The 40,890-nt window shown below is 37.4% G+C and carries 40 protein-coding genes, 1 tRNA gene and 1 pseudogene (1 of these 42 only partly in view); 3 read left to right on the top strand and 39 right to left on the bottom strand.

What is annotated here, in order from left to right:
- Positions 1–49: 49 nt before the first annotated feature.
- Positions 50–1,510, top strand: a complete 1,461-nt coding sequence (locus FXX65_RS06820; protein WP_147615643.1) for a peptidylprolyl isomerase — start codon at positions 50–52, stop codon at positions 1,508–1,510.
- A 6-nt stretch (positions 1,511–1,516) separates the two neighbouring features.
- Complete coding sequence (locus tag FXX65_RS06815) at positions 1,517–3,190, top strand: 6-hydroxymethylpterin diphosphokinase MptE-like protein (RefSeq protein ID WP_147615642.1); 1,674 nt, start codon at positions 1,517–1,519, stop codon at positions 3,188–3,190.
- Positions 3,191–3,248: 58 nt separating this feature from the next.
- Here FXX65_RS06815 and lepA read toward each other — a convergent pair whose 3' ends face one another.
- The 7 genes from lepA to ispE form a co-directional block, all read right to left on the bottom strand.
- Positions 3,249–5,051 (bottom strand): translation elongation factor 4, encoded by a 1,803-nt coding sequence (lepA, locus tag FXX65_RS06810; protein WP_147612787.1) that lies wholly within the window; start codon positions 5,049–5,051, stop codon positions 3,249–3,251.
- 15 nt (positions 5,052–5,066) lie between these two features.
- Positions 5,067–6,701: a S1C family serine protease gene (locus FXX65_RS06805; RefSeq protein ID WP_147615641.1), complete on the bottom strand. Its 1,635-nt coding sequence runs from the start codon at positions 6,699–6,701 to the stop codon at positions 5,067–5,069.
- A 4-nt stretch (positions 6,702–6,705) separates the two neighbouring features.
- Positions 6,706–8,814, bottom strand: coding sequence for a tetratricopeptide repeat protein (locus FXX65_RS06800; RefSeq protein ID WP_147615640.1), 2,109 nt, complete (start codon positions 8,812–8,814; stop codon positions 6,706–6,708).
- 88 nt (positions 8,815–8,902) lie between these two features.
- Positions 8,903–9,454 carry a 50S ribosomal protein L25 gene (locus FXX65_RS06795; protein ID WP_147612790.1) on the bottom strand — a complete coding sequence of 184 codons (552 nt, stop codon included), beginning with the start codon at positions 9,452–9,454 and terminating at the stop codon, positions 8,903–8,905.
- 95 nt (positions 9,455–9,549) lie between these two features.
- Positions 9,550–9,622: transfer RNA gene (locus tag FXX65_RS06790), tRNA-Gln, on the bottom strand.
- A 15-nt stretch (positions 9,623–9,637) separates the two neighbouring features.
- Entirely contained in the window at positions 9,638–9,922 is a 285-nt protein-coding gene (gene spoVG, locus FXX65_RS06785) for a septation regulator SpoVG (RefSeq protein WP_147612791.1), read from the bottom strand.
- Positions 9,923–9,964: 42 nt separating this feature from the next.
- Complete coding sequence (gene ispE / locus FXX65_RS06780) at positions 9,965–10,834, bottom strand: 4-(cytidine 5'-diphospho)-2-C-methyl-D-erythritol kinase (protein WP_147615639.1); 870 nt, start codon at positions 10,832–10,834, stop codon at positions 9,965–9,967.
- A gap of 391 nt (positions 10,835–11,225) precedes the next feature.
- Here ispE and FXX65_RS06775 point away from each other — a divergent pair, with 391 nt between their 5' ends.
- A complete protein-coding gene (locus tag FXX65_RS06775) occupies positions 11,226–11,477 on the top strand; it encodes a hypothetical protein (RefSeq protein ID WP_147612797.1) in 252 nt (83 codons plus the stop codon).
- Positions 11,478–11,573: 96 nt separating this feature from the next.
- Here FXX65_RS06775 and rsfS read toward each other — a convergent pair whose 3' ends face one another.
- The 32 genes and pseudogenes from rsfS to dnaK form a co-directional block, all read right to left on the bottom strand.
- A complete protein-coding gene (rsfS, locus tag FXX65_RS06770) occupies positions 11,574–11,927 on the bottom strand; it encodes a ribosome silencing factor (protein WP_147615638.1) in 354 nt (117 codons plus the stop codon).
- A 2-nt stretch (positions 11,928–11,929) separates the two neighbouring features.
- Positions 11,930–13,162 carry an LCP family protein gene (locus FXX65_RS06765; RefSeq protein WP_147615637.1) on the bottom strand — a complete coding sequence of 411 codons (1,233 nt, stop codon included), beginning with the start codon at positions 13,160–13,162 and terminating at the stop codon, positions 11,930–11,932.
- Entirely contained in the window at positions 13,149–13,778 is a 630-nt protein-coding gene (gene yqeK / locus FXX65_RS06760; RefSeq protein ID WP_147615636.1) for a bis(5'-nucleosyl)-tetraphosphatase (symmetrical) YqeK, read from the bottom strand. Before yqeK ends, FXX65_RS06765 begins: the two co-directional genes overlap by 14 nt.
- The gene (gene nadD / locus FXX65_RS06755) at positions 13,750–14,409 is read right to left on the bottom strand and encodes a nicotinate (nicotinamide) nucleotide adenylyltransferase (protein WP_147615635.1); all 660 of its coding nucleotides are present in this window, start codon (positions 14,407–14,409) and stop codon (positions 13,750–13,752) included. Before nadD ends, yqeK begins: the two co-directional genes overlap by 29 nt.
- Positions 14,406–15,587: a GTPase ObgE gene (gene obgE, locus FXX65_RS06750; protein ID WP_147615634.1), complete on the bottom strand. Its 1,182-nt coding sequence runs from the start codon at positions 15,585–15,587 to the stop codon at positions 14,406–14,408. Before obgE ends, nadD begins: the two co-directional genes overlap by 4 nt.
- Positions 15,588–15,904: 317 nt before the next feature.
- Positions 15,905–16,144 (bottom strand): annotated as a pseudogene (gene rpmA, locus FXX65_RS09755) (50S ribosomal protein L27); the annotation flags it as partial.
- 27 nt (positions 16,145–16,171) lie between these two features.
- A complete protein-coding gene (locus tag FXX65_RS06740) occupies positions 16,172–16,519 on the bottom strand; it encodes a ribosomal-processing cysteine protease Prp (RefSeq protein WP_147612804.1) in 348 nt (115 codons plus the stop codon).
- Between the two features lie 22 nt (positions 16,520–16,541).
- Positions 16,542–16,853 (bottom strand): 50S ribosomal protein L21, encoded by a 312-nt coding sequence (gene rplU, locus FXX65_RS06735; RefSeq protein WP_147612805.1) that lies wholly within the window; start codon positions 16,851–16,853, stop codon positions 16,542–16,544.
- Between the two features lie 310 nt (positions 16,854–17,163).
- Positions 17,164–18,663: a Do family serine endopeptidase gene (locus tag FXX65_RS06730; RefSeq protein WP_147615633.1), complete on the bottom strand. Its 1,500-nt coding sequence runs from the start codon at positions 18,661–18,663 to the stop codon at positions 17,164–17,166.
- 137 nt (positions 18,664–18,800) lie between these two features.
- Positions 18,801–19,565, bottom strand: a complete 765-nt coding sequence (gene map, locus FXX65_RS06725) for a type I methionyl aminopeptidase (RefSeq protein ID WP_147615632.1) — start codon at positions 19,563–19,565, stop codon at positions 18,801–18,803.
- Between the two features lie 24 nt (positions 19,566–19,589).
- Positions 19,590–20,345 carry a J domain-containing protein gene (locus FXX65_RS06720; protein ID WP_147615631.1) on the bottom strand — a complete coding sequence of 252 codons (756 nt, stop codon included), beginning with the start codon at positions 20,343–20,345 and terminating at the stop codon, positions 19,590–19,592.
- Between the two features lie 171 nt (positions 20,346–20,516).
- A complete protein-coding gene (locus tag FXX65_RS06715; RefSeq protein WP_147615630.1) occupies positions 20,517–21,014 on the bottom strand; it encodes a universal stress protein in 498 nt (165 codons plus the stop codon).
- Positions 21,011–21,631 carry a V-type ATP synthase subunit D gene (locus FXX65_RS09835; protein ID WP_147615629.1) on the bottom strand — a complete coding sequence of 207 codons (621 nt, stop codon included), beginning with the start codon at positions 21,629–21,631 and terminating at the stop codon, positions 21,011–21,013. Before FXX65_RS09835 ends, FXX65_RS06715 begins: the two co-directional genes overlap by 4 nt.
- A gap of 3 nt (positions 21,632–21,634) precedes the next feature.
- Positions 21,635–23,014, bottom strand: a complete 1,380-nt coding sequence (locus FXX65_RS06705) for a V-type ATP synthase subunit B (protein ID WP_147615628.1) — start codon at positions 23,012–23,014, stop codon at positions 21,635–21,637.
- Between the two features lie 47 nt (positions 23,015–23,061).
- Entirely contained in the window at positions 23,062–24,822 is a 1,761-nt protein-coding gene (locus tag FXX65_RS06700; RefSeq protein ID WP_147612810.1) for a V-type ATP synthase subunit A, read from the bottom strand.
- Positions 24,819–25,460, bottom strand: coding sequence for a hypothetical protein (locus tag FXX65_RS06695; RefSeq protein WP_147612811.1), 642 nt, complete (start codon positions 25,458–25,460; stop codon positions 24,819–24,821). The genes FXX65_RS06700 and FXX65_RS06695 overlap by 4 nt, the downstream gene beginning before the upstream one ends.
- A 20-nt stretch (positions 25,461–25,480) precedes the next feature.
- Positions 25,481–25,813 (bottom strand): V-type ATP synthase subunit F, encoded by a 333-nt coding sequence (locus FXX65_RS06690; RefSeq protein WP_147612812.1) that lies wholly within the window; start codon positions 25,811–25,813, stop codon positions 25,481–25,483.
- A gap of 24 nt (positions 25,814–25,837) precedes the next feature.
- Positions 25,838–26,197: an ATP synthase subunit C gene (locus FXX65_RS06685; protein ID WP_147615627.1), complete on the bottom strand. Its 360-nt coding sequence runs from the start codon at positions 26,195–26,197 to the stop codon at positions 25,838–25,840.
- Between the two features lie 29 nt (positions 26,198–26,226).
- Positions 26,227–28,197 carry a V-type ATP synthase subunit I gene (locus FXX65_RS06680; protein ID WP_147615626.1) on the bottom strand — a complete coding sequence of 657 codons (1,971 nt, stop codon included), beginning with the start codon at positions 28,195–28,197 and terminating at the stop codon, positions 26,227–26,229.
- On the bottom strand, positions 28,197–29,177 hold the full coding sequence (locus FXX65_RS06675; protein WP_147615625.1) for a V0D/AC39 family V-type ATPase subunit: 981 nt from the start codon (positions 29,175–29,177) through the stop codon (positions 28,197–28,199). The genes FXX65_RS06680 and FXX65_RS06675 overlap by 1 nt, the downstream gene beginning before the upstream one ends.
- A 12-nt stretch (positions 29,178–29,189) precedes the next feature.
- A complete protein-coding gene (locus FXX65_RS06670; protein WP_147612816.1) occupies positions 29,190–29,501 on the bottom strand; it encodes a hypothetical protein in 312 nt (103 codons plus the stop codon).
- A 12-nt stretch (positions 29,502–29,513) separates the two neighbouring features.
- Positions 29,514–29,975: a PTS sugar transporter subunit IIA gene (locus FXX65_RS06665; protein ID WP_147612817.1), complete on the bottom strand. Its 462-nt coding sequence runs from the start codon at positions 29,973–29,975 to the stop codon at positions 29,514–29,516.
- Positions 29,976–30,054: 79 nt separating this feature from the next.
- Entirely contained in the window at positions 30,055–30,420 is a 366-nt protein-coding gene (gene secG, locus FXX65_RS06660) for a preprotein translocase subunit SecG (protein ID WP_147612818.1), read from the bottom strand.
- Between the two features lie 137 nt (positions 30,421–30,557).
- Positions 30,558–31,427, bottom strand: a complete 870-nt coding sequence (locus FXX65_RS06655) for a DMT family transporter (RefSeq protein WP_147612819.1) — start codon at positions 31,425–31,427, stop codon at positions 30,558–30,560.
- Positions 31,428–31,440: 13 nt separating this feature from the next.
- Positions 31,441–32,385, bottom strand: a complete 945-nt coding sequence (locus tag FXX65_RS06650) for an RluA family pseudouridine synthase (protein ID WP_147615624.1) — start codon at positions 32,383–32,385, stop codon at positions 31,441–31,443.
- 37 nt (positions 32,386–32,422) lie between these two features.
- Positions 32,423–32,995: a lactate utilization protein gene (locus FXX65_RS06645; protein WP_187116239.1), complete on the bottom strand. Its 573-nt coding sequence runs from the start codon at positions 32,993–32,995 to the stop codon at positions 32,423–32,425.
- Positions 32,992–34,815 carry a glycosyl hydrolase family 28 protein gene (locus FXX65_RS06640; RefSeq protein WP_187116238.1) on the bottom strand — a complete coding sequence of 608 codons (1,824 nt, stop codon included), beginning with the start codon at positions 34,813–34,815 and terminating at the stop codon, positions 32,992–32,994. The genes FXX65_RS06645 and FXX65_RS06640 overlap by 4 nt, the downstream gene beginning before the upstream one ends.
- A 67-nt stretch (positions 34,816–34,882) precedes the next feature.
- Positions 34,883–36,187: a pectate lyase gene (gene pelA, locus FXX65_RS06635; RefSeq protein ID WP_147615621.1), complete on the bottom strand. Its 1,305-nt coding sequence runs from the start codon at positions 36,185–36,187 to the stop codon at positions 34,883–34,885.
- A 192-nt stretch (positions 36,188–36,379) separates the two neighbouring features.
- Entirely contained in the window at positions 36,380–37,642 is a 1,263-nt protein-coding gene (locus FXX65_RS06630) for an argininosuccinate synthase (protein WP_147615620.1), read from the bottom strand.
- A gap of 145 nt (positions 37,643–37,787) precedes the next feature.
- On the bottom strand, positions 37,788–38,678 hold the full coding sequence (locus FXX65_RS06625; RefSeq protein WP_147615619.1) for a M28 family peptidase: 891 nt from the start codon (positions 38,676–38,678) through the stop codon (positions 37,788–37,790).
- 3 nt (positions 38,679–38,681) lie between these two features.
- Positions 38,682–39,833, bottom strand: a complete 1,152-nt coding sequence (dnaJ, locus tag FXX65_RS06620; protein WP_147615618.1) for a molecular chaperone DnaJ — start codon at positions 39,831–39,833, stop codon at positions 38,682–38,684.
- Between the two features lie 86 nt (positions 39,834–39,919).
- Positions 39,920–40,890 carry the end of a molecular chaperone DnaK gene (gene dnaK, locus FXX65_RS06615; RefSeq protein WP_147615617.1) on the bottom strand. It continues 991 nt past the right edge of the window, so 971 of the gene's 1,962 nt are visible here — the last part of the coding sequence; its start codon lies beyond the right edge, outside the window; the stop codon is at positions 39,920–39,922.

Here is a 40,890-nt window from a genome sequence, read left to right as displayed (position 1 = left end):
ATCTATAATAAGGGGTCTTCCCTAAGTTAAGAAAAAGGATGTTTTTATTATGAAAAAAACAATGCTATTCGTCGGATCTGTAATCGTTTTGATTCTTTCTGCCATCACTTTCATCTTTATTCCTGCAATGGCTCAAGGAGCGGCTCAGGATTCTCTCGTTTTTGGTAAATACGGAAACAAAAAAATTGAATACAAACAAGGCAGTGAATTTGCAAATGCAGTTGCAAACTATACCGAAATGTATCGAAGGCAAGGTGCAGAACTCAAGGATGCAGATTATTACTATATTTATTCCTACGCTTTTGCATCTGCTGTTCAAGCAGTTGCTTATTCGCAAGCTGTAAAAAAATCAGGATGGGCTCCTGCCCCGCAAGCAGTTGCACGCCAGATGTTCCCATATTTTTCTGACGAAAAAGGCAATTATTCTTCTGCAATATATAATTCTTATTCAGAAGAAGATAAAAACGGTCTAAAAAACGAACTTTCTAAAAGTTTAATTTGGAATCGCTACAGCGAAGATTTACTTGGAAGCCAAAGAACCTACGCTGGCAGCAAATTCTTCGGTTTAAAAACTCCAGATTCTGAAATTGATTTCATCGCAAAATCTGCATCTGCAAAACGCTCACTAGATTTAGCAATTTTTGAAAAATCCGACTACCCAGATTCAGAAGTAAAATCTTTTGGAGAATCAAATCGCGATAAATTTACAAAATACAACCTTTCTGTAATCACTGTAAAAGACAAATCAAAGGCAAAATCTCTCCTAAATCAAATTAAAAAAGAAGAAATAACTTTTGCAGATGCTGTAAGTGAATATTCAGATAAGGCGTATTCTTCTGCCGACGGCTTACTTTCTTCAAATCTTGGCTACCAAATTGCAAACATCATCACAAAAGACGAAGATGAAAAGAGCATCTTTGATTTAAAAGCTGACGAAATGAGCGAAGTAACCGAAACTTCTGCTGGATTTTCGATTTTTCGTGCGAATCTTGCAAAAACCGAGCCAGATTTTACTGACAAAACAACTCTGGATTTAGTTCGCACTTATATTCAAGAAAACGAAGCGACAATGGTCGAAGATTATTTTATAGCAGAAGCAAAAAAACTGATTGAATCAGCAAAAACAAATTCTTTTGTTCGCGCGACAGAATCTAACAAAGCAAAATATGTTTCTGTTCCGGCATTTGCCCTAAACTTTGACAATTCTTCTATTTTAGGAAGCCTTCCTTCTCAGCTTACAGATATATCAGTTTCTACAAATGAAAATTTCTTGAAAACAGCTTTTTCTCTTAAAAATGGAGAAATTTCTGAACCGATAGTGGCATCTGGGCGTGTTATGGTTTTAAAAGTTACAGGGGAAGAAACACTCTCTCCAACAGACGAACAGAAATCTTCGATAAAAACAGAAATTGCAAATATGGATGCAAGTGCTGCTCAGTCAACTCTGCTTGCAAGCAAAAAAGTGCAAAATAATGTTTCAGAAGTTTTCTTTAACAAGATAATGAAATAAACAAATTTGATAGAAAATTTTAATTCAATACAAAATACAGAAAAGCCCTGCCTGATTGATGTCGGGCAAGGCTTTTCGGTTTTATACAGGCAAAGATATCTCTATTCAAAATACGCTCCACAAAAATCGATTTTGCAGACGATTTCTGAAATTTCAATTTTAGATGAATCTTTAATCTTGGCGTTTTCACCTTGCCTTTGGTACGGAATTGAAGGACTCGTTGATAAAATTTCTGAAAAAAGTTTTATAGTTGGTATAGAAGAAGATGAAAATCTTTTTAATTTAGCCTTACAAAAATTACAAGAAATAGAAATCGTTTTTCCAAAGATGAAGGCTCAGATTTTTCTTTGCCATCCTTATGAATTTGAAAATCTCATAAAAAAACTTCCGAATTTAAAAAGAGCAATTTCTATCGAAATGAGTGGCGGAGTTTTTTTTAACAAGGATAAATATTCAAATATTTTTCTTTTTGCACAGGATTTTATAAGTTCGTTTTGGAAAAACCGAGTAACGCTCGTAAAGCTTGGTCGTTTATTCTGCAAAAATTTTTTCAAAAATCTTAAAAAAAATCCAACAGAAAATCCAATTCCCGCACACCCAAACATTTTTAATAGACCTTTTTTGATTTTTGGCGCTGGCGAAAGTGCAGAAGCTTTTATAAAAAAGATAGATTCAAAAACCTTAGACCGCTGCACAATTTTCGCGGTTGATGCAGCCCTATCCTTACTTGTAAAGCATAAGATAAAAGTCGATTTTGCTATAGCTGTTGAAGCGCAAGTTGCAATCGAAAAAGCTTATATCGGCTTACGAGAAAGTTTAGAAAATACGATTTTATTGAGCGATCTTTCCTCCCGCCCTTCAATAATAAATTTATTTAATAAAACCCTATATTTTTACAGCGAATTTGACGATGCACAATTTTTTAAGAAATTAGAAGATAAAAAACTTTTGCCTCCAAAACTCACTCCACTGGGCTCTGTAGGACTTACAGCTGTAGAACTTGCACTTTTTATGCGAAAGGATGAGGAAGTTCCCATTTTTGTTGCAGGTCTTGATTTTTCTTTTTCACCAGGTTTTACTCACGCCAGAGGAACCCCTGCCCACATTCAAAGGCTCATAAATACAAACAGGCTTGTACCGGTTGAAAATTTTACAGCCGCTTTTAAAATCGATTCAAAAAGAGTACAGGGCAAAAACAGTGAGGTTATAACAGACACATCCTTATTGAATTATGCAAAACTTTTTAGAGGATATTTTGCTTCTAAAAAAAATCTATTTGATGCTGGGGAAAAAGGACTTTCTTTGAATCTTCCATTTGCAAGCACTCAATTTATAGATTCAATCTGTAAATCTATTCCGCCTAAAAAAGATTTTGAGTTCAATTGTCTTTTCAAAACAGATAAAAACGATTCTATCTCTCAGTCCGAAAAAAATCTTGATTACTATCTTAAAAACGAAATAGAATCTCTCAACAGAATTAAAGAGCTCCTATCTAAAGGAGAAAATGCAAATCCTAAACCACTCCCATCGCTCGAACAGGAATTAACAAATCTCCTTGAATGCAGAGAATATCTTTATCTTCATTTTGCAGACGGATATAAGTTTTCAGTAAAGGATACGAGCATTTTAAAAAGAATCCGAAGTGAAATCGACTTTTTCTTGAAGAATCTTGAAGCGTAAAATAAAAATGCGTAAATAAAATCACGCATCAAAAAAATCATTAAACAAACAGTCAAAATCAGTCTTCTTTTTCTTTTAAGACTGCCAAAAAGGCACTTTGCGGAAGTTCTACATTTCCTACCATTTTCATTCGCTTTTTGCCTTCTTTTTGTTTTTCAAGCAATTTTCTTTTTCTCGTTATATCGCCTCCATAGCACTTTGCAAGGACGTCTTTTCTAACAGGATTTACAGTTTCCCGGGCAATTATCTGGCTTCCGATCGCCCCTTGAATTGCAATTTTAAACTGCTGACGGGAAATTTCATCCTTTAAGCGTTCGCACACTTTTTTTGCACGCAAAACCGCTCCCTGCCTAAAAGCGAGAAACGAAAGAGCATCGACAGGTTTACTATTTATCAGCGTGTCTACTTTCACCAAATCTGTAGGTCTGTATTCTATAACTGTATAATCAAAACTTGCATAACCGCGGCTATAACTTTTTAAACGGTCATAAAAATCAAACAAAACCTCGGAAAGTGGCATCTCATAAATCAACTCCACTCTTTTTTCATCCAAATAGGTCATATTCTTTTGCTCGCCGCGTTTTTCCGTACACAAATTCATTATGGCACCGATGTACTCTGAAGGAGTTATTATAGACGCTCGAATATACGGCTCGCGAGATTCTTTTATCTTGCTCTCTGGAAATTCGGTAGGGTTGTCGATTATGACTTCCTCCCCATTTGTGAGCGTGCAATGATATTCAACTGAAGGCGAAGTAAAGATGACTGATTGGTCGTAATCGCGCTCAAGCCTTTCTTGAATAATTTCCAAATGCAAAAGTCCTAAAAATCCACAACGAAAACCGTTCCCCAAAGCCAAGGAATTATCCTTGTCGTAAGTAAGGCTCGCATCGTTTAACTTGAGTTTTTCCATGCTGTCTTTTAATTCTTCGTAATCGTTTGAATCCATAGGATAAATTGAAGAAAAAACAACCGGTTTTACTTCTTTAAATCCTGGGAGAGGCTTTTCAGCGGGATTTTCTGCAAGAGTTACGGTATCGCCAACTTTTACATCGCTAACAGTTTTGCAGCCTGCAATTATATAACCTACATCGCCTGCTTCCAGATATTGAGTTTCTTCATAATTGATTTTAAAAACACCAATCTGCTCAACTTTATAGTCCGAAGAATTTGACATAAATCTGATTAAATCGCCCTTGTTTATTCTGCCCTCTTTTACACGGATGTGGATTATTACGCCACGGTATTCATCATAATGGCAGTCAAAGATCAAAGCTTGAGCCTTGCCTTCTGGATTTCCATCTGGAGGAGGAAACTTTTTTACAATCGCTTCCATCAAATCGTCAATTCCAACTCCAGTTTTTGCACTAACCATTACAGCATCTTCGCTATCCAAAGCCAAATCATGCTCAATTTGATGTTTTACAGATTCAATATCTGCGGAAGGGAGGTCAATTTTATTTATTACAGGAACAATCGTTAAATCATGCTCCATAGCAAGATATAAATTGGAAACAGTTTGACTTTCAACGCCTTGGCTTGCGTCGACCAGCAAAAGAGCACCCTCGCACGAGGCAATCGCCCTTGAAACTTCATAAGAAAAATCGACATGTCCTGGAGTATCAACGAAATTCAATTCATAATCATGCCCATCTTGCGCATGGTAAGGAATCGTTACCGCTTGACTTTTTATCGTTATTCCACGTTCCCTCTCTATATCCATGTTGTCGAGAATTTGGTTGGTCATCTTTCTTTCGTCGATTATCTTAGATTTTTGAATCAACCTATCCGAAAGCGTCGATTTTCCGTGGTCAATATGCGCAACAATACAAAAATTGCGTTTATACTTCATTTCTGTCATAGAGTGCCAATTTTATTAGAAATAATTGGGGCTGTCTAGCGGTGCTGCAAGTCCCATGCTTATATCCAAATATCCTTTTTTTCGATTTTTTGCATATATTTCTGCATACAAAGCAGTGTTTTCCTGATTAAAGGTTATATTCCTTACGTCTATAGGGTCGCCTTCTGAAAAACCAGACTCGTCTGCTATCGAGCCTTTTATAACGTAATTGATTTGATATTTTCTTCTGCCTTCCGAAAGAGGATTTAACTTCATTCCAAAAATTGCAGCAAAAGAACTTGAAAGCACATCGTTTTTATAAAACGAATAGCCAGGATTTAAAGGGCGAGAAGAAAGATATACCAAAACAGATTTTTCGGCTTCTTCCCCTCGTACATAAGAAATTTTTACGATATACCCAGAAGTGATTCCCATCATTTTTTTCTGCAAATCTTCCAAAGTAAAAATTTTAGAATCTTCAATAGAAGTTATCAAATCGCCTTCTTTTAACCCAGCTCTTGAGGCACTCCCTCCAGGCATAACATAACTCAATTCAACACCTAAATCTTTTCCGCCAATTTTTCGTGTGCGACCGTTTGCCTCGATCCAACTGTGCTCATATTTTCCGCCGGCAATCAAAACTGGAAGTTCCGCTTTTAAATATTCAACAGGAATTGCAAAATTCAACCCAGAATATTCAAGCATTCCTGCAAAAACAATCGCCTGCACGTTTCCTTCTTCATCAACACACGGCCCACCAGAATTTCCAGAATTTACAGCAGCGTCTATCTGCATAACAGGTCCTGCACTAAAAAGCGAGCGATCGCTTGCACTCACAATTCCGCTAGTCAAAGTTCGCTCAAGCCCAATCGGAGAACCTATGCAATAAATTTTATCTCCAACTTCAAGACCTTTGCTCGACCCCAGCTTAAAAACATAAGGAGCATCAATTTCAACCTTTAAAACCGCCAGATCGACGCTGGAATCCCAACCTATAACTTTTGCAGGAATTCTGGTTTCTGAATCTTCAGCGAGTTTTACATAAAGCCTTGCGTATCCTTCGTATTTTGGATCTACGAGGTCTGCTATAACGTGATGATTTGTTATCAGATATCCGTCCTTAGAGATAAAAAAACCTGAACCTATAACCCGGTCTGCATATCCAATGCCTTTTTCAACTTTTATGCCTTTATCAACCCAAACAGTTACAGTTCCCTTTATCAGTTCGGAAACTTTTACGGGAGTCGCTGTGGAAAAATCCAGAGAATCCAATTTTTCAACGCAAAGTTTTGTCAATTCAGCACTGCTCTTTTCTAATTTGGGCAATTTTTTTGAATCCAAATATTCAAGTGCAAAAGCAAATTTTCTTGCAGAAAGGTAATCTTTTTCTTCAAGTTTTTTTTTATAAGAATCAAAAACTAAATCGGAATATTTGGCGAGCGTTTTTTCATCATTTAAAAGATACGCTCTCCAATACGCTTGAACTAAATCCGTTTCTGCAATCGCGTCAATCCGCTTGATTTCTTCTTTTCTTACATCTTCAACAGTGTAATCCGGTTGCTCATAGATTTTTTTTGCTTCAAGCGAAGACTGGCAGGACAAAAGGATGAACAAAACAGAGCACAAGGCAGGCACAAATATTTTTTTTGACTTTGAATGATCTTTTTTCATCTTACTAATGTTCAATTTTTTCAAGTTGAATTTCATCTTCTGGAATAATCTTTGCAAAAATTATTTCGCTCATTTTTACAACAAGAATTCTCCTATTTGAATTTTCTACAATAATACAAACACCTTGACGTAGGCTTTGGTTAACATTTTTTAAAATTTTTTCTTCATCCTCGGCAGCGCCCTCCGTTTGAATCCAATAGATTGAAGAATTTTCTGATTTTTTCACGTCAACTTCTTTATTATCTATCGTAACGCTTTTTGGCTTAGAATTTTCAGTGCGCACAACAACAAGCGAGTTAGTAAAAGGCTGATAAAAACTTGATTCTTCAACCAACGGTTCTGTAGTTTTTGCAGGATATTTTACATAACGAACATCCCACTTTCCGTCATTGTCAAAATCCCATAAAGAAATTTTTCCAAGCCCCTTTGTGTACTCTTCTGTAAAATCTGGAACGGTGTCGCCGTTAGAATCTATTTGAATCATCTTTATATAAAAATTTGAAGAACCGTTTTCTCCGCCAAAAAGATTTATCATCATCTGAACTTCATCGGTTTTTGAAATATAATCATCGTTCCCGTCTGGGTCAAAACCGTAAGTTTCTGTCGTTTCAAAAAGACCGTCGCCGTCCATATCAACCGTTCTAAAAATCGGAATTCCGTTTTCAAAATATGCCTGCGCATACATTTTTTCGCCTGCATAGTAACGCGCAAGCTGAGGTTTTCCGTCCAAAACGCTAACATTAATAGTGGAATTTTTCCTTTCTTTTGACGGAAGCGTAAAACTTGAACAAGCAGCCAGAAGTTCGCCAGCAGTTACCGCAACACAGTTTTCGTTAATCAAAGGGATGTAAAAGTCCATTCCAAGCGATTGTTTTATATTTGAATCCGCATTTATAAAAAAAGGCGTCCAGTCGAGAGTTTCTGCAACCAAATTAAAAGCAAATTTCCTTTGCGAGTTTTCATTCTCGCTAAAGATTGCCCTGCTAACATTTGGCCAAGAATTGTATTCTATGTCGACCGCACCTTGCGTAAAATGAACTACAAGCGGAACTCCAAAATCACATTCTGCACTCCACTCTTCTCTATCGTCTTGATTTTCGTCATATACAATTTTTTGCGGTCGTCCTCTAAAATATTCGATTTTAAGATTATAAATTAAATCGCCATCGGTATCTTTATAGATTATTCCGTTATAAGAATTCAGATATTCACCAAATTCCTTTTTGCTTTCTTCATCTTTTAAAAGGCTGGCAAACTTTTCAAGCAGAGAATAATCAACAGAAGTGTCTGCAAAAGAATAAAAATAATCCAGAGCCTTATCTTCGCTTAAAAGTTTTGAATTTTCTTCCAGAGCAAGAATTGCATACAAAGGATTTTTCAGAGAGCGAGCGTCAAAGGATTTTAACATGCGAGTCTTTTTTTCGCCTTGAGCAAAAGCTATAGCATATATTTCGATTTGTGGTGAAAGATTTTTATAGAGCGAAAAGGAATTTATAAAAGAATCTGCAAGTTTTGAGTTTCCCGCATTTCTTCCGCCAAAACTGTATTCGTATCTAAAAAAAAGTTCTGCAAATCGTACATCTTGCGGATACATCCTTCTTGCACTGTCGAGCCGTTCGCGAGCTTTTTTTAATGACTGCTCATTTTTTTGATTGTAATAACATTTTATCCTGATGTATTCAGCATCCGAGGAATATATAAAAGGCTTTTCGTCTAAAATTTCGATTGCTTGTTTTTCATCGCGCGTTGCACAAAGCAAATCCGCATATAAAATTCTTGCGCTATCCTTGTTGTAATCAACCCAAAACGAAGTTTTAAGGGCATTCTGAACAAGAGGAATAATCTTATATTTTGGAAAATCCGTCATCGTATTTGAAAGTGCTCTCAAATACCAAAGGTCAGAAATCGCCTCGTCATAAGCAAGCCCAAGTTGTGCACTGGAATCAGCAGCAGACCAGTTTTTTTCAGCAGCATATTGCTCTGCTAGTTTTAAATATCGTATAGCAGTTCTTCGATTGGCATCTTCAGCAGACTGAGCAAAAGCAAAAAAATCGACAAGTAAAAAGATTGATACAAAAATGTAAAAAATACTTTTTTTTATAGTAGATTGCATACACTTATTTTACAGACTTTCATTGCAAAAAAAAAGTCCTTCCGCAAAAACGGAAAGACCTTTCATCAAGTAAAATGTAAACTTGGAATTAGCGAGCTGGCGCTATTGTTACGAGTTCTGCTTCCGCAGGAGTAAGAATTGTAACATTTTTTCCAAGGTCGATATCTTTTACACGGAATACATCTCCAATGTTAATCTTTGATACGTCTATAACAAGGCGAACAGGAAGATCTTTTGGAAGTGCCTTAATTTTTACTTCAGGAATGCGCTTAACCATAAAGCCGCCTTTCAAAACTCCAGCAGGAGTTCCAGAATACTGAACTTTATAAGTGCGTGTTACAGGCTTTTTATTTGTTACTGCAAAAAAGTCTGCATGAAGAACTGAATCATTGATGATATTGTATTCAGTGTCGCGGATAAAGGCATCCATCGCTTTTCCATCAACCTTTAAAGTAACAAGAGTTGTTGCCGTTATATTGCGCCATACTTTATTAAACTGAACTGCATCAACCACGATAGATGTTGATTTTCCTTCTTCGTCATAAACAACAGCAGGAATTTTCCCTGTAGAGCGAATAAGTTTTGCAGCTTTTTTTCCAGTTTCTTTGCGAGTGGTTGCGTCTATTACCAACTGTTCCATATTTATAGAACTCCTTAATTTTGAGAAGTCATCAAAAACTATATGTTTTGCCAGCCTCTCTTAATTTTATTCAGGCAACTAAGTTACCTTATATGCTGGGACGACAGGATTCGAACCTGTGGAATACCGGCACCAAAAGCCGGGGGCTTACCGCTTGCCGACGTCCCAAAAAAATACAAATTATTAATCTTCTCCGTCTACTTCGCTTTCAATTACATGACCTGCGTTGTATTCGGCTAAGATTTTGTCCTGCAAAGCCACACGAAACTCTGGACTTATAGGATGAGCAACATCCTTATATTCTCCATTGCTTGTTCGTCGACTAGGCATCGCAATAAATAGACCAGTTTTGCCTTCAATAATTTTTACGTTATGAACGACAAACACACCGTCAAAAGTTACTGTAACGTAAGCTTTTAACTTACCTTCAGCTTTAAGTTTTCTAATGCGCAGTTCCGTTACTTCCATACGAGTTTTCCTCCGCTGCAAATAATAATTTAGCCAAAATCACTACGCAAGAACGCAATGAGTCCAACGTTTTTTTAACAATGTAAACGCTTCCAAGGCATTTTTTCTATCATCAAAAACACCGAAAACTGTAGCTCCCGAGCCGGACATATCCGCCCAGACTGCGCCACTTTTTTTTACATCTCCCAAGGCTTCGCCTATCACTGGGTATTTTTGCAATAAGACGGATGTAAAACTATTTGCAAAAGTCCAATCTTTTAAAGGTCTTCTGTAAATATCTTCCAGTTCCGTCAGTTTAGGACAGGAAGTAAAATTCCCCTCGCAATACGAGTTATCCAAAAGTCCGTACGCATCTTTTGTAGAAACGCAAACTTCAGGAAAAACAAGTAAAAAGTACAGGTCATTGCGAGAATCAATCTTTTTTACAAATTCTCCACGACCAGTAACAATTGCGCAAGCGTTTTTGTGTTGATTTTCTTCTGCGTGCAAAAAGAAAAAAACATCGCTTCCCACTTTTGAGGCAACTTTATCGGCAAGATTTTCATCAAGAAAAATCCCATTCAGTTCCGCGAGTGCTTTTAAAAAATAAGCAGCATCCGAAGAACCTCCGCCAAGACCGGCCCCACTTGGAATGTGTTTTTCTAAAGTAACTTTAACTCCAGAATCACATCCTGTAAAAGCGCAAAACGCTTTATATGTTAGAGTCAAAGTATTTTCTTTTGGAAGTTCTAGCTCCAAACAGTCAACTTTGCAAACATTTTTTTCAGGAATAGGAAAAACCGTAAGTTTATCGTACAATTTTACCGTCTGAAAAATGCTTTCGATATTGTGAAATCCGTCCTCTCGCTTTGGATAAACATTTAAACCAATGTTTACCTTTGCTGGAGCCAAGATTTGAATACCATCCAACATATCGTCAATATTATACGATTTTATAAATCAAAGTCAATCAAACAAATCATTTTATTTATTTTTTTTATTTTTATCGATTTTTTTTTATAAATTTGGGCGGCTTTTTGCGGATGCAAAAACCGTGCTTTTCGGAGTTCCGCTATCGCTCCATTGCGACAAGTCGCAACGCTGCGCGCTCCTACAATCACTGCCGCACAAGGACGTTTTTCTGTAAACACAATAACTGCCGCTTGTTGCACAGAAGATGCAAAAACAAATAAAGTCAAATTTTTAACTCAAAACGATATCAGAAGTTTGCAAAATTTTTATATCAAATTTCTCTAAAATTTCATTGACGCATAACGCTCTAAAAATTTATATTAGTCGAGTACATTTAGCGGGAGATGGCAGGATGTTTAGTTCAAGTGAATCTTTCACTGACTCTTTTACAGGTTCTGGCTTTTCGTATGACGACGAATATTACGACGATTTTGCTGATTCGGACGACGTTTCAGATTACCAAGATTATTTGTTGAACGATTTCGAAGACGATGATATGTATGATGAGTCATTTGATGACGAGCTAGAAGATGACGAAACCGCAGATAGTGGCGAAGAATCTTCTTTGGACAGCGGTTTTAACGACGATTTTGAAGATATGTAATTTTCAAAATCCTAAAACCAAAAAAAACAGGAAGCAGTTTACGATTCGTATCCGCTTCCTGTTTTTATTTTAAATGTTTTTTCTTAATTATTTTTTCTATTCACCTTTTACAAATCTTCCTGCGTGCCAGAGTTTTTCCAATTCGTAAAAGTTTCTCGCATCCTTTGACATAAGGTGCACAAGCGTGCTTCCCAAATCTATAACATTCCAGTCATCTCCAGAAGAAGTCTTGTTATGAGTCAAATGAATCTGCATATCGTTTTCTTTTGCGTATTCTTTTACCTGCTTTTCCAACCCCTGCCAGTGAGCACTACTGTGTATCGTTGCAATTACAAAAAAGTCTGCACAGCTCGTAAGTTTTGTAACTTCAATCACAACAACATCTTCAGCTTTTCCGTCTTCGAGAATATCTGCTATTTCCAAAGCCTTTTGCTCTGTAGTTTTTTCCATAATTATTTACCTCCAGTATTTTTTACATATCGACCATCAAAATCTTTTCCTAGTATGATTGTAAAATCAACATTTGACGCACTTTCACTAAAGACCGCATCACCTTCTTGTGAATCTGGTTGAATTTTATCATCCACTATGTTCGTGCAACGTATAAAGTTGCCTAAATTCTTTGCAATTTCCGAATTCCCAATGTGATTTATAATCACAGTTTTTTCAATATCGCTTCTTTCTGCATTCAAAGTGCTTAAAACATCGTAGCCAGCACTTTTTAAAAGAGCAGCAGTATTTCTCGCTAAGCCCTGGACTGTAGTTCCATTTTGAATTTCAATAACATATATTCTATTTACAGTCGCATCTTCCAAATCGACCAAAGCGTTAGCAGCCTGCTTTACGACATCTTTTATCAGCTGGCCGTCATAATACGGAAACAAAAGTTCCTTTCCGTCAACTAAACGCCTTGAACCAGTTATAGTCTGAGGAACAAGCCTTTCGGAGTCTACATTTGAAATTTTTGAAAACAGTTTGAGTAAATCTTTCTCTTTTAAATTTGAATTCATTTTTTTTGCATAAAGCGGAAAACTAGATTTTTCTAAAAACGAAGTTCGGCTTCGATTTAACGCACTTAAAAATGCAACCATAACATTCTGCCGCCTTTCTACAATTTCACTATCGCTTTCTTCATTTTTAAAGTATGTAAGATAGGTTGTAATCTTATCGCCGTCTAAATTTACCGCTCCACTGGGCAAAAGCCAACGTTCACCTTCATCCGTTTTTATATCTACAGGAGAAGGAACAAAAATTTTTAAACCACGAAGCATATCTGTAAGTTCGCCAAAATTCTTTAAATCCATCTTTATGTAAAAAGGAATATTTTGACCAATAAGTTTTTCTATCTCCGCTTTGTAGGTTTCAATTCCTTTTTCTGTGTAGATTGCATCAATCCTGTCTACTCGCCCCAAACTCTGAAAAATCGCTCCGGTATTTCCAAGAATGTTTATCAAAGCTCCGCGACCAGAAACTGGATAATATATAAAAACATCCGTAAAAAGAACCTGCTCCTTGTCTTCTAAAACAAAAAGAGTTTTTATAACGCTATCGTTTTTTAAGCTTTCGTCAACGCTGTCAACCTTTAGAGAAAGCGCGATAAAAATTCCAGATGAAATTAAGATAACAAATATCAAGATAAGAAAAATCATCCCCTTTCCGTTTGCACCGCTTCTAAATGACCTCATCGGTTTCTCCAATTTTTACTTTAAGCTGCGTCAAAAGCTCGTAAGAGGGGCTTGCAACTTTTTTTCCGCGTTTTTCAAGATATTCTATATTTTCTTTTAAAACAGAATATGTAAGGCAATCTAAAGAAAGAGCAAAGAGTTTTTTTCTGTATTCATCTGTAGATTGCGGACGGCCTGGTTCAATTTTATCTGCAACAAAAATAATTTTGCCTAAATCGCAAAGATTTGCACAGGCAAAGGTGTGGTTAGAAATCGCATCTAAAACACACCTGTCCTTTACGCCAAATTTTTCGCTTAACAAAACAGCCGCTGCCCTTCCATGCAAAAGAGAAGGTTTTGTCTGTTCCAAGATAGAGACAGGTTTTCCATCTTCTTTTACAAGCTCTAAAATTTCTGATGAAGAAAATTCCTTGCACATATCGTGTGCAAGTCCTGCAAGGTAACCAAGCCGACAAGAAATTCCGTAAAGACTGCACATTTTTTCTGCTGTTTGCGCAGTACGCACAGAATGTTCGTATCGCCCTTCACTTTCTACAGATTTCGCATATTCATCTATTTTTGATATTACTGATTCAAGTTCTTGTTTATCATTTAAATTGATCGCTTTTAAAGCCATATAAATTCCGTTCCTTAATATATTCAAAAACTTCTGGGCTTACAAGGTAACGCCAACTTTTGCTTTCTAAAATTCTATCTCGTATATCCGAAGAAGAAAGAATAATCGATGGATTATGTAAGTCAACATGTGGAAAAGAAAACTTTTCTATTGAAAAATCCACCCTTTCTATTGCGTATTCGCCTTTCGCTTGATTTTTGCTGCTGTTTTTTAGATTTTCATTTTCACGAACAGCCAGAATCAATTCGCAAGTTTGAGAGAGGAGTTTTGCATTTTTCCAGTCCTCAAAATGAGAAGCTAAATCAAAGCCCAAAATAAGTCCCATCTTTGCAGAAAGAACATCTGCATACTTTTGTTCTAAGGCAAAAACCGTATCGCAGGTGTATGAAATTCCACCATTTTTAATTTCAAAATCTTCCGCTTCAAAACGCGCGTCGCTTTTTACTGCAAGTTTTACCATCTGCAAGCGATCAAAAGCACTCGCAGCATCCGCCATTTTTTTGTGTGGAGGCTCAAAACACGGAACAAAGAGAACCTTATCGTAGCCGAGTTCCGTGCAAACGCTGTCGGCAAGAATCAAATGTCCAATATGAATAGGATTAAAACTTCCGCCTAAAATTGCAATCTTCAATCTTCGCTTCCTTCAAAATTCTCGCTTCCAGGAAATTGAACAGGTGCGTCTTCATCAACAGATCTCGTTTCCATAAAAGTTGGATTCAAACTTGAACCTTCTTTTTTTGTCGTAAGAAAAGAACCTGAACTTACGCGAGTTCCATCTGAATTATAAGATTCTTCACCTTCGTCCAATTTTGAAACCAAATCTATCAATGCCAGGCGGATTTTATCCAATCCAATATGAAAGGCAACTGAAACTGGAAGTACTATAGTGTCCGCTTCTGACTTTTGAATTTCTTCCATTATTTTATTTGCTCTTTCTTCTGCTCCTTCTTCGTCTATCTTATTGCAAAGTACAATGTGCGGTTTTTTAAGAAGTGCTTTTGAATAACTTTCTAGTTCTTTACAAAGAGTTTGGTAGGCGGTAAAGCACGAATCGTCCGAACAATCAATCATAAACAAAAGACCTGCAGTTCTGCTTATGTGTTTTAAAAATTGGATTCCAAGTCCTCGCCCTTCAGATGCACCTTCGATTATTCCTGGAATATCTGCAATTATTATATCGCGCTCTTCATTTGCATTCAAAACACCAAGGTTTGGAATTTTTGTTGTAAAAGGATAAGGTGCAATTTTTGGACGCGCATTTGTAAAGGCTTCAAGTAGAGTGGATTTTCCTGCGTTCGGAAACCCAACCAAGCCGATATCCGCCATTATTGTAAGTTCCAAACGCAACTTTTTTTCTTCGCCCAACTGACCTTTGTTTGCAATGCGTGGCGCCTGATTTGTGGGACTTTTAAAATGAACGTTACCCCAACCTCCATTTCCACCTTTGCAAGCAATAAATAAATCATCTGGATTTTCTGCAGTAAATTCTTTCAACAATTCATTGGTTTCAAAATCCCTTATCGCAGTTCCAGGAGGAACGGCAATCGTTATATCCTCTCCGTCCTTTCCATAGCGATTCCAGCCCTGTCCATCTCCACCAGACTTTGCTCTAAAAAAATGTTTATACCGGATATTTGAAAGAGTGCGCACATTTCGCTTACAGACAAATATAACATTACCGCCATTGCCACCGTCTCCGCCATTTGGACCGCCTCTAGGAATATATTTTTCTCGCCTAAAAGAAATACAACCGTTACCACCTTTTCCTGCCTGACATTCAATTACGGCTTCATCAGCAAATAAATTCATACAATCCCTCTTTAAAAATTATAGAGCAAAATCCAGCCAAACAACACTGTTCAAGACCAGTTATAAAAAAAATCCCGGATTTTCAGCAAAGTGTAAATCCGGGGCGTGATTAAGTTTATCTTAATTATAAAACGTAATCTAAAAAACTATTCTGCTTTTGGTTCAGCCGCTTTTTTTGCAGTAGTTTTCTTTGCCGCAGGCTTTTTTTCTGCGGTTTTCTTCTCTGCGGGTTCTGCTTTTGAACTAGTTTTTTTAGCAGGTGCTTTTTCCGCCTTTGAAGCAGCTTTTTTTGCAGCACTTGCCTGTTCAGCGGTTACGATGTTTGCAAACTTTCTATTGCGTCTTTCGTTAAAAAGAACTACGCCGTCAGCAGTTGCAAACAAACTGTCGTCGCCTGCCCTTCTTACATTGTCGCCTGGGAAAATTTTGGTTCCACGCTGCTTGATTATTATTGAACCTGCTGTAACAGCCTGTCCACCATATACTTTAACGCCCAAGTGTTTTGGATTCGAATCGCGACCATTTTTTGCGCCGCTACCACCTTTACTGCGTCCCATAGTAAGCCTCCGCTTAAATATTCAATTTTAATTTCCCGCTTCCACCGCTTCGCAAAAACTCACGTTTTTTGGATACTCTTCTGAAAGCGAAACAAATCCAACTTTCAAAATCTTAGCAGTGTATTTAAGGCAAGTTTCCACTTCTGGATTATTGCCCCTTTCTTCCACGCAAAAAGCGAGATTCCCGCGGGAAGATGTATCAACATCCAAACAAACTCCTTCTGTCTGTGAAAGCAACTGGAGTGCAGTCCTGACCAAAAAAGTTACAGACGCACAAACAATATCGCTGCCTTTCTTAGAAAAACAAGCATGTCCGTTAACTTTGCATTGCCTTAACACGCCGTTTTTGCCAGTCAAAAGTGTTATGGATGTCATCGCCAATTCCAAAAATTAAGGATTAGCCGATGATATTCTTTACACGGATATTTGTATATTCCTGCCTGTGACCAATCAAACGGTGATAGTCTTTCTTAGGCTTGTATTTAAAAACAAGAACTTTCTTGTCACGGAAGCTGTTTTCAACTTCAACTTCAACTTTTGCTCCATTAACATACGGTGTTCCAACTTTTACATTGTTTCCGTCGCTAACCAAAAGAACTGAATCGATTGTAATCTTAGAACCGTCTTCAGCGTCAATCTTATCGACCTGAATGAGCGAATCTTTTTCAGCCTTGTACTGTTTGCCTTTGTATTCAAAAAGTGCGTACATTAAATTACCTCTTAAACGCCGCAAAGTGTAACGGATACTCTAACGACTAATAATAAAAATATGAGTGCTAAATACTAGCAAATTTTTCGTAAATTGGTCAATAAACAAAAAATTCACACAGGCCTTTCCCTTTTAGAAGCACAGCCCTCGCCCGCGACCCGCTCTTACTACAAGTCCTCGCCGCAAGCGGCTGCGGTCTTTCCGTGGCGATCGGGGCTACAAAATATAAAAGGCAGAACATTTCATCTCCGCGCAAAAAAATCTTATGCACAGAATAAAGTTCTGCCTTTAGTGTATTTTTGTAAAACAACTATAATTTGTAACGACCAGTGCTCAAAGTATGACCATCGTTATAAACGTCAAACCAAATTTCTTTTTTGCCTGCAAGGTTCATCGCTTCATAAAATTCTTGAACATTGCTCACTTTTTTATCATTAACTGCAGTTATAATATCTCCATTTTGAATTCTCATAGCGGCAGCAGGCGATTTTTCTAGCACGTTCATCACAACTACGCCTTTTACCTTATCGTCAGAAAGATTCAATTCTTTCTTTGCAGAATCCGTCAAAGGTGCTGCAATAAATCCTGGCCAAAGTTTAGAACTGTCGCCACTAACTTTTTCGCTTCGCTCTTCAATCTTTACAGAAAGGTCAATCGTTTTACCACCACGGAGAACCTTAAACACCGCAACTTTTCCAGCAGGAAGATATCCAACTTCCCTAATAAGTTCACTTTGGTTTTTAATTTCCTTTCCGTTCAAACCTATTATAAAGTCCCCAGCCTGCATTCCACCTTTTAACGCTGGAGAATCAAGAAAAATCTGTGCAGCAAACGCTCCATTTTTTCCCTTAACTCCCAAATCCTTTTTAAAATCTTCTTTTACATCCAAAAGGCTAACGCCAAGCCAGCCATAGTTAATTTTTCCATTTGCAATAAAGTCATCTATAGATTTTTTAAGAGAGTTTATCGGCAAAGAAAAACCTAACCCCTGACTTCCACCACTTTGAGAAGCAATCCAAGTGTTTATTCCTATAACTTCTCCGTAAATATTTACAAGCGGACCTCCAGAATTACCTTGGTTTATAGCAGCATCCGTTTGTATAAAGTCGTTCATATTTCCAATTTGGTCACCAGAACGGCCTGTTGCACTTACAATTCCTTGTGTTACAGACTGGCTGTATCCCAAAGGTGCACCCATAGCAAGCACAATGTCTCCAACTTTTACCTTGTCGCTGTCTCCTAAAGCTGCAACTACTATGTTTGAATCCTTCTTTGCTTCAAAAGAAATCAAAGCTACGTCAGAACGTTCATCGGCACCAATCAACTTGGCATCAAACTGCTGACCATCATTCAAGTTTACAGTTATTTGAGTTGCTTTTCCTGCAACGTGATTATTGGTAATAACATAAACAGTGTTTCCTGTTCTTCTTACAATAACGCCAGAACCAAGCCCCTTTTGCTCAAATTCTCGTGATTTATTCTTATTTTTTGAATCATCGCCATTTGGATTACCAAAAAACCAAAATGGAAAATCTTCGAACGGATTCGTCTGAGTTACTGTCTTTTTTTCTGTAACATCTATTTCAACCACAGAAGGCAAAACTCCTGCAGAAATTGAATTAAATGAATTTTGAAGCGCTTCTATAACTTTAAGACTTTCGCTAGGAATAGAAACAGCAGGTTTTGTTTCTGCAAAAACAGTATCAGCCGTGCCAGAAACTTTTACTTTACTACAAGAAAAACTTACAACGGCAAACACAAATACACCAGTCATAACAGTCAGGGCAATTTTTGATGTGATATTTTTCATTTTATGTAACCTCCAAATACTCCATCTTTTTAATAAATATAATCAAATATTTTTATGTTGGTTACAAAAATAAAATAAGAAAACTCTAAGAAATCCCAATCAAAATAGTAGTGAACAGTCGTTTTTAAGCTTTTTTTCTAGCAGATAAGGTCGTCGCAGAGGGTTAAAATTTCTGTATGATCTGCAAAAACCGCAACCGTGTGTTCTTCATGACAACTCCAAGAGCCATCATCTGTAACAACAGTCCACCCGTCATCCATAGTGTGAACATCTGCAGTGCCGGCGTTAATCATAGGTTCAATTGCTAAAACCATACCAGCCTGAATGCGAGGATTTGGACCGCCCATCGGGCAGTTTGGAATACTTGGATCTTCGTGAACTTCAAGTCCTACTCCATGCCCACAATAATCGTACACAACTCCATAGCCATACTTTCCATTGGCAACATCGTTTACCGCATTGGATATATCTCTGATTCTATTTCCTGCCTTACAAGCTGCAATTCCTGCGAGTAAACTTTCCCTCGTCGCCTTTACAAGTTTTTTATGCTCTGGCTTTACATTTCCAACTTGAACAGTGTGGCAAGAATCAGAAATATAACCGTCTAAATCTATTCCAATATCGAGCGAAACCAAATCTCCGTCGTGTATTATCTTTTTTTTGGAAGGCAAACCGTGAATAACTTCTTCATTTACACTTATGCAAGCCGCACCTGCAAAATTTTCAGAATACCACGCAGGAATTCCGCCAATTTTTTTTATGAATTTTACCACGAGGTCGTCAATGTGCTTTGTTGTCATTCCTGGTTCTATTTGAGGTATAACTTCTCTAAAAAGGTCTGCAAGAGCGTGGCAACTTTTTCTTATGCCTTCAATTTCTTTTTCATTTTTTAAGCGAATCATATATAAATCTCCATTGACTGTTTTTTACTTTATTCTAACGGATTCTTCTTCGCAGATTCGGGCAGTTTTTTCATCTCCAAGCCTCCTGTAAGCCAGAGCCATTTTCTGCAAAAAGAAAGAATCATCTTTGCTTCCAAAGTTAAGTTCAAGTGCCCTCTCCCAAGCATCGAGGCAAAGTTCATCGCTAATTTTATTTTCAATCCTGAATTTTAATACCGTTCTTGCCAAATCCATAACTTCTGGGAAAAACAGCCTGAAATAATTAAAACCGTGTTCCATACGGATTATCTGCTCTAAAAGGACAAAGGCATCGTAATATTCTTCTCGCAAAACGAGTTCTTCGCACAGGATAAAACCGTAATCCATAAAATCTTCGCGAGTAAACCATTTTGAAAGAGAAAAATGGCTGTGATTTTTGCTCATACGAATGAATTCAGCAACTGCATCGTCTTCTCGATGATGCAACAAATCAAAAAAAATCAATTTAGCCCTGCTTTCTTCGTCATTGCGAGAAATAAGCCAGTCTCTATAATCAAACGAATTTGTGCTTCTATAATACTTTGAATGATATTTGTAAAAATATGCTTCATCAAAAAGAGAACGCTGTTTTACATCGGAAAGAATTTCGTAAGCTTTTACAAGTTTTCTAAAGGCTTCGACTGAAGAATTTTTTTTAGCCGTATCAGGATGAAGTTGTTTTGCTTTTATTCTATACGCACGCCTTATTTCTGCAGCGCTAGACTTAGGACTCACTCCCAAGATTTTGTAGCAGTCTTCCAAAGTGGTTCAATTATAATAAAATTAAGTTTTTTGTACAATTAACGAGTTTTTTTATCTTATAAGATTGAAGAAAAATACCATTATTGATTGATTAAAAATATTAGATTTTAGATTGCACCAACAAACTTCCAGAGCTCAAGTTAAATTTGCAACGTTAGAGAAAAAAATGAATTATCCTATTTTAAATAATTTTTCTATGTCTTTTTGACGCACTACCAAAACATTACACTTTGCATTTGCAAGAATTTCTATATTGGTCGCACTTGCAATATCGTGCGTATAAGATAGTTGAGATGAATCATGTGCTCTTCCACCCAAAAATATCGTATCCGCTCCAAATTCTTCGCCAGCACGCAAAATTTCTGACCAAGGAGTTCCGCTCCTAAGCTCAGTTTCTATTTTTACGCCTTTTTCCTTTGCCAGCGTTTTTATATATTCAAGATATTTATTTCCATCTCTTATAAGATTTTCTTCGTATTTTTTGCTTTCGTCTTTTACAAAAAATTTTGTCATTGTCAACTGTTTTAGAGCGGCTGTATCAACAACATACACAGCCTTAACAGTGCAGTTAAACTGCTTTGCAAATAAGATTGAATACATAGCCGCACGAATAGACTGGTCAGAACCGTTTACCGCTACAATAATTTTTTGAATTAGAGGTTTTATCATAATGACTTCCTGTTTTTTAAAGACTTAAGAACAAAGACATTTTCGCGATCTCGTTCTTCCAAAACACTCTCAATATAAACTTTTGTTTCCCTCGTCTGAGGAATAACCATCTTATCCAAGGCATTTACACGACGCTGTGTCTTTTTTACTTCGCCAGCAAGTCGCCATGCAATAGTCCTTATGCTCGCCATATTTGTAAGAAGTTTTAAAAGCGCAAAGAATTCTACCATAACTTTGTCACTATCTGCAAAACTTCCCATAAAAGAATAAAAAAGTTGTAGCTCTGGCAATTCAACGTCGATCGAAGCAAAATTCATTCCACCAGCAACCACGTTTTTTTCTTTTATCTTAAAATCATAACTTACAGAATGCGAAATACGCTCAACTCGGTCGCCACCAACTGCCTTTAGCATATTTTTTAAAGCGGGATAAGCCTTTGCATATTGTTTGTCCAATTCCGCTTCCAAGAGTTTTACGCGCTCTACCATGCGCATAAGTTCACGCACGAGAATTTCACGCTTTTGCTCAAGAAGCTCATAACCTTCAACAGCAGTTGAAAGCTGCTCCTTTACAGACAAGAGATTCGATTTTGTTGGCGCAATATTGAGTTTTGCCATTTACTATTCTTCCTTGGGAAGATATTTTTCGATATATTCGCTTTTTATCCTGTACAGTTCATTTTTAGGAAGCAAACTTAAAAGTTTCCAACCTAAATCCAAAGTTTCTTCGATAGAACGATTTTCTTCTTCGCCTTGAGAAAAAAATTGACTTTCCATAGCATTTCCAAAATCCAAATATTGTCTGTCTACAGCACTCAATTCTTCTTCGCCAATTATTGCAGACAGAGAGCGTATGGATTTTACTTTAGAATAAGAAGCAAAAAGTTGAGCTGCAAGGCTTGAATGATCTTCCCTCGTCATGCCTTCTCCAATTCCGTCTTTCATAAGGCGGCTAAGGCTCGGAAGCGCACTAACTGGTGGATATATTCCGCTTTGAGCTAATTCTCGGCTCAATACAATCTGCCCCTCTGTTATGTAACCTGTAAGATCTGGAATTGGATGAGAAATATCATCGTTTGGCATAGTCAAAATTGGGATTTGCGTTATAGAGCCTTTTGAACCTTTAATCTTCCCTGCACGCTCGTAAAGCTCTGCAAGGTCGGAATAAAGATAGCCTGGATAGCCTTTTCTGCCTGGAACTTCGCCACGCGTCGTAGAAATTTCTCGCAACGCTTCGCAATAGTTAGTCATATCGCTCATAACAACCAAAACATGCATTCCTTTTTCGTAAGCCAAATATTCTGCTGCAGTAAGCGCACAGCGCGGAGTTATGATTCTTTCAATTGATGGTGCATCTGCCAACGACAAGAACATTACAACCTTTGAAAGAACACCACTTTCCTCAAAAGAATTTATGAAGAATTGAGCTTGATCGTATTTTATTCCCATCCCCGCAAAGACCATTACAAAGTCTTCGCCGGAGTTTAAAATCTTTGCCTGTCTTATTATCTGAGCTGCAAGGCGATTGTGTGGAAGTCCATTGCCAGAAAAAATCGGCAATTTTTGACCTCGAATCAAAGTGTTCATTCCGTCGATTGAAGAAATTCCTGTCTGAATAAAATCCCTCGGATAAACCCTCGCAAACGGATTTATCGGCATTCCGTTCACATTCATCTTTGTACTTGAAACTATTTGCGGAAGTTCATCAATCGGCTGACCAAGTCCGTTAAAAACTCGACCTAAAAGTCCCTGACCAACCCTAAGTTCCATCGGTTCTTCCAAAAATTCAACAGAAGTCGCATTCAAGTCCAAACCTGTAGTTGTACCAAAAATCTGAACTACAGCAGCGTTTTCGCTTAAATCGATTACCCTTCCAGTCTTTTTCTCTCCGTTTCTATCTCGGACGCAGACAATTTCGTTATAAAAGACATTTTTTCGACTTTTTACAACGACAATAGGACCATCAACTGAATTTAAGCCTTTATATTCAACACCTTTCATTTTTGCTCCAATAAAATCCAATAAAATGCAAGCGAACTATAAAATCCCTACTTCGAATAAAGCCGCTCCAGTTCGCTCATCTGCTCGTCCAAGTGGCTTTCAGCCTCTTTTATAAGTGCAAGATTTTCGTTTGGAACGGTCGTCTTTAAGCGAATAATCTCGTCCTTTACCGCTAAGGAATTTAGTTTTGAAAGCGGAGCTCCAGCTTTTATGACCGCTGCCCCTCTATCGTAAAATTCCATCATTAAAACCAAAATTTGAATCTGCTTTTCTGGAACAGAATAAACATCGATTGCATCAAAAGCACTCTGTTGCAAAAATCCATTTTTTATCATATCTGCAACAATCAAAACAATTCGCTCGTAATCCGGAAGTGCATCTTGACCAATAAGGCGAACAATCGCTTCGAGTTTTTGCTCTTTTTTTAGAAGTTCAAGCGCTTTTAAACGCAATTCAGACCAACGTGGATCTAAATTATCCCACCATTCTTTTATTTCATCTGCGTATTCTGAATAAGAATCTATCCAACCGATTGCAGGATAATGGCGCGCATTCGCAAGTTCTCTGTCCAAAGCCCAAAAACATCGTATAAAACGCTTTGTATGTTGAGTTACAGGTTCAGAAAAATCTCCACCCGGAGGAGAAACTGCTCCTATTATAGAAACAGAACCTTCTTGACCACACATCGCTTTTACACGACCAGCTCTTTCGTAAAAAGAAGCAAGCCTTGTAGGCAGATATGCAGGGAATCCCTCCTCCGCTGGCATTTCTTCCATTCGACCAGAAAGTTCGCGCAACGCTTCTGCCCAGCGAGAAGTTGAATCTGCCATTATGGCAACGTGCATTCCCATATCTCTATAATATTCTGCAAGTGTTATTCCCGAATAGAGAGAAACTTCCCTCGCCGCAACTGGCATATTTGAAGTGTTTGCAATCAATATTGTTCGTTCCATTAAAGAACGCCCTGTTCTAGGGTCGATTAAAGTAGGAAATTCCGTTAAAACATCGGTCATTTCATTTCCTCTCTCACCGCAACCTATGTAAACAATCAAATCCGCATCGCACCACTTTGCAATAGCGTGTTGAGTCATCGTTTTTCCAGTTCCAAATCCACCAGGAATCGCTGCTGTTCCACCTTTAGAAAGCGGGAAAAACACGTCGATAACGCGCTGACCTGTTACAAGAGGCTGACTTACAGTCAGTTTTTTCGAAAAAGGCCTTGCATTTCTTAACGGCCAATAGTGGCTCATCTTTATTTCTTCGTCTAACTCTGTTTTTGCGATTACTTCATCAACAGTGTATTGACCGCTACCTTTAAAAAAAGACAAAACTCGCCCACGAACATTTGGTGGAACCATGATTTTATGCACAATCGAAGCAGTTTCTTGAACAGTTCCAAGTACAAAGCCTGGACAAATTGCAGTTTTTTCTTTTACTTCTGGCAAAGCTTCAAACTGCCATTTTTTTTCGATATCCAAAGGCTCTGTTCTTTGGCCAGGAGCTAAAAATGAACCAGCATTATTGAACATGGTTTCCAAAGGACGCTGAATTCCATCATAAATAGTGCCAACAAGACCGGGTCCAAGTTTCAAAGAAAGCGGACGCTCGTTGGAAAAAACTTTCTCTCCAATCTTCATTCCGGTATCATCTTCGTAAACCTGTATCGTGGAATGTCCTCTATTCTGACGAATAATTTCGCCAATTATCTTTTTTTCGCCAACATCCACAACATCGTAAAGCCCTGAACCTTCAAGACCTTCTGCATATAAAATTGGACCTGAAATCCTTGTAATTTTTCCTTCTATCATTGAGGTAACTTCCCTCCAAACAAAGTAGCAGCAAGCTCGTATGAATATTTATCTTTTAATTCTCGCACAACTTCATCGATTGTAAGCCGAATCTTTACCGCTTCGTCTTCGCTTTCAATGACAATGCCTTCGTGAAGTGAATTTCCCTGAACGGCTTGTTCACCGCTTTTTTCAAATTGTATACCTTGAACTGAATTAAGTTTTCCATTAAAAAAATTTTCAAGGAGATTTTTTACATCGGCTTCTTTAAGTCCACCAAAATATTTTGCATTTATATTTTTATCTTCAAGCACTTGCTTAAAAGAATCCAATTTTGATGCAAGCAAAGAAAGTCTACCTTTTTCACCAATCGAATCAAAATATGAATTCATCGCTTTACAAACCTGTTCATCATAAAAAGAAACCAAAAATCGTTCTTTTTCAAGCGGAATATAAGCCTGTGCGTTTTTTTCAAGTTGAGAAATTTTATTTTTATAAGAGAGCGATTTTTCTTCTAAACTCTTTTTTAATCGCTGTTCAACGCTTTCTGCAATTTCTTTACATTCGCGCTCAGCATTTTCCAAAATCTTTGCAGCTTTTTTCTTTGCATCGGCTTCAATTTCTCTGTCGAGAATCGACGTTGATCTTAACTCTTCCATAAATTATTTTACTCCTCCGCTTATACAGAAATTCCAACTGCTTCTCGAATTGAATCCGTAAGGGATTTTTTACCTTGAAGATGTCCGTTTATAGGAGGAATTTCTACTATTAGAGGAAATTTTGCACCTTTTTGCCAGTCCACAACTTCCTCTTCAATCATTGCAGAAACATCTTCGGATATAATCAAAACTTTTGGATGCTCATCTACAGGCAAAGCATTATCAACCGCTCTTCCTGTTACACGGTAAAACGCTTGCAAGGCTTCTTTTCTGTTTAAGGCAACCTGTCCATGCACACCTACAAGGTTAAAAGCTAAAACGAGTTCCCGTTGAGCAATCACAAAATATTCCATAAAAATCCTTTTAAACTTTACAGATTAAAGTATGATTATCAAAAGAGCTACCAAAAAGCCCCAAAGACAGATACCTTCAGCAAGTCCGACAAAAGGAAGAGCTTTACCAGAAAGTTCCGCATTCTCGCTCATTGCGCCCATCGCTGCCGCACCAATTTTTCCTACAGCCAAACCGCCGGCAAGGCAGGAAATTGCAACTGCAAACGCTGCTGCAATATATTTGAGCGAATCCGCAGTTGTAGTTTCAGATTGTTCTTGCACAGATTGTTGAGCCTGAACTGTAGATTCTGAAGAATTCTGTGCCACAGGATTTTCCTGCGCAAACAAGCCAAATGCGCTAAAGCACACCAAAGCAGTTAAAATTGCGATAATTTTTTTGTTCATATCGATTACCTCACAAAAAATTTCTTAATTTATTTATATTCAAACACAAAAGGAACAAATTCCTTTCCAGTTTCACTAAAAAATTTGGAGAAAAACTCATAATATTGCAGACGGATGACTTGAATTGCAACAATCATCCCTTCAAGCACAATTACGATTGTATTTCCCAAAATCAAAATAATAATTTTTGCAGCAAAGGCTGGACAAATCGCACACATCGTTTCGATTATAAAGCCGAGAACAGCATGCGCTAAGGCAAACGCTCCAACCCTTACAAAACTTATTGAATTTGAAAGATATGTGGAAATAACTTCTATCAATTCGACAAAACCGCCTATTATGGCAGAGCCAATTCCATTTTCAAAAGGCTCTTCTCCATCAAAAAAACGCTCAAACGGCTCACCAAAAGCGGACAAAAACAAAGTTATTCCTATAAAAAGCCAATCGAATGGAGTCGCAGAATACGAAGTGAATGCGAGTCTAAGCGCAAATACAACGACATACCAAAACCAAAACATTCCAGAAAGTCCTGTTTTTCCAAAAAGTGCGCTTCCCCATTTTCTTTGCGAAATCTTATTTACAATGTTTATGATAAGTCCAACAGAGTTTATGACAAAACCGATTGCCATCGTAAAACCAAAAATTCCAAAGATGATTACGATAGGATTTTTCGACTCCCAGAATTTCATTTCCAGAATCGGATAATGAGGCTCGCCAAAAAGAGAAGTTACAAATAAAGAAGCAGGCTTTAAAATTCCTTCTGTTGCAAAAACCTCTCCAGTTAAAAAACCCATCACCATGCTCGAAAAACCGATTGCCATAAAGACAGGTCCAAATTTATTCCAACCTTCGATTTTTACGATTTTTTTTGAAAGTAAGATTCCTGCAATAAAAAACACCAAGCCTTGCCCTGCATCTCCAAACATTATCCCAAACAAAAGCGTAAAAAACATTGCGACAAACGGAGTTGGATCAACGCCACCGTAAGCCGGAGAGCCATAACTAAAAATCATGCGCTCAAAAGAACTTATAAATTTTCCGTGATGAAGTTTTACAGGAACTTTTTCAACGCCACTTCTTACAGAAGGAACTTCTTTTGGCTCAAAAAGACGAATCGCAATGCGACCTTCAGAAATTCTATCCAATTCGGTCATCATCTCGTGGCAATCTTTTTCTGGGATCCATCCTGTAAGGCGATAAACCAAATCTGTGGCTTCAAGGCTGTTTTTCAAAAGTTTAATCTGGCTTCCTATAGAAAACTGACATAAAAACTTTTTTAGAAAATCTGCCTGAGTTTTTGCAAGATTGTGCCTTTCTTCTTCGAGTTTTTCAAAAGCGATTTTGCATTCTTCGGTCTGTTTTTTTAAACCTTCAAGAACCTCATCTGGAACACCTTTAAAATCGCTTGGAATTTCCATATTCACAAAACCGTGATTTTTAAGTTCTGTATCAAGAGCAAATCTTCCTCGTTTAGAAGTTGCTGCAAGGATATGAGATTTATCGTCTCCAAGTGCGATTATAACCGCTCTGCCACCAACAGAATCCGCTAAATCCTCAAACACAGCAGGATCGATTTTTCCAATCCTCATCGACAAAAAAGAAAGATGCTCCAGTTCTGAATAAGAAACTTTTAAATTTGCAAAAGATTTTGCTTCGTTATATGCGTCTTGACTTCTTTTTAGAGCATCAGAACAAGTCAACTGTTTTTTTTGAAGCTGCTCTACAATATAAATAAATTTTTGACAGAGAATTCTGTCGTAATCTGTAGGTCGATTCCAATTCATCAAATCCGAACTTGTAATATCTGGCAAACCCAAAAAAGAGCGGACTGTCTTTAATTTTTCTAAAATTCTTGCGTCCGGATTTTCTGCGGACTTATTCAACTCGAGTTGCTGCTGAAACTGAAAATTTCCTTTTTTGCCCAAAAACTCTATTACAGAATCTATATCCTCTTTGAGCGTCATCAACTCAACGAGCCGCATTTTTGCAGTTTTTGCCATCATTGACCTCCAAGTCTTAAATCTTCTGTAACACGACGGATATTATCAAGTTCGTTGTGTTTTATTTTAAAATAACACACCAAAGACAGCGATGTAAGTGGAAAACGGTGAAAAGCGGTCGAATAATTTTTTATCAAAACTGCATTTATCGAATTTTCTACCCAGCGAGGATCAACTTCCCAAATAACTCCTTCTTCGTGAGGATTTAAAAGGTAATTAAATTTCCAATCCTTCCAATCCTTAAAATCATTGGGATCTTTTTTTAAAAGCTTTATTGATTCTCGAGCAAATCTGTCGCTTTCCCTTAAAGATGGATTTTCAAAAAAAAGATGATTCATTATTTCCTCTGGGTTCATCTTGTAATAAACCATAAGGCGCAAAGTCCAAAGGATATTAGAGAATTCAATCTCGCGAGAAAAAAGTTTGCATGCTTCTTCCCTGCATGAATATTCAATTTCGTTTACGCTTTGCCAAAGTTTTCTTAAATATTGAAAGTCCAGTTTTGTATCCAAAACCTGCTGATTTGAAATATTTGGAACGGTATTGTACCAAGCAAGTTCAGAGCCTTCTGTTATCTTTTTTATATCTGGCCACTTGTCGTAGTTTAAAATAGCATAGCGTTTTAAATCTAAAATATACGGTCGTTCTGTTTCTTTTAGACAAAGCGCACCGCCAATTTCTTTCAGATTGTCGTAATCATAAAACTGGAGCAGCGTTAATAAAATTTTTTCAGGATTTGAATAGCACTCCAAGAGAGAACAGTATTCTTTTACAAATCTACGTTCTGCCTTTTCTTCAATTTTTTTTGCCAAAAGATTTTCAGGAATTGCAGGAACATCGCCTTTAAAAAGAATATTATAAAGTTCTGTTAAAGATTTTGCTGCGTAAAGATTTTGAGCTCTTTGACCAAAATACGCTTTAGAAAGTTTTCCGCAAACTTTTGCATAAACATAAGCGTTCGCAGCAGATTTATCCATCATCCGCCTTCCTGCCTATTTTTTTACAACAAGGCTGTCCATAAGTTTATAAAAGGCAGCTGTGTCCAATTTTGAATCTGAAATTTCAGTCTTATATGAATCTATTTTTACAGATGTCTGGGATTTTAACTTTTCGCTTTCTGCCTTAAAAGAATTTTCCAATTCCAAAGACGCAGCATTAAATTTTTCGAGATATTCCTGTTCAGCAGCGGCTTTTGCCGAATTTACTTTTTTTAACGCCTTTTCACGAGCTTCTTGCGTGATAGACGAGGCTTGATTTTCAAGTTCTATAAGGTGTTCAATTACGTCTGATTCCATTTCTGCCATAAAAATCCTACCTTAAACCACGTCTTCTGACTGAACAATCAGGTTATAAACTTCGCTTTGAGTTTTGCACGAGATTATGTTTTTCACAAAATCCTTTTTTTGAAGCAGAATCGCCAAAGATTTTAAAACTTGAACATGCTTTTCTGTCTGACCTTCGCCTGCCAAAAGCATAAACACCACATGAACTGGCGCTCTATCCAAAGAATCGTAGTCAATTCCGTCGCGACTTATTCCAATAACGCCAAAAGTTCCATTTATCGAAGACACAAAAGCATGCGGAATTGCAACCGAATGCATTATTCCTGTACTCATTTTTGCTTCTCTTTCATTTAAAGCGAAAAGCACTTCTTCTCTATTAAAGTCTGGAACTATCGAATAAAGTTTTTCGACCATTTCTTCAAACAGTTCATCTTTTTCAGTGCTTTGCAAATCTACAATAATGCAGTCTTTTGTAAATATATCTTCAAGAACCATATCTCACCTTCCCTGTTTTTTTTGCACAGAAAAAGCGGGGAAAATTTATTAAAAATTAAATTCCAGCAAAGGAATACAACTAGTTAGCAGGGGTCTGAACTTCGTTTTTCCACCAGTCAGGAGTCTGAGAAGTGTTTTCTTCTACTTTAGAAGAACTTTCTTCGGAAACCTTACCTTCTGTTTGAGCTGCTGCATAAAGGTCTGCATCAGAAGAAATCGATTTTGAAGGCAAAATTTTTGCAAGGGCAAGCGTTACAACAAAGAAAAGCACCGCTATAACAACTGTTGCTTTTGTAAGGATTGATGCTGAATGAGAACCAAAAGCAGCCGAGTTTCCTCCGCTCAAGAGTCCGCCCATTCCTTCGTTTTTTTCATCTTGTACAAGAACCAAAAGAACCAAAAGCGCACAGATAATTACGAATGTTACCAACAATACAACTTTCATTTATATTCTCCAAAATCGAGCTAAAACTATGAGCAGCCCGTTACTTTTAATGTTGCGATATTCTAACGCAATAAATAGACAAGGTCAATTATGATGATTATTGAGCATTTCGCAAATAAAACCTTGCAAATAAAACTTTAATTTTCCAAAGATTTTTTGCCTTTTAAAACAACATGGAAAATTATAAAAGCGAGTATCAAAAGTCCGCCCAAAATAGAATTCCATGCAGGAATTTCACCAATTCCAAAAGCAACCCAAACAGGATTTAAAATTGGCTCTAACATTCCTATTATGACACAACTGACCGCAGATAATTTTCTTATAGCCTTGCACCAAAAAAAACTTGCCATTCCAATCTGCAAAACTCCAAGTATAACGATTCCTGTAAAACTTTTTACAGAAGGAAAATCGCTTTTTAAAATAAATGGAAGGGCAAATACAAAAGCAAAAAAGTTTGCGAGGATTAGCGAATTTAATGGATGTGCATTTTTTTGTTTGCGTAAAAAAAGTGTTGCAAGCGCATAGGTAAGTCCGCTTAAAAGTGCAATAAAATTGCCAAACGCAGTTCCGCCAGAAAATCCGTTGCCTAAGAGGATAATCATTCCTAAAATAACGCCAAAGATTGCGACAAAATCCACCCAGTTTATTTTTTCTTTTAAGACAAAAGGGCTCAAAATTATAAGATAGATAAAACTCGTGTTCTGCAAAAAAATTGAATTTGCAGCGGAGGTGAGTTTTGTCGAAACAACAAAGGCAAACATCGTTGCAGCATAGAAAAAGCCGCCTAAAATAAGCTCTACAGTTCCTTTTTTGTCAATTTTGCCATCTTTATCTCTAGAAACAAAACTTGGAAGTCGTTTAAAAACAACGCACAAAAAAAGCATTGCAAAAAGACCACGAAAGCCAGTTATGCAAAGGGGATTCCAGTCAACTAATTTTACAAAAATACCACCAAGGCTCCAAAATAAAGCCGTAAATATCATTTGGACTACAGGATTTTTTAACATGGAAAAAGTTATATCATTTTAAAAGATAAATCTCAAATTCGCTTGGCAGTGGAGATTGAATTTCAATTTTTTCTGACGTAAGAGGATGAATAAAAGAAAGTTTTTTTGAATGCAACATTATCCTTTCGTTAAAAAGCCCGCCGTAGAGGACATCGCCTAAAATAGAAAGAGCGACAGACGAAAGATGCACTCGAATCTGATGTGTGCGGCCGGTAAAGAGCTTGCATTTTACAACACAAAAATTTCCTTTGCTATTTAAAACAGTAAATTCAGTTTTGGAAGCAAGTCCACCTTTTTCTTCTTCCAAAAAGCCCCATTTTGCAGGTTCAGATTTACGGCTTATACGGCCCATCGTAAACTCAACTATAAAATTTTCTTTTTTTGGAATTCCACAGCACACCGCAACATATTCTTTGTGAATTAAATGCTGTTCAAACATATCGTGAAAAGCCTTGTTTACAGTTCTCGTTTTTGTAAAAAGAATAGCCCCGGAAGTATCACGGTCTAAACGGTGCATTATTCCAACATAGGGCGGATTTTTTGCAAGCGGTTTTTCTCGTTTTTGCCTTTTAAAAAGGTAATCAACAACTGCCGAATGAAGATTTTTTCGACTCAAAACCATGCTCGCTTCGCTCGGAAAATGGCAGGGCTTATTGACGGCGATTATAGATTCATCTTCAAAAAGTATATCTTTTTCGCAAAGTTGAAAATCTATGTCGTCCGGCTGTTTTTCAAAAAAGAGTTTTTCTTCTTCAATTTCTGCAACAACGCTGCTCCCTTTAAAAACCGTAAATGCAGGAATTCTAATCTGTTTGCCGTTTACAAAAATTGAACCTGAAATTATGAGCCGGCGCAACTTTGAATTTGAAATTTCAGTTTTTAAAAGAGAAGGAAGTTTTAAACGCAAAAGAGAATCCAGCCTGATTTTCTCTTCGCATTTTAAAGTGTATTGCGTCATAAAATATCAATTTTTGTGTTAAAAATTAAGTTAAAAATCAATATCCTAATTCTTCATCGACAAATACGATTTTGATTCTGCCGTTTCCGCCACGGCGCAAAATTTGAACGATATTGCAAAGGCTGTCGCCTTCTTCATATTTTTTGCCAAAGCGAACTGCATTTTTTCCTGCGGCAACCGTGCTTGCCCTCTCGTATGCTTGGTCTTCATCCTTTACAATTTTGTTTTTTCCGACCAGAGCGATTACGGATTTTGGGCCAAAAGAAATTGCAGCCACTCGATTTCCACTTCCGTCTATGTTTAAAGCTTTTCCGTCTTCCGTTACAGCGTTAAAACTCGTCAAAAAAACATCCGCTTCTGCTAAAATTTTTCTGAGCAAGGCATTGCGTTCTTGTGAATCTTTTGCAGTATCTCGGTCAATTATGGTAAAACTCTCTTTTACAGACTTTATAAGACCAGAATCTACGCAACTCATAGAGCCGCCCCAGCCGACAACAGAGCCTTGAGGTATGAAAGAAAGGCATTTTTTTACGCCATCTGCAACAGTTTTTTCAAAATAAGCCTCAAAACCGTTCTTTTCAAAAGCTTTTACAATTTCTAAAAAATTCATTTTTCCTCCCATTCAAAATCAATACAATTTTTTACATAACGGCGAAGATTTCCCTTTGGAGAAACTTCGATTCCTGAAAATTTTATATTTTTGTGTGGATTTTGTTCGTCGGCAAAAATATAAACCAGATAACTTGAATTTTTGTGCACCGTACAGTTGCGACATATTATATCATAAAAAACAGCAGGATTTTCTGCCTTGCCGTATTTGCTGACGGTTCCGCTGTCGCTATATTCGGTTGTCATGCTAAAAGGATTTTTGATGTTTACCAATGCATTGTCTTCAAACAAAATGTTGCGAACAAAACCACCATTTGCAGGAGCACTCTTTATTCTAAAAGGAGTGTCGGTATGATTAAAAACATTGTCATGAATAAAAACGCCTTCTATTCCCAATGCGGTGTGGCTTCCAAATGCAACTCCACCATGCCCGTGATGAAAATAATTGCCTGCGATTTCAACATTTGAAACACCGTTTTGCCCATACAAAGCCGCATTTTTTCCAACGCCTGCTGCAAAAACAATGCAATCATCCCCCGAATCTATAAAGGAATTGAATATCTTTGCGTTCTGGCAGCAGATAAGCCCTATTCCGTCGCCGTTGTTGCAATCGTAAGAAAATTCACAAATTGAAGAAATAGTAATATCAGATGAATCTAAAATATTTATAAGATGATTAGCTGGATTTACAAATGTAAGCCCTTCTATAAAAAGATTTTTTACATTGCGAAGTATAACCGTGGTACTCCGCGAAGAATACGCAAATCCGAGTTCCAAATCGGTTGCAGTATCTGGAGTTTTTTTGATTGAATCCAGATAAGAAAGCGCACAGGATGAAGCGAGAATGCCGTCTTTATAAACAGTTTTTCTGTTTCCCTTTACATATTTGTAAAAAGGATGCTTTTCGTCATCGCCTTCTTCAAAATAAGTGCTCAATTTGTCTGTTTTTACACCGTTTTTGTCTGCGTATTTCCAGCCGTTGCCGTTTACAGTTCCGCTACCAATTATGCTAAGGTTTTCTGCATTTTGAGCATTTAAAAGCCCCCAATAGCGCTTATCTTCATAATACGGATATAAAAGGAATCCAAAATCGTAGTCGTCTGCAAAAGGAGATGCACTCAAAATTCCTTCTATTTGAAGCGTCATATAGGATTTTAAATGGAGAGCACCGCAAACAAAAAATCCGTCTGGAATAAAAACTGTTCCACCTTTTGAACAAGCATCTATAGCGTTTTGAATTGATTTTGTATTCGCTTTTATGAATGCACGACGGCTCTGCTCATCGTTTAAGATTTTTTTATCGACTTCGATCAAACTGTTTGCCCCAAAATCCTTTACATTAAAAATTTGAGACTTTGGCTTGGTAACTATAACACACTCTTGCGACTCTAAAATCGACTTTCCAAAGCGATTTAATGCGCAAATCTTTACAGTGTATTGCGTTTTCGGTTCTAAATTGTCGAGCGAATAAAAAGTAAAAAAGTTTTTTTTCATTCCCTTTTTTAAAGCTGTCGTTTTTTTTGAATATTGGGAATAAAAACTTTCGCGCTGATAAAAGTTAAATGGATTTTTCTCTTTTGCCTTTTTGCTCGATGTCAACTCGAGACGTTTTCCGTTGAGATTTATGGCATAATCTTTTATCGCAGAATTTGACTCCTTCATATTTTTCCACGAAATAACAGCCGAGTTTGAAGTTACAGCGGAAACATTTAGAAAAAAATCCATTGTTTGAGGAAATACTTGTTTAATCATAAAAATAAAAATTAAAAATAAAATTCCTTTTTTCAAATTTACATCTGCTTTTATCATTTTATAATTCATGCCGACGATTTTACCCGATTGTGATAAAAGCATTCAATGTTCATATAAGTAACAATAAAGAAAAATATCAAAGTCCGTGTTTTGCCTTCCAAGCAGAATACGCACTGCTCAAACTGCGTCCAGAAGTTGTGGTGTAGCCATAGCCGTTTCGCCTTTCAAAAGAAAGTTCATTAAACGAGTCTACATATTTACAGCCTCTGTCGCACCAAATAGGTTTTAAAACAGAAGGATAAGTTCCAACGATGGGCTTTCTGGCTCCGATTACAACATCAAAAGAAGAATCTAAAGCGTAAAACCTTGCCCAAAGCACATCGCTTGGATCTGAATCCTGCAAAGTTTTGTCCGTGTTATAAGTTCTGCCGTTTTCTTTACGAGGCGATGCAAGTTTTGTTGCCACAAGCTTTTTGCCAAAAATTTTTACATCATTGCGGTCAAAAAATTCACAGCCTGCGATTATCGCTTTTTTTATTTCTGGGGTTGGGTTTTCTTCTGTCATCAAAAATCTTAAAACTTTAAAACTTTCAGACGAGCATACAGAAGGTGGTTCAAATTCTCTTGCCCAAACAGGTTTTAAAGTTTCGTGGTTATGCTGCTGGCACCACGCCGTTAATATTTTTGTTCCATCGTCTAAGGTAAGCGTAATCTGGGTTTTTAAGATGCATTCAATTCCTCTCTCGTACGCTGATTTTGCCTTTTGCCTTGTTTCTTCTGGGAAAACGCAAAAATAATCTTTTCCATTGGAAATATCTTTTAAAAGTGTAAGGCTATTGGTCATAACGTTGTCGTTATAAGTGATTGCATAAACATCTGCACCGGTAAAGCCACCGCTAACAGGATGCTGAGCGTTAAAAATCCAGGTTAAAGCCTTTGTTGCACAGTCAAGATAGCGTTTTGAATCGATACTTTTATCGTCTTTTACCTGCTGGTAAGCCTGACAAAGATATTTTATCTGCGAATGGATGTTGCCGTTATCCATCGTGCTCGCATTTGAAGAAGTTTTTAAACCGTAGGTTACAGGAGGAACATTTTTATTTTGCTCTCGAATCTGCTTTAATTCTTGAATCGTGTATATGCGCTGAAGATCGAGATTTTTTGCCCAACCTCCATCTAGATTTTGAGTGTAAATCATATTTTCTGCAAAACCCAATATATTATCTTCGTTATATAAAGACCAAGGAGGAATTGAATTTGGATACGAATAGCGTGCATGATTAAAACCGTCGCTAAAATCTTTTATGTCTATAGCATTGTATGATTTTGATGTTAGTTTAAAAAACTCTTCTTGCTCAAAATCTTGCTCAAAATTCTGCGATGAGACAACACAACTGCTCAATAATATCGCTAAAACCATTAAAAAATTAATATTTTTCATGATTGAAGATTATATCAGAAAAAAACTTCTTGAACAGAAATTTTTAATTTCGAACAAAAAAAATAAGATAAAGCATACAACAAAATTGAAAACTGTTGACGACATGAAAATTAAAAAAATTGCACCCCGCGAATGAACAATTTTGCTCTTCGTAAGGTGCAACTATAATCAAAGTTTTTATCCTTAAAATGATTATTCTGTCGGGCGTTTCTTTAAGCTAGAACTATTTGCAACAGCCTGACCTTCTCCATTTTTTTGTTCCATCATAGCGCGAACTTTTAACGGAAGCCCAAACAAGGTTATAAAGCCCTGCGCATCTTTGTGATTGTAAAGTTCGCCTGTTGTAAAGGATGCAATGTCTTCATTATATAAGCTGTATTTTGAATCAGAACCTGCGGCTCTAATCTGACCTTTTACAAGTTTTAATTTTGTCCAGCCTGTTACTGTTTCCTGTGTCTTATCGACAAAAGCCATCAGCGCTTCGTAAAGCGGTGTAAAAACTTTACCGTCGTAGATAAGTTCCGCAAGGCGCAGAGAAACCTGCTGCTTGTAATGATATGTGTCGCGATCAAGACAGAGGTGGTCCATCATTCTATGCGCAAAGTACAAAATTGCTCCACCTGGAGTTTCGTATACACCGCGGCTTTTCATTCCAACACAGCGATTTTCGCAGATGTCAACAAGCCCAATTCCATTTCTTCCGCCAATTTTGTTGAGTTCTTCCATAAGAGAAAGACCGTCCATCGACTTTCCGTTCAACTTTACAGGAATTCCTTTTTCCCACTCGATTGTAACATATTCGCCTTCGCCAGCTGTTTCTGGAACAACTGTATTTTTTAGCATGTGAGGATAATTTGGCTCGTTTGCAGTTTTTTCAAGCTCAAGACCTTCGTGGCTTATGTGCCAAATATTTTCATCGCGAGAGTATGACTGGTCTTTTTTCATAGGAACTTCAAGCCCACGGTCTTCCAAAAATTTGATTTCATCTTCGCGGCTATTCATATTCCATTTGTCATCACGCCAAGCGGCAATAACTTTTAAATCTGGGGCAAACGCTTTGATTGCAAGTTCAAAACGAACCTGATCGTTTCCTTTACCTGTTGCTCCGTGGCAGATTGCAACCGCATTTTCCTGTCTTGCATATTCAACTAAAATTTTACCGATTAGAGGTCGTGCTGTTGAAGTTCCCAAAAGATATTCATCTTCATAAACAGCATTCGCTTTTAGTGCAGGCCAGATGTATTCTTCGACATATTCTTTTCTTGCATCAACTACATAGCAGGCAGAAGCACCAGTTTTTAGCGCGCGCTCTTTTATTTTTTTCCAGTCATCTCCCTGACCAACATCTATGCAGACTGCTATAACATCATAATCGTAATTTTCTTTGAGCCATGGAATTATAACCGTCGTGTCCAATCCACCAGAATAAGCAAGTACAACCTTATCTTTAGCCATATCCTTCAATCTCCTTAAAAAATCTTTTGCGACAGGAATTCAAAATAATTTCTTGATTTCTGCGTTAATGTATATTTATACAAAATATCCTAGTATTTTATGCAAATTTATGCAATAGAATGTCAATTTTTTAGATTTTGTGATTTTATATCAAAAGTCTGTCTAAAATTCTTGCGATTACATCAAAGCTTTCCGGAGTTAAACTCATAAGGTTGTCGTATGGCGTGTGAAAAAGTCTCCAGGTTAAAGGCATTCTTTCCTGATATTTGAATTTAAAATCTGCATCATCGTCGAGTTTTGCATTCATCACCGCTTTTTCAAGATTTTTATCTTTCATCAATTCTTTGTAGTATTTTGTCGCTTCTTCTTTTGGGAGCATCGTTATTGCAACAGCAGGAATTGCACACGCCAAAAAACCTGCATTATCGCTATAAGGAACGGGAAGCGTCATCCAATTATTTGGACTTACATCAGAAAGGATTTGTTGAGTTCTCTTGTACAAATCCAAAAAGTTTTTTGCAAAGGATGAATTTTTATTTACTCGGCTCGCAAAATCAAAACCTGCTCTGGCAAGAACCGGCGTTGTTCCTCTTCCAACAGAATCAAAAACATAAACGTCGTCATTTTTTATCCCAAGTTTGCAAAAAAGTTCTGCAAGTGCAAATGCACCCTGTTCACTTACACCGCACTCGCCTAATTCTTCGCCATCTGTAAAAAAAATGCGAATATTGTTTATCCTGTTTTTTTTGGCACGCTCATTGACTTTTACAGCAAAGTTCGCGATGGCAAGATTTGCACAACTGTTATCGTTTGCTCCAGGGCTACCTTTTACGATGTCGTAATGAGAGATTAAAGTCTTTATCCTGAATTGAGGATTATACGAAAAAGATGAAAAATTTACGTAAAGGTGTTTTTTTCCGTCGAGGTGAATTACAGAAGTGCTTACGCCACGGCAAGAAAGATAGTCCTGCAAAAAAGCAAGCCTGTCTGTTCCTTCTGCAACGTAAGATTTTAGCGCTTCTTGTATTTCGCTCATCGTTTAATTTTTTAATGAAGAAAGTGGCAATGGCTGTGGTGAAGTTGTTGCACCTTCTATTTTTAAGAATTCCTGCAAAATCTCTTTTTGCCTTGAAGAAAGTTTTGTTGGAATCTGAACTATTATCTTTATGTACAAATCTCCCTTTCTTGTGCTGTTTATAACAGGAACTCCTTCATTTTTTATGCGGAGAAGTTTTCCGTTTTGAGTTCCAGCAGGAAGTTTAAACTCAATCTGTTTTCCGTCCAAAGTTGTTATAAAGATTGTTTCACCCAAGGTTGCCTGAGCCATTGTAACAGGAACTGCACAATACAAATCTTGCCCGCTTCTTTCGAAAAAAGTATGACGTTCAACATGCAAAACTACGATCAAATCGCCAGCAGGTCCACCATTTTTGCCTGCATCGCCTTCCCCGTGAATTACGATTCGTTTTCCATCGTCAACACCAGCGGGAATACTTAAAGTTAAGCGCTTCGATTTTTCTTCAAAACCACTTCCATGACATTTTTGGCAGGGTTTATCTATAATAGTGCCTTCACCACCACACGACGGACAAGTTTGCTGAACTGCAAAAAATCCTGCCTGCCTTCTTATCTGTCCTGTTCCACCGCAAGACGGACAAGTTTTTCTCGTTCCGCCTGCTGCAGAGCCACTACCATGGCAGTCTGAACACGCTTCGTTGTGAGAGAATTTTATCTCTGCTTTTGTTCCGTAAACTGCATCTTTAAATGAAATATCTAAATCGTAACGAAGGCTCTGTCCCGTTTGAGCAGCATTTGGATTACGGCTCCTAGAAGATGAGCGTCCACCTCCAAAAATTCCTTCAAAAATGTCGCTAAAGCCGCCACCCATTCCGCCAAACAAGTCGCTAAAATCATGAAAGGCATGGCTTCCAGAAAATCCACCGCTTCCAAATCCTGAATTTCCGTCAAGACCTGCAAAACCGTATTGGTCGTAAATTGGACGTTTTTGTTCGTCAGAGAGAATTTCATACGCTTCTGTGGCTTCTTTAAATTTTTCTTCCGCCTCTTTATTTCCTGGGTTTCGATCTGGATGATATTTCACCGCTAATTTTCTGTAAGCTTTTTTTATATCATCACTAGAGGCATCTTTTTTAACGCCCAGCACTTCGTAATAATCTCGTTTTGCAGCCATTTTATCCTAAAACCTTTTTACCTTTTCTGACAAAAAGACCGCTCGCATTTGAACGGCCTTTTGTTTTATTCTTTTTTTACTTTTTTTTATTTGTCGTCGTGAACTTCATAGTCAACGTCGTCAGCAGTACCTTTATCAAAACCGCTGTTTGACGAATTTGCAGAAGAACCTGCATCCGCTCCAGCCGAATTATTTGCACCGCTAGAAGAAGCATTTGCACCTGCTCCAGCAGACTGCTGCTGCTTGTAGACTTCTTCTGCAATCTTATAAGAAGACTGTTTTAAAGCTTCTGTCTTTGCCTTAATATCTTCTGTATTGTTGCTTTCTACAGCTTTTTTAAGTTCTGCAATGCCTTCTTCAACCTTTTGTTTATCTGCAGCAGAAACTTTGTCGCCTAAATCTTTTAAGCTCTTTTCTGTTGAATAGATTAAACTGTCGGCTTCGTTTTTAACGTCGATTGCTTCGCGCTGCTTTTTGTCTTCGTCGGCGTGAGCTTCGGCATCTTTAACCATTCTATCAATTTCTTCCTTGCTCAATCCAGAAGAAGAAGTAATTTGAATATGCTGCTCTTTTCCTGTTCCTAAATCCTTTGCAGATACGTGAACAATACCGTTTGCATCGATATCAAAAGTAACTTCAATCTGAGGAACTCCACGAGGAGCAGAAGGAATACCAACCAAGTCAAAGTTTCCAAGAGTTTTGTTTTCTGCAGCCATCTCTCGTTCACCCTGCAATACGTGAATAGTTACAGCAGTCTGTCCGTCGGCAGCAGTAGAAAATACCTGACTCTTTTTTGTAGGAATTGTCGTATTTCTTGGAATGAGTTTTGTCATTACTCCACCCATCGTTTCAATTCCCAAAGAAAGAGGAGTTACATCAAGCAAGAGAACATCTTTTACATCGCCTGCAAGAACTCCACCTTGAATTGCAGCACCCATAGAAACCGCTTCGTCTGGGTTTATTCCTTTAAGAGGTTCTTTTCCAAAGAAATTTTTTATAACTTCCTGGAATTTTGGCATACGAGAAGAACCACCAATCAAAAGAACTTCATCGATTT

This window comes from Treponema pectinovorum, from assembly GCF_900497595.1.
Classification (GTDB): domain Bacteria; phylum Spirochaetota; class Spirochaetia; order Treponematales; family Treponemataceae; genus Treponema_D; species Treponema_D pectinovorum.
The sequence above is the reverse complement of the archived record's forward strand: the minus strand, read 5'-3'. Positions and strand labels throughout refer to the sequence as shown.

Excerpts from the sequence above, each read along its gene's own strand:
- FXX65_RS06650 (WP_147615624.1), bottom strand. The coding sequence starts at position 32,385 with ATGACGCAATACACTTTAAAATGCGAAGAGAAAATCAGGCTGGATTCT.
- spoVG (WP_147612791.1), bottom strand. The coding sequence starts at position 9,922 with ATGGAAGTAACGGAACTGCGCATTAGAAAACTTAAAGCTGAAGGTAAG.
- FXX65_RS06685 (WP_147615627.1), bottom strand. The coding sequence starts at position 26,197 with ATGAACAAAAAAATTATCGCAATTTTAACTGCTTTGGTGTGCTTTAGC.
- FXX65_RS06795 (WP_147612790.1), bottom strand. The coding sequence starts at position 9,454 with ATGGAACAGTTGGTAATAGACGCAACCACTCGCAAAGAAACTGGAAAA.
- FXX65_RS06655 (WP_147612819.1), bottom strand. The coding sequence starts at position 31,427 with ATGTTAAAAAATCCTGTAGTCCAAATGATATTTACGGCTTTATTTTGG.
- FXX65_RS06680 (WP_147615626.1), bottom strand. The coding sequence starts at position 28,197 with ATGGCAAAAACTGCAAAAATGCGGCTCGTTGAGTTGATGACGCTCAAA.
- FXX65_RS06675 (WP_147615625.1), bottom strand. The coding sequence starts at position 29,177 with ATGATGGATAAATCTGCTGCGAACGCTTATGTTTATGCAAAAGTTTGC.
- FXX65_RS06740 (WP_147612804.1), bottom strand. The coding sequence starts at position 16,519 with ATGACATCCATAACACTTTTGACTGGCAAAAACGGCGTGTTAAGGCAA.
- FXX65_RS06690 (WP_147612812.1), bottom strand. The coding sequence starts at position 25,813 with ATGGAATATTTTGTGATTGCTCAACGGGAACTCGTTTTAGCTTTTAAC.
- FXX65_RS06730 (WP_147615633.1), bottom strand. The coding sequence starts at position 18,663 with ATGAAAAATATCACATCAAAAATTGCCCTGACTGTTATGACTGGTGTA.
- FXX65_RS06630 (WP_147615620.1), bottom strand. The coding sequence starts at position 37,642 with ATGGCTAAAGATAAGGTTGTACTTGCTTATTCTGGTGGATTGGACACG.
- FXX65_RS06700 (WP_147612810.1), bottom strand. The coding sequence starts at position 24,822 with ATGATAGAAGGAAAAATTACAAGGATTTCAGGTCCAATTTTATATGCA.
- map (WP_147615632.1), bottom strand. The coding sequence starts at position 19,565 with ATGATTCGCTTAAAAAATGAAAAAGAAATTGAAGGCATAAGAAAAAGT.
- dnaJ (WP_147615618.1), bottom strand. The coding sequence starts at position 39,833 with ATGGCTGCAAAACGAGATTATTACGAAGTGCTGGGCGTTAAAAAAGAT.
- FXX65_RS06695 (WP_147612811.1), bottom strand. The coding sequence starts at position 25,460 with ATGGAAGAGTTAAGATCAACGTCGATTCTCGACAGAGAAATTGAAGCC.
- FXX65_RS06800 (WP_147615640.1), bottom strand. The coding sequence starts at position 8,814 with ATGCAATCTACTATAAAAAAAAGTATTTTTTACATTTTTGTATCAATC.
- rsfS (WP_147615638.1), bottom strand. The coding sequence starts at position 11,927 with ATGGAAAAAACTACAGAGCAAAAGGCTTTGGAAATAGCAGATATTCTC.
- FXX65_RS06820 (WP_147615643.1), top strand. The coding sequence starts at position 50 with ATGAAAAAAACAATGCTATTCGTCGGATCTGTAATCGTTTTGATTCTT.
- secG (WP_147612818.1), bottom strand. The coding sequence starts at position 30,420 with ATGAAAGTTGTATTGTTGGTAACATTCGTAATTATCTGTGCGCTTTTG.
- FXX65_RS06625 (WP_147615619.1), bottom strand. The coding sequence starts at position 38,678 with ATGAGCGAAATACAAGAAGCGCTAAAATCTTACGTTGCAGAAGGAACA.
- FXX65_RS09835 (WP_147615629.1), bottom strand. The coding sequence starts at position 21,631 with ATGGCAAAACTCAATATTGCGCCAACAAAATCGAATCTCTTGTCTGTA.
- FXX65_RS06705 (WP_147615628.1), bottom strand. The coding sequence starts at position 23,014 with ATGAAAGGTGTTGAATATAAAGGCTTAAATTCAGTTGATGGTCCTATT.
- FXX65_RS06670 (WP_147612816.1), bottom strand. The coding sequence starts at position 29,501 with ATGGCAGAAATGGAATCAGACGTAATTGAACACCTTATAGAACTTGAA.
- pelA (WP_147615621.1), bottom strand. The coding sequence starts at position 36,187 with ATGAAAAATATTAATTTTTTAATGGTTTTAGCGATATTATTGAGCAGT.
- FXX65_RS06715 (WP_147615630.1), bottom strand. The coding sequence starts at position 21,014 with ATGATAAAACCTCTAATTCAAAAAATTATTGTAGCGGTAAACGGTTCT.
- yqeK (WP_147615636.1), bottom strand. The coding sequence starts at position 13,778 with ATGGCTTTAAAAGCGATCAATTTAAATGATAAACAAGAACTTGAATCA.
- rplU (WP_147612805.1), bottom strand. The coding sequence starts at position 16,853 with ATGTACGCACTTTTTGAATACAAAGGCAAACAGTACAAGGCTGAAAAA.
- obgE (WP_147615634.1), bottom strand. The coding sequence starts at position 15,587 with ATGAATTTATTTGCTGATGAAGCCGTAATTGAATGTCAGGCAGGAAAA.
- FXX65_RS06765 (WP_147615637.1), bottom strand. The coding sequence starts at position 13,162 with ATGAGGTCATTTAGAAGCGGTGCAAACGGAAAGGGGATGATTTTTCTT.
- FXX65_RS06775 (WP_147612797.1), top strand. The coding sequence starts at position 11,226 with ATGTTTAGTTCAAGTGAATCTTTCACTGACTCTTTTACAGGTTCTGGC.
- FXX65_RS06640 (WP_187116238.1), bottom strand. The coding sequence starts at position 34,815 with ATGAATTATAAAATGATAAAAGCAGATGTAAATTTGAAAAAAGGAATT.
- lepA (WP_147612787.1), bottom strand. The coding sequence starts at position 5,051 with ATGACAGAAATGAAGTATAAACGCAATTTTTGTATTGTTGCGCATATT.
- ispE (WP_147615639.1), bottom strand. The coding sequence starts at position 10,834 with ATGTTGGATGGTATTCAAATCTTGGCTCCAGCAAAGGTAAACATTGGT.
- FXX65_RS06645 (WP_187116239.1), bottom strand. The coding sequence starts at position 32,995 with ATGAATTTTTTAGAAATTGTAAAAGCTTTTGAAAAGAACGGTTTTGAG.
- FXX65_RS06805 (WP_147615641.1), bottom strand. The coding sequence starts at position 6,701 with ATGAAAAAAGATCATTCAAAGTCAAAAAAAATATTTGTGCCTGCCTTG.
- FXX65_RS06665 (WP_147612817.1), bottom strand. The coding sequence starts at position 29,975 with ATGGTTCTTGAAGATATATTTACAAAAGACTGCATTATTGTAGATTTG.